The 57,671-nt window shown below is 30.4% G+C and carries 55 protein-coding genes and 4 pseudogenes (2 of these 59 only partly in view); 16 read left to right on the top strand and 43 right to left on the bottom strand.

What is annotated here, in order from left to right; all coding sequences use genetic code 11:
- The 5 genes in view from FBE96_RS03575 to FBE96_RS03555 are tightly spaced (at most 38 nt apart) and all read left to right on the top strand, a layout consistent with a single transcriptional unit that may run on beyond the window.
- Positions 1-188 carry the final stretch of a M48 family metallopeptidase gene (locus tag FBE96_RS03575; protein WP_002858475.1) on the top strand. The gene continues 1,000 nt to the left of window position 1, outside the view, so 188 of the gene's 1,188 nt are visible here — the last part of the coding sequence; the start codon falls outside the window, past its left edge; the stop codon is at positions 186-188.
- Positions 185-1,000 carry a HemK/PrmC family methyltransferase gene (locus FBE96_RS03570; RefSeq protein WP_002858549.1) on the top strand — a complete coding sequence of 272 codons (816 nt, stop codon included), beginning with the start codon at positions 185-187 and terminating at the stop codon, positions 998-1,000. Before FBE96_RS03575 ends, FBE96_RS03570 begins: the two co-directional genes overlap by 4 nt.
- A 12-nt stretch (positions 1,001-1,012) precedes the next feature.
- Positions 1,013-1,483: a DUF4149 domain-containing protein gene (locus FBE96_RS03565; RefSeq protein WP_002858582.1), complete on the top strand. Its 471-nt coding sequence runs from the start codon at positions 1,013-1,015 to the stop codon at positions 1,481-1,483.
- A gap of 38 nt (positions 1,484-1,521) precedes the next feature.
- Positions 1,522-2,271: a flagellin C gene (gene flaC / locus FBE96_RS03560; protein ID WP_002858476.1), complete on the top strand. Its 750-nt coding sequence runs from the start codon at positions 1,522-1,524 to the stop codon at positions 2,269-2,271.
- Between the two features lie 34 nt (positions 2,272-2,305).
- Positions 2,306-2,938: a YggS family pyridoxal phosphate-dependent enzyme gene (locus FBE96_RS03555; protein WP_002852054.1), complete on the top strand. Its 633-nt coding sequence runs from the start codon at positions 2,306-2,308 to the stop codon at positions 2,936-2,938.
- Between the two features lie 11 nt (positions 2,939-2,949).
- Here FBE96_RS03555 and dnaE read toward each other — a convergent pair whose 3' ends face one another.
- Positions 2,950-6,552, bottom strand: coding sequence for a DNA polymerase III subunit alpha (gene dnaE, locus FBE96_RS03550; protein WP_002852165.1), 3,603 nt, complete (start codon positions 6,550-6,552; stop codon positions 2,950-2,952).
- A 192-nt stretch (positions 6,553-6,744) separates the two neighbouring features.
- On the opposite strand from dnaE, the gene FBE96_RS08700 reads away from it, so the two are divergent.
- Entirely contained in the window at positions 6,745-6,987 is a 243-nt protein-coding gene (locus tag FBE96_RS08700; RefSeq protein ID WP_257406500.1) for a SelT/SelW/SelH family (seleno)protein, read from the top strand.
- Between the two features lie 12 nt (positions 6,988-6,999).
- Here the strand turns inward: FBE96_RS08700 and FBE96_RS03540 are convergent, their stop codons facing one another.
- From FBE96_RS03540 to FBE96_RS03455, 18 genes are all read right to left on the bottom strand, one after another.
- Positions 7,000-7,329 (bottom strand): ArsC/Spx/MgsR family protein, encoded by a 330-nt coding sequence (locus FBE96_RS03540; protein WP_002906490.1) that lies wholly within the window; start codon positions 7,327-7,329, stop codon positions 7,000-7,002.
- Positions 7,326-8,666: a 3-deoxy-7-phosphoheptulonate synthase class II gene (locus FBE96_RS03535; protein ID WP_002852215.1), complete on the bottom strand. Its 1,341-nt coding sequence runs from the start codon at positions 8,664-8,666 to the stop codon at positions 7,326-7,328. Before FBE96_RS03535 ends, FBE96_RS03540 begins: the two co-directional genes overlap by 4 nt.
- Positions 8,667-8,689: 23 nt before the next feature.
- Positions 8,690-9,103 (bottom strand): hydroxyisourate hydrolase, encoded by a 414-nt coding sequence (uraH, locus tag FBE96_RS03530; protein ID WP_002852246.1) that lies wholly within the window; start codon positions 9,101-9,103, stop codon positions 8,690-8,692.
- A gap of 132 nt (positions 9,104-9,235) precedes the next feature.
- Entirely contained in the window at positions 9,236-9,592 is a 357-nt protein-coding gene (gene rplS / locus FBE96_RS03525; RefSeq protein WP_002852307.1) for a 50S ribosomal protein L19, read from the bottom strand.
- 10 nt (positions 9,593-9,602) lie between these two features.
- A complete protein-coding gene (trmD, locus tag FBE96_RS03520) occupies positions 9,603-10,307 on the bottom strand; it encodes a tRNA (guanosine(37)-N1)-methyltransferase TrmD (protein ID WP_002868040.1) in 705 nt (234 codons plus the stop codon).
- On the bottom strand, positions 10,304-10,843 hold the full coding sequence (rimM, locus tag FBE96_RS03515) for a ribosome maturation factor RimM (protein ID WP_002852323.1): 540 nt from the start codon (positions 10,841-10,843) through the stop codon (positions 10,304-10,306). Before rimM ends, trmD begins: the two co-directional genes overlap by 4 nt.
- Complete coding sequence (locus tag FBE96_RS03510) at positions 10,836-11,078, bottom strand: KH domain-containing protein (RefSeq protein WP_002852144.1); 243 nt, start codon at positions 11,076-11,078, stop codon at positions 10,836-10,838. Before FBE96_RS03510 ends, rimM begins: the two co-directional genes overlap by 8 nt.
- A 2-nt stretch (positions 11,079-11,080) precedes the next feature.
- Positions 11,081-11,308, bottom strand: a complete 228-nt coding sequence (gene rpsP / locus FBE96_RS03505) for a 30S ribosomal protein S16 (RefSeq protein WP_002852274.1) — start codon at positions 11,306-11,308, stop codon at positions 11,081-11,083.
- A gap of 64 nt (positions 11,309-11,372) precedes the next feature.
- Positions 11,373-12,710 carry a signal recognition particle protein gene (gene ffh / locus FBE96_RS03500; RefSeq protein ID WP_002871929.1) on the bottom strand — a complete coding sequence of 446 codons (1,338 nt, stop codon included), beginning with the start codon at positions 12,708-12,710 and terminating at the stop codon, positions 11,373-11,375.
- A gap of 67 nt (positions 12,711-12,777) precedes the next feature.
- Entirely contained in the window at positions 12,778-13,530 is a 753-nt protein-coding gene (locus FBE96_RS03495) for an RluA family pseudouridine synthase (RefSeq protein WP_002868042.1), read from the bottom strand.
- Positions 13,511-14,668: a lipid IV(A) 3-deoxy-D-manno-octulosonic acid transferase gene (gene waaA, locus FBE96_RS03490; RefSeq protein WP_002868043.1), complete on the bottom strand. Its 1,158-nt coding sequence runs from the start codon at positions 14,666-14,668 to the stop codon at positions 13,511-13,513. Before waaA ends, FBE96_RS03495 begins: the two co-directional genes overlap by 20 nt.
- Complete coding sequence (locus FBE96_RS03485; RefSeq protein WP_002868044.1) at positions 14,665-15,381, bottom strand: zinc ribbon domain-containing protein; 717 nt, start codon at positions 15,379-15,381, stop codon at positions 14,665-14,667. Before FBE96_RS03485 ends, waaA begins: the two co-directional genes overlap by 4 nt.
- 9 nt (positions 15,382-15,390) lie before the next feature.
- Positions 15,391-16,116 (bottom strand): Nif3-like dinuclear metal center hexameric protein, encoded by a 726-nt coding sequence (locus FBE96_RS03480; RefSeq protein WP_002868045.1) that lies wholly within the window; start codon positions 16,114-16,116, stop codon positions 15,391-15,393.
- Positions 16,103-16,966, bottom strand: a complete 864-nt coding sequence (glyQ, locus tag FBE96_RS03475) for a glycine--tRNA ligase subunit alpha (protein ID WP_002868046.1) — start codon at positions 16,964-16,966, stop codon at positions 16,103-16,105. Before glyQ ends, FBE96_RS03480 begins: the two co-directional genes overlap by 14 nt.
- Positions 16,967-16,977: 11 nt before the next feature.
- Complete coding sequence (locus FBE96_RS03470; protein WP_002871931.1) at positions 16,978-17,514, bottom strand: DUF3972 domain-containing protein; 537 nt, start codon at positions 17,512-17,514, stop codon at positions 16,978-16,980.
- A 9-nt stretch (positions 17,515-17,523) separates the two neighbouring features.
- Entirely contained in the window at positions 17,524-18,018 is a 495-nt protein-coding gene (purE, locus tag FBE96_RS03465; RefSeq protein WP_002868048.1) for a 5-(carboxyamino)imidazole ribonucleotide mutase, read from the bottom strand.
- Complete coding sequence (locus FBE96_RS03460; protein WP_002868049.1) at positions 18,019-19,272, bottom strand: peptidase U32 family protein; 1,254 nt, start codon at positions 19,270-19,272, stop codon at positions 18,019-18,021.
- A complete protein-coding gene (locus FBE96_RS03455) occupies positions 19,269-19,964 on the bottom strand; it encodes a chemotaxis protein (RefSeq protein WP_002852254.1) in 696 nt (231 codons plus the stop codon). The genes FBE96_RS03460 and FBE96_RS03455 overlap by 4 nt, the downstream gene beginning before the upstream one ends.
- Positions 19,965-20,166: 202 nt before the next feature.
- Between FBE96_RS03455 and glnA the strand changes: the two genes are divergently transcribed.
- Complete coding sequence (gene glnA / locus FBE96_RS03450; protein WP_002868405.1) at positions 20,167-21,597, top strand: type I glutamate--ammonia ligase; 1,431 nt, start codon at positions 20,167-20,169, stop codon at positions 21,595-21,597.
- A 66-nt stretch (positions 21,598-21,663) separates the two neighbouring features.
- On the opposite strand, the gene flgG is transcribed toward glnA, so the two are convergent.
- The 5 genes from flgG to FBE96_RS03425 all read right to left on the bottom strand — a co-directional run bounded on the left by flgG (position 21,664) and on the right by FBE96_RS03425 (position 27,457).
- Positions 21,664-22,455, bottom strand: a complete 792-nt coding sequence (gene flgG, locus FBE96_RS03445) for a flagellar basal-body rod protein FlgG (RefSeq protein WP_002852142.1) — start codon at positions 22,453-22,455, stop codon at positions 21,664-21,666.
- A gap of 30 nt (positions 22,456-22,485) precedes the next feature.
- Positions 22,486-23,298, bottom strand: coding sequence for a flagellar hook-basal body protein (locus FBE96_RS03440; RefSeq protein WP_002868406.1), 813 nt, complete (start codon positions 23,296-23,298; stop codon positions 22,486-22,488).
- Positions 23,299-23,453: 155 nt separating this feature from the next.
- A complete protein-coding gene (gene ftsZ, locus FBE96_RS03435) occupies positions 23,454-24,566 on the bottom strand; it encodes a cell division protein FtsZ (RefSeq protein WP_002852071.1) in 1,113 nt (370 codons plus the stop codon).
- A 15-nt stretch (positions 24,567-24,581) separates the two neighbouring features.
- A complete protein-coding gene (gene ftsA, locus FBE96_RS03430; protein ID WP_072223311.1) occupies positions 24,582-25,970 on the bottom strand; it encodes a cell division protein FtsA in 1,389 nt (462 codons plus the stop codon).
- Complete coding sequence (locus FBE96_RS03425) at positions 25,967-27,457, bottom strand: peptidylprolyl isomerase (protein WP_002872095.1); 1,491 nt, start codon at positions 27,455-27,457, stop codon at positions 25,967-25,969. The genes ftsA and FBE96_RS03425 overlap by 4 nt, the downstream gene beginning before the upstream one ends.
- A 158-nt stretch (positions 27,458-27,615) precedes the next feature.
- On the opposite strand from FBE96_RS03425, the gene rsmH reads away from it, so the two are divergent.
- Together rsmH and FBE96_RS03415 are read left to right on the top strand one after the other, a co-directional pair.
- A complete protein-coding gene (gene rsmH / locus FBE96_RS03420) occupies positions 27,616-28,554 on the top strand; it encodes a 16S rRNA (cytosine(1402)-N(4))-methyltransferase RsmH (RefSeq protein WP_002859605.1) in 939 nt (312 codons plus the stop codon).
- Positions 28,554-29,492, top strand: a complete 939-nt coding sequence (locus FBE96_RS03415) for a hypothetical protein (RefSeq protein WP_002868409.1) — start codon at positions 28,554-28,556, stop codon at positions 29,490-29,492. The genes rsmH and FBE96_RS03415 overlap by 1 nt, the downstream gene beginning before the upstream one ends.
- Here the strand turns inward: FBE96_RS03415 and FBE96_RS03410 are convergent.
- The gene (locus FBE96_RS03410; protein ID WP_145599600.1) at positions 29,480-29,971 is read right to left on the bottom strand and encodes a hypothetical protein; all 492 of its coding nucleotides are present in this window, start codon (positions 29,969-29,971) and stop codon (positions 29,480-29,482) included. The two genes, FBE96_RS03415 and FBE96_RS03410, sit on opposite strands and share 13 nt — an antisense overlap.
- Positions 29,972-30,120: 149 nt before the next feature.
- Here FBE96_RS03410 and FBE96_RS03405 point away from each other — a divergent pair, with 149 nt between their 5' ends.
- A complete protein-coding gene (locus FBE96_RS03405; protein ID WP_052836687.1) occupies positions 30,121-33,873 on the top strand; it encodes an Eco57I restriction-modification methylase domain-containing protein in 3,753 nt (1,250 codons plus the stop codon).
- Between the two features lie 27 nt (positions 33,874-33,900).
- Here FBE96_RS03405 and FBE96_RS03400 read toward each other — a convergent pair whose 3' ends face one another.
- A complete protein-coding gene (locus FBE96_RS03400; RefSeq protein WP_002852136.1) occupies positions 33,901-35,091 on the bottom strand; it encodes an acetate kinase in 1,191 nt (396 codons plus the stop codon).
- A 13-nt stretch (positions 35,092-35,104) separates the two neighbouring features.
- Positions 35,105-36,610 carry a phosphate acetyltransferase gene (gene pta, locus FBE96_RS03395; RefSeq protein WP_072223312.1) on the bottom strand — a complete coding sequence of 502 codons (1,506 nt, stop codon included), beginning with the start codon at positions 36,608-36,610 and terminating at the stop codon, positions 35,105-35,107.
- 89 nt (positions 36,611-36,699) lie between these two features.
- Between pta and flgH the strand changes: the two genes are divergently transcribed.
- Positions 36,700-37,398 (top strand): flagellar basal body L-ring protein FlgH, encoded by a 699-nt coding sequence (flgH, locus tag FBE96_RS03390; RefSeq protein ID WP_002905802.1) that lies wholly within the window; start codon positions 36,700-36,702, stop codon positions 37,396-37,398.
- Positions 37,399-37,427: 29 nt separating this feature from the next.
- On the opposite strand, the gene ispG is transcribed toward flgH, so the two are convergent.
- Positions 37,428-38,501, bottom strand: coding sequence for a flavodoxin-dependent (E)-4-hydroxy-3-methylbut-2-enyl-diphosphate synthase (gene ispG, locus FBE96_RS03385; RefSeq protein ID WP_002854766.1), 1,074 nt, complete (start codon positions 38,499-38,501; stop codon positions 37,428-37,430).
- Between the two features lie 143 nt (positions 38,502-38,644).
- Between ispG and FBE96_RS03380 the strand changes: the two are divergent.
- A pseudogene (locus FBE96_RS03380) lies at positions 38,645-40,040 on the top strand (DUF2972 domain-containing protein).
- A 9-nt stretch (positions 40,041-40,049) separates the two neighbouring features.
- Here FBE96_RS03380 and FBE96_RS03375 read toward each other — a convergent pair.
- The 4 genes from FBE96_RS03375 to FBE96_RS03360 are packed head-to-tail and all read right to left on the bottom strand — an operon-like array spanning position 40,050 to position 42,781.
- Positions 40,050-41,903 carry a primosomal protein N' gene (locus tag FBE96_RS03375; RefSeq protein WP_002872079.1) on the bottom strand — a complete coding sequence of 618 codons (1,854 nt, stop codon included), beginning with the start codon at positions 41,901-41,903 and terminating at the stop codon, positions 40,050-40,052.
- Positions 41,885-42,322 (bottom strand): prepilin-type N-terminal cleavage/methylation domain-containing protein, encoded by a 438-nt coding sequence (locus FBE96_RS03370; RefSeq protein ID WP_002852324.1) that lies wholly within the window; start codon positions 42,320-42,322, stop codon positions 41,885-41,887. Before FBE96_RS03370 ends, FBE96_RS03375 begins: the two co-directional genes overlap by 19 nt.
- On the bottom strand, positions 42,319-42,561 hold the full coding sequence (locus tag FBE96_RS03365) for a hypothetical protein (RefSeq protein ID WP_002854947.1): 243 nt from the start codon (positions 42,559-42,561) through the stop codon (positions 42,319-42,321). The genes FBE96_RS03370 and FBE96_RS03365 overlap by 4 nt, the downstream gene beginning before the upstream one ends.
- Positions 42,551-42,781: a hypothetical protein gene (locus FBE96_RS03360; RefSeq protein WP_002852327.1), complete on the bottom strand. Its 231-nt coding sequence runs from the start codon at positions 42,779-42,781 to the stop codon at positions 42,551-42,553. The genes FBE96_RS03365 and FBE96_RS03360 overlap by 11 nt, the downstream gene beginning before the upstream one ends.
- 153 nt (positions 42,782-42,934) lie before the next feature.
- Between FBE96_RS03360 and uvrB the strand changes: the two genes are divergently transcribed.
- A complete protein-coding gene (uvrB, locus tag FBE96_RS03355) occupies positions 42,935-44,908 on the top strand; it encodes an excinuclease ABC subunit UvrB (RefSeq protein WP_002872078.1) in 1,974 nt (657 codons plus the stop codon).
- A gap of 101 nt (positions 44,909-45,009) precedes the next feature.
- On the opposite strand, the gene FBE96_RS08595 is transcribed toward uvrB, so the two are convergent.
- The 11 genes and pseudogenes from FBE96_RS08595 to FBE96_RS03305 form a co-directional block, all read right to left on the bottom strand.
- Positions 45,010-45,654: a DUF4118 domain-containing protein gene (locus tag FBE96_RS08595; protein ID WP_236343220.1), complete on the bottom strand. Its 645-nt coding sequence runs from the start codon at positions 45,652-45,654 to the stop codon at positions 45,010-45,012.
- A 23-nt stretch (positions 45,655-45,677) separates the two neighbouring features.
- A pseudogene (locus tag FBE96_RS08590) lies at positions 45,678-46,690 on the bottom strand (sensor histidine kinase KdpD).
- Between the two features lie 131 nt (positions 46,691-46,821).
- Positions 46,822-47,385 (bottom strand): annotated as a pseudogene (locus FBE96_RS03345) (potassium-transporting ATPase subunit C).
- Between the two features lie 35 nt (positions 47,386-47,420).
- A complete protein-coding gene (gene kdpB, locus FBE96_RS03340) occupies positions 47,421-49,466 on the bottom strand; it encodes a potassium-transporting ATPase subunit KdpB (RefSeq protein WP_002890143.1) in 2,046 nt (681 codons plus the stop codon).
- Positions 49,424-51,178: pseudogene (kdpA, locus tag FBE96_RS03335) on the bottom strand (potassium-transporting ATPase subunit KdpA). Before kdpA ends, kdpB begins: the two are co-directional and overlap by 43 nt.
- Positions 51,179-51,187: 9 nt before the next feature.
- Positions 51,188-51,376: a K(+)-transporting ATPase subunit F gene (kdpF, locus tag FBE96_RS03330; RefSeq protein ID WP_019260295.1), complete on the bottom strand. Its 189-nt coding sequence runs from the start codon at positions 51,374-51,376 to the stop codon at positions 51,188-51,190.
- Between the two features lie 141 nt (positions 51,377-51,517).
- Positions 51,518-52,942 (bottom strand): anaerobic C4-dicarboxylate transporter, encoded by a 1,425-nt coding sequence (locus FBE96_RS03325; RefSeq protein ID WP_002871997.1) that lies wholly within the window; start codon positions 52,940-52,942, stop codon positions 51,518-51,520.
- 162 nt (positions 52,943-53,104) lie between these two features.
- Positions 53,105-54,355: an RNA polymerase factor sigma-54 gene (locus FBE96_RS03320; protein WP_002871996.1), complete on the bottom strand. Its 1,251-nt coding sequence runs from the start codon at positions 54,353-54,355 to the stop codon at positions 53,105-53,107.
- A complete protein-coding gene (gene lptB, locus FBE96_RS03315) occupies positions 54,355-55,083 on the bottom strand; it encodes an LPS export ABC transporter ATP-binding protein (protein ID WP_002855252.1) in 729 nt (242 codons plus the stop codon). The genes FBE96_RS03320 and lptB overlap by 1 nt, the downstream gene beginning before the upstream one ends.
- On the bottom strand, positions 55,076-55,483 hold the full coding sequence (gene tsaE / locus FBE96_RS03310) for a tRNA (adenosine(37)-N6)-threonylcarbamoyltransferase complex ATPase subunit type 1 TsaE (RefSeq protein WP_002871995.1): 408 nt from the start codon (positions 55,481-55,483) through the stop codon (positions 55,076-55,078). Before tsaE ends, lptB begins: the two co-directional genes overlap by 8 nt.
- A complete protein-coding gene (locus FBE96_RS03305; protein WP_002864726.1) occupies positions 55,480-55,725 on the bottom strand; it encodes an RNA-binding S4 domain-containing protein in 246 nt (81 codons plus the stop codon). The genes tsaE and FBE96_RS03305 overlap by 4 nt, the downstream gene beginning before the upstream one ends.
- A gap of 155 nt (positions 55,726-55,880) precedes the next feature.
- Here FBE96_RS03305 and FBE96_RS03300 point away from each other — a divergent pair, with 155 nt between their 5' ends.
- The 3 genes in view from FBE96_RS03300 to hslV are tightly spaced (at most 12 nt apart) and all read left to right on the top strand, a layout consistent with a single transcriptional unit that may run on beyond the window.
- Positions 55,881-57,101 carry an argininosuccinate synthase gene (locus tag FBE96_RS03300; protein WP_002852200.1) on the top strand — a complete coding sequence of 407 codons (1,221 nt, stop codon included), beginning with the start codon at positions 55,881-55,883 and terminating at the stop codon, positions 57,099-57,101.
- A 12-nt stretch (positions 57,102-57,113) separates the two neighbouring features.
- On the top strand, positions 57,114-57,557 hold the full coding sequence (gene rplI / locus FBE96_RS03295; protein WP_002781628.1) for a 50S ribosomal protein L9: 444 nt from the start codon (positions 57,114-57,116) through the stop codon (positions 57,555-57,557).
- Positions 57,557-57,671, top strand: partial view of an ATP-dependent protease subunit HslV gene (gene hslV / locus FBE96_RS03290; RefSeq protein WP_002781630.1) — the 5' portion only. Its footprint extends 428 nt past the window's final position; 115 of the gene's 543 nt are visible here — the first part of the coding sequence; its start codon is at positions 57,557-57,559; its stop codon lies off the right edge, out of view. Before rplI ends, hslV begins: the two co-directional genes overlap by 1 nt.

Raw genomic sequence — 57,671 nt, 5'->3', positions numbered from 1 at the left:
CCTTAAGTAGAAAAAATGAATTTGCAGCTGATCAACACGGAGCTAAAGTTACAAGCAAAGAAGATATGAAAAATGCATTGATAGCTCTAGCAAGAGAAAATAAAGCTTTTATCAAAACAAGTAAAATATATACATTTTTTTATCTCAGTCATCCAAGTATTAGTGATAGAATCAAGGCTCTTTCTTGACTATAAAAAATGCTCTTATGGAAGCTAAATCTAGCTTAAAAGGTTATGAAAATGAAGCGGTATTTATACTTTGCGAATATCTAAAAAAAGATAAAGCTTGGTTATTTTTAAACCAAGATATAAAAATAGATCATGAACCTTATTTTGAGCTTATAAAGCGTTTTAAATCTGGAGAACCTTTTGAATATATATTTGAAAAAGTGGATTTTTGGGGCTTAGAATTTAAGATAAAAAAAGGCATTCTAATCCCTCGCTACGATAGTGAAATTTTACTTTTTCAAATTTTAAATTTATGCAAAAAAAATACTTTTAATGGGATTTTAGAAATAGGATTTGGAAGCGGAATTTTAAGCATTGTTTTAGCCAAAGAACTTGGGTTAAAAATCACAGCCTGTGATATCAATCCCAAAGCCTTAGAATTAGCTTTAGAGAATGCCCAATTACACAAAGTCGATCACTTGATTGACTTTAAACTTTGTAATTTTAAGCAAATTAAAGAAAATTATGATTTTATTTTTTCAAATCCACCTTATATTAAAAATTCATATCCTATAGATATTTGGGTGCAAAAAGAACCCAAAGAGGCTTTATTTGGCGGAGAAAAAGGATATGAAATTCTAGAAGAAATCATACATTTTTCCCTTGATAAAAAAGTTAAATTTTTAGCTTGCGAATTTGGCTATGATCAAAAAGAAATTTTGGAAAAAATTTTATATCAAAATAATTTCATTGTTGATTTTTTCAAAGATGAACAAGGTTATAATCGTGCTTTTATAGCTAAATTTACAAATATGCGTTATGATAAAAAATAAAAGGAGAAACTCTTGAAAGCTGTTAATTTATTTTTACTTGCCTCCATCATAGGGGTTGAACTCATACTAGGAATAGTTGTTGCACCAACAATTTTTTTTCCTCAAAATCTTATAGGAGAAGGAGTGTTGAGCCATTTTCAAAGTGGCTTAATGATGACGCAAATTTTTATTAAGATGGGATATTTGCTGATTTTTGTTTCAGTGGTTAATTTTTTATATGAAATTTATTCTCTTATAAAAGATGAAATGAAATTTCAAATAAAATTTTCAAAATTTATGCTGAGTTTGCTTATTTTGATTTTAAGCTTAATATTTGTTTTTTATTTTACTAATACCATAATTGAACTCCAAAACTTAGGCGAAAACGCTACAAAAACTCAAGAATTTATCAGTATCCATAATGCAAGTGAAGTGGTGATTAAAATCATCTTGATAATGCAAGTTTTTTTATATTTCTTAAGCTTTAAAATAGCAAAAAAATGATAAAATATTAAATAAATCCAAAAGAGAAGGAGTAGGCCATGATGATCTCTGATGCAACTATGATGCAACAAAATTATTATTTAAATAATGCACAAAAAGCTAGCGATAAAGCTTTAGAAAATATTGCAGCTGTTCGCGCAATAAGTGGAGTTGATAGTGCTAATTTAGCTATTGCTGATTCTTTAAGATCTCAATCAAGCACTATAGATCAAGGTGTCGCAAATGCTTATGATGCTATAGGGGTTTTACAAATTGCAGATGCTAGCCTTACCAATATCTCTCAAAGCGCAGATAGACTTAATGAACTTTCAGTAAAAATGAACAATGCTGCACTTAATGATTCTCAAAAAGGAATGCTAAGAACAGAAGCAACACGCATACAAGAATCCATCAATGATTCTTTTAATAATGCAACTTATAATGGAAAAAATGTCTTTCAAACTATGAATTTTGTAGTAGGTAGCGGAACTGAAACTACAAATTTAAATCCATTAGCAACAGATGGATTAAGCATAGATAGTCAAGATAGTATTACAAATTTTATGGATCAACTTGGAAGTTTAAGAAGTGAAATAGGCTCAGGTATCAATGCCATCACATCAAATATTAATGCAAGTGTTCAAAATAGCATCAACTCAAAAGCAGCTGAAAATAATTTACTAAATAATGACATGGCAAAAAATGTCAATGATTTTAATGCCAATTATCTAAAAGAAAATGCTGCTGCTTTTGTTGCTGCGCAATCCAACATGCAGCTTCAAAGCAAAATTGCTAATTTATTACAATAAAATAAGCCCTAAATAGGGCTTATTTTTTATCAAAATGACTTTAGAGCAAATTTTAGAAAAAACCAAAAACGTTCGTCTTGTAGCCGCAAGCAAGTATGTCGATGCAAGTATAATTGAAAAGCTTTTTGATCAAGGTATAGTAGAATTTGGAGAAAATCAAGTCCAAGCTCTAGCACAAAAAAAAGAAAATCTTGATGAAAAAAAACTAGACATAAAGTGGCATTTTATAGGAACGCTACAAAGCAACAAAATCAATCTCTTAATCAAACAAAAACCTATATTATGGCACTCTTGCAATGGTATTAAAATAGCTAAAGCTATGGACAAAAGACTTGATTATAAATTAAATACTTTATTAGAAATCAATAGTGCAAATGAAAATAGCAAAAGCGGTCTAGATCCAAATCAAGCCGTAGAAGAATATTTACAAATACAAGAAGAATGCTCTAATTTAAATCTTTGTGGCGTAATGAGCATAGGATCACACAGCCAAGATAAAGAAAATATTATAAAAAGCTTTGAAACTACATTTAAAATTTATGAAATTCTTCAAAAACATGGGGCTAAGATTTGCTCTATGGGGATGAGTAATGATTTTGAAATTGCTATAAAATGCGGATCCAACTTGGTAAGACTCGGAAGCATTTTATTTAAAAATCTTAAGTAAAACAATCTTACTTAAGCATATTTATTAGAAATTTCCTCTACTATACTATCAGAGATAATAAAATCTGTATGATAAAGCAAGCAAGATCCCGCACTAATAACTTTTAAAACAAGTTTTTTATTATTTTTTTCATTAGGATTATGTGCATTTCTAGCAATTTCATGAATTTCATAGATTAATTCTCTATTCAATCTTGTCAAATCTAGCTCTATGATATTTTTTTCAAATTCCTTAGGTTCTGCGGTAAAATGATTTTCTTCTTTATTTTTAAAATCTTTTTTTGCTCCAAATTTTTTTATAGCTTTAATCTCGCCATCTTCAAGACTTTGCAAATCTTTAATTGCTTTTAAAAAAAAGCTAGGCTTCTCCCCTCCTTCAGCTTTAAATCCCAATACAAAACCATAGGCATTATTTTTTAAATTTTCATCTTTGATGATGTTTTCTATTTCTTCTACATTGCTTTCAAATACAGTAGCATCAAACGAAGAATAATAATCCAAAATTTCAATTCTACCATAACGCTTATTATTTTTACTCATCATGGATTTGAAATCTTCAATTTTACCTATACTTAAAATTTCTCCATTGTTTTTTAAACTTTCAAAATCTAAACTTTTAACATAATCTATGGCATTAATTTGTTCATAAAATCGATCTAAAGGATGGCCTGAAACATAAATTCCTAAAATTTCTTTTTCATATCCTAATTTTTCCATCACTTCAAATTCTTCATTTTTGGGAGTAAAATTTACTTGAACACCTGAAGTTAATTCCTCTTCACCAAAAAGAGAACTTGCAGCATTTTTTCTTACTTCAGCCATTTTACGCGATGCTTCGCTAAGATTTTCCATATTATCAAACAAAGCTTTTCTAGTAAAACCAAACTCATCAAAAGCCCCTGCCTTAATAAGACTTTCTAATGTTCTACGGTTTATTTTGGTGGGATCTATCTTACCTAAGAAATCATTAATATCCTTAAATTCTCCATCTTGTCTTGCTTCAAGTAAATTTTCAACTGCAGGAATACCCACACTTTTTATAGCCCCAAGTCCGTATATAATAGCATCCTTGCCATCTTGCTCTAAAGCACTAAATTCACGGATCGCTTTGTTAATCGATGGAGGTAAAAGTTTAATATTCATTTTTTTCATCTCATCAATATAAACAGCAATTTTATCCACATTGTTTTCTTCGCTTGTTAAAAGCGCTGCCATAAATTCACTAGGATAATAAGTTTTTAAATAAGCTGTTTGAAAAGTAATCAATGCATAAGCCGCAGAGTGAGATTTATTAAAACCATATCCTGCAAATTTTACGATAAGCTCCCATAAATCCTCAGCTTTTGCTCTATCATATCCTTGTTTTTCTGCTCCATCTGCAAAATCAGTTTTAAGCTTTTTCATCTTCTCAGGATCTTTTTTACCCATAGCACGACGCACTACATCAGCACCTCCTAAAGAAAAGCCACCTATAATTTGAACAATTTGCATAACCTGTTCTTGATAAACAATAACCCCATAAGTAGGCTCTAAAACCTTTTCTAAACTGTCAAAAGGATATTCTATACTTTTTAAACCATGCTTTCTGTCGATAAAATCATCAAGCATTCCTGATTCCATAGGGCCTGGACGATAAAGCGCAAGAACCGCAATGATATCTTCAAAACGCTCTGGTTTTAAGCGTGCATTTAAGCTTTGCATACCGCCTGATTCGATTTGAAAAATTCCCAAAGTATTTCCACTTTGTATGGTTTTATAAACTTTGCTATCATTTACATCTATAGTTTCCCAAATAATGTCTTTATTGTAACGCTTTTTAATAAGCTTGATCGCATTATTGATTACTGTTAAGGTTTTAAGACCTAAAAAGTCAAATTTTATCAAATCCACATCTTCTAAATGATCTTTAGAATACTGCGTTACCAAATGTCTTTCATCATTTTTACTTTGTCTAAAAAGCGGAGTTTTCTTCCATAAACTTTCATTAGAAATTACAACACCTGCTGCGTGCATACCCGCATTGCGATTTAATCCTTCTAAAGCTCTTGCATACTCCCAAACTTCAAGACCTTTAGGATGACGATCGATAAATTCTTTGATTTTAGGTTCTTTTTCATAAGCAGCATCAAGAGTGATTTTAAGCTCTTCAGGCACAAGTTTAGCAAGCTCATCAGCATCTTGAATACTCATATCACAAACTCTAGCCACATCACGAATCACCCCTTTAGCCAAAAGTTTACCAAAGGTAATCACCTGTGCAACCTTATCCGCTCCATATTTATCAATCACATAATCAATCACTTCAGCACGTCTGTCTTGACAAAAATCCACATCAATATCAGGCATGCTCACACGCTCAGGATTTAAAAAACGCTCAAAAAGTAGACTATAAGGAATAGGATCTAAATCCGTAATCCTTAAACAATAAGAAACCAAACTTCCTGCAGCTGATCCTCTTCCAGGGCCTACTGGAATACCTTTATCCTTAGCCACTTTAATAAAATCATGAACAATAAGCATATAACCTGAAAATTTCATATTTTTAATGATGTTAATTTCTACTTCAAGTCTTTGTTTGTATTCTTCATGCTTACTTTCATCGATAAATTTTAATCTCTCTTCAAGTCCCTTTTTGCAAAGTTCTTCAAAAACCATGTCATCATTATCAAAGCTAAATTCTTTTGTTTCTTCAGGTAAGATAATATTATGATCTTTAGCATATTCTCTTGTAAATTTAAAATTCGGTGGAGTGGGATTGCCAAGATTAAGCTCTAAATTACATTTTTGTGCGATTTCTTGTGTATTTTCTATAGCTTCTGGAATATCTGCAAAAAGCTCACTCATCTGCTCAGGACTTTTAACATAAAATTCATGCACACTATGACGCATTCTATCAGGATCGTTAAGTTTTTTTCCCATGGCTATACACATAAAAACCTCATGGGCAGCCGCTCTTTCTTTAAAAGTATAATGCGTATCATTTGTAGCAATGATTTTTATATTTAATTCTTTAGAAAGTCTGATAATATCATCATCTATCATTCTTTGATCGCCTATACCATGACGCATGATTTCAAAATAAAAATCATCTTTAAAAACTTTTTTATACCATAATGCCGCTTCTTTTGCTGCTTCATAGCCTTTTGCACCAAAACGCACATTTCTTTCACTATAAGTATTTAAGTGCCAATTTACTTCACCTTGCAAGCAAGCAGAAGAGCAAATAAGACCTTCGCTATAATCTTCCAAAAGCTTTTTATTGATACGCGGATAATAATACAAACCTTTAATATAACTTTGAGAACTTAAATACATTAAATTTTGATATCCAATCTCATTTTTTGCATACAAACAAAGGTGAAAACGCTGACGAGAACTTTTATCATCTAACTCATCATGATTATGCAAATACGCTTCTATACCAATGATAGGTTTTAAACCTTGTGCTTTCATTGTTTGATAAAAATCAATTGCCCCAAACATATTTCCATGATCTGTCATAGCCACACTTGTAGCACCCTGCTCTTTTAAAGTCAAAGCTAATTCTTTAAGCTTATTGGCTCCATCAAGCAAAGAATATTCTGTATGTAAATGCAAGTGTGTAAATTGACTCATTTTCTTCCTTTAGTTTTTTAAGGCTTATTTTAATTTTGATAAAAATTATAAATTTTTCTCGCTGAATTTGAAAGAAATTGACCCTAAATTTCAACTTAAATTTTACAAAAAGGCAAAAATTCAGCCAAAATAAACTATAATAAAATCTAAGATTTTAATCTTAATAAAAAGAACTTCTCAAAGGATGAAATGATGAAAGTAAAAATTGCTTATTGCAATCTTTGAAATTATCGCCCACAAGCTGCAAGGGTTGCAGAAGAACTACAAAGCGATTTCAAAGATGTTGAAGTAGAATTTGAAATTGGCGGCAGAGGTGATTTTATCGTTGAAGTAGACGGAAAAGTTATCTTCTCTAAAACACAACTTATTAATTGCGAAAGTGAAAGATTTCCATATCAAAATGAAATTAATCAATTAATAAAAAATAGAGTGTAATCAAACACTCTATCATAACATTTTCTCATATTCCTTACCAATATATATGTTTTGCTCATACTCGATAATAGGACGCTTAATACAACTTGGATTTTCCAATACAATTTTTTCAAGTTCTTTTTCATTTAAATTTTTAACTTTTTCTTTGTTTAAGCCAAGTTTTTTAGAAGTTAATCCAGCAGTATTGATAAGTTCTTCAAAAGATTTTTGTTTTAACCATGTGTATAAAATATCTTGATTAATCTTTTTAATATCCATAAAATCAAACACAATACCTTTTTGTGTTAAAGCATCCATAGTTTTCTTTACAGAATTGCAATTTTTAATACCATAAAGTTTCATTTTCTAGTCTTTTTTACCAAATCTGCGATTAAAAAAGCAAGTTCTAATGCTTGATCCGCATTAAGTCTTGGATCGCATTGAGTCTCATAACGATCTTCCAAGCTTTGAGCAGTAACATTGCTTGCACCACCTGTGCATTCTGTTACATCTTTCCCAGTCATTTCAAGATGCACTCCACCTGGATAAACCCCTTCGCTTATTGCAATCTCAAAAAAAGATCTCACTTCTTGCATAATTTTATCAAACTCACGTGTTTTAAAATTGCCTGCTTTTACCGTATTTCCATGCATAGGATCTATGCTATATACTAAATTTAAACCTTCACTTTTAAGTTTAGAGAAAATTTTTGGCAAATTATTGATAATTTTATCTGCACCCATGCGGATAATAATATTTAATCTTCCTTCTTCATTGTTTGGATTTAAAACATTTGCTAAAGCTATGATATCATCAGCACTTGCACTAGGTCCTATTTTAACCCCTAAAGGATTTTTTACTCCACTTAAAAAATGCACATGAGCTTCATCAAGCGCCCTTGTTCTTTCACCTATCCAAAGCATGTGAGCTGAACAATCGTAAATTTCTCCACTTAAACTATCCACTCTAGTTAAAGCTTCTTCATAAGGCAAAAGTAAAGCTTCATGTGAAGTATAAACACTAACTTCTCTTAGACTTGGAGTATTACTTGTATTAATTCCACAAGCTTCCATAAAAGCTAAAGCTTGTGAAATTTTTTCACTGATATCAGTATATTGCTTATGGAGTTCACTCTTTTTTAAAAAGCCCAAATTCCAACGATGTACTTCATGTAAATCTGCTAAACCACCCTTAGCAAATCCACGCAACAAATTTAGCGTTATTGCGCTTTGATAATAAGCTTCAAGCATTCTATGTGGATCAGGAATGCGTGCTTGTTCACTAAATTCAAAACCATTAATAATATCACCACGATAACTAGGAAGACTTATACCATCTAACTCTTCAAAATCACTACTTCTTGGCTTGGCAAACTGCCCTGCAATACGACCAATTTTTATAACAGGACATCCACCAGCAAATGTAAGTACTATAGCCATTTGAAGTAAAATTTTAAACATATCACGGATATTTACAGCGCCAAAATTTTCAAAACTTTCAGCGCAATCTCCACCTTGAAGTAAAAAAGCTTCTTTTTTACAAACTCTTGCTAAAGACTTTTGAAGATTTCTCACTTCTCCAGCAAAAACCAAAGGAGGAAGTTTCTCAAGTCTTGCTAAAACTCTATTCATTTCCTCTTGATCTGGATAAATAGGTTGCTGTTTTATAGGATAGTTTTTCCAAGAATTCTTAGCCCACATGGTTTTTTCTTTCGTTTTATTTATCAGCTTCCTCTATAAGTTGAATAACCAAAAGGAGAAAGGGTTATTGGAACATGATAATGTTTCTGATCTTTAGAAAGCTCAAAACTTACCTCTACAAAAGGATAAAAAGTATTTATTTTGTGTGATGTGTAATAGTCTTTTGTAAAAAATTTAAGCTTATAAATTCCAAAAGCCCTATTTTCAGCTTTTTCATATGGTAATAAATCTCCTATTCTACCATTTTCTTCGGTAAATTCTTCACTTACTTTTTTCCACTGTTGATTTGCTTCCAACTTATAAAGCTCAACTTTTACTTTAGGAGCAGGTTGTCCAGAAGTAATATCCAAGACATGAGTACTTAATTGATATTCAGTAGCACTCAAAAACATTGGCACGCTTGCTAGTATTAATAAAGTTTTTTTAATAGAAAACATTTTCTCTCCTTGTATAATATTTACAAGGAATATTATACAAGAGTATTATTAATAATTAAAATCAAATAAATAATAATTATAAATTAATTATAATTATTTAATTGTTAGACTTATAATAAAAATAATTATAAATTATTTTTTAAGCTCTTTAATACGCGCTGCTTTACCGCGTCTATCTCTTAAGTAGAATAATCTTGCACGGCGTACACGACCACGACGCAAAACAGTAATACTTTCTAAACTTTCACTATAAATAGGAAAAATTCTCTCAACGCCAACATTATTAGCGCCAATTTTACGCACGATAAAAGTTTCACTTACGCCATTACCTCTTCTAGCAATACAAATACCCTCAAAATTTTGGATTCTTGTTTTATCTCCTTCTTTGATGCGAATTGCAAGCTTTAAAGTATCACCAGCACGAAAATCTGGAACATTTTTACCTTCAATTTGTTTTGCTTCAAATTGTTCTATATATTTATTTTTCATAAAAAATCCCTTATTTTTTGCGTTCATGCTCTAAAAATAAATCTGGACGAAAAAATTTCGTTTTGCAAGACGCCAAAGTAGTTTTTAAACTTGCAATTCTAGCGTGATTACCCTTTAAAAACTCTGAAGGAGTATAAAATTTTTTATTTTTTTTCTCAAAAATAAAAGGTTTTGAAAAAGCAGGCGCTTCGAGTAAATTATTTTCAAAGCTTTCTTCTTCCAAACTTTCCATATTTCCTAAAACCCCGTTAACATTTCTTAAAATTGCATCACACATTACAAGCGCAGGTAATTCTCCTCCAGTTAAAATAAAATCCCCTATACTAAAAACTTCATTCGCAAAAATTTCAAGCACTCTTTCATCTATACCTTCATAGCGCCCACATACAAAAACTATATGTTCTTTTTTACTTAAGCGTTTGGCGTCTTTTTGATTAAAGGTTTTACCACTTGGATTTAAAAAAATAAAATAGGGATTTTCTTTTTTTTCTTGAATACTTCTTAGCACCTCATACATAGGTTCAGCTTGCATCAAAAGTCCAGCTCCACCACCTATTTTATAATCATCGACTTTATGATAAGAATTTTTAGAAAAATCTCTTGGATTATAAAAATTAAGTTTGAAAAGTTTTTTTTCTTTTGCTCTTGCAAGTATAGAATCTTGAAAGTAAAATTCCATAAGATTAGGGAACAAAGAAACGAAACTAAATTTCATGAATTTTCTAAAATTAAAAAAGCATCTTGCGTGCAAAAAATCTGTCGTTTTTCTATATCTATATTTTTAACAAATTTATCCAAATATGGAATAAAAAATATTTTAGGATATTTTTTTTCAACCCATTTTTCATCACTTTGAATTTCAAATAAATAAGAAGCTCCAGTTTCCAAGATATCAACCACTTTACCTAATCTTTTATCTTCTTCAAAAACTTCACACTCTAAAATATCAAAATAAAAAAACTCATCTTTTTTTAATTTACAAGTTTGTCTGCTTTTCTCGATACTCTGAAAAAGAATAAGATTAGTTAATTCTTTGGCCTTTTCTATATCTTCATAATTTTCAAATAAAACAGTAGAATTGTTTGCATTATAATGCTTAATCTTTAACATTTCTTTGGTGTTTTTTATAAAAAAAGTAGCATCTTTTTTAAATTGAGAAGAAAAGTCGCTCAGGTTATGCAATTTTACATAACCCTTAAGACCCACAGTTTTACCAAGTTTTGCAACTTGAACAAAATCTTTTTCACTCAAGTGCTTTTACCGTTACTCTATAAGAACTTGCATCCTTGCTCTTATAAGCAGAGATTACGGTTTTTATAGCATTGATCATTTTTCCATTTTTACCTATAAGCTTACCTGTATCAACCTTATGTGCAAAAAGAACAATCTCAAAAAAATTTTCACTTAATTCAATTTTTTGAGTATCAATCTGTTCAGGATAATCTGCAATTAATTTTGCGTATTCTCTAAGAAAATTCTCTACCATGATTATTTGCTAGTGATAGAAGCAACTTTATCGCTAAGTTTTGCACCAACACTTTTCCAATAAGCTAAACGCTCTGCATCAACTTTAATTACCTCAGGTTCTACCATAGGATTATAATACCCAATACTTTCTATCCAACCACCATCACGACGTTTTCTACTGTCTGTAACTACAATACGATAAAATGGTCTTTTGGTTCTACCCATTCTTGTAAGTCTAATAACTGTCATTTATACTCCTTAAAAATTAAAAATTTTATTTATAGATACTATAAAAAGTATTTATAAATAAAATTTAAAATTGCCTTCTAGCTTGACTCATCATCTGTGTTAAACTTTCCATTCCTTTTTTACCTGAAAATCTTTTTGCAAGTTTTGCTGCATTGCTAAATTGTTTTAAAAAACGATTGACTTCTACCTGAGAAAGACCTGCTCCCTCTGCTATACGACGCTTTCTAGCATTATTTAATAAATCAGGATTTTCTCTTTCTTTTGGAGTCATTGAAGAAATCATTGCTTTAATGCGTATGATTTCTTTAGAATTATCCAAATCTATATCTTTTACCACATTTGCCATTCCGCTAAGTCCTGGTATCATACCGATTAAAGACTTCATACTTCCTAATTTTTTAATACTTTCCATTTGATTAAGAAAATCATTAAAATTAAATTCACCTTTTTTAATTTTTTGATTGAGTTTTTTAGCCTCTTTTTCATCAATAATCGCAGCAGTTTTTTCAGCTAAAGTTGCCAAATCACCCTCACCCATAATACGACTTACTATACGATCTGGTATAAAAACTTCTAAATCTGCTACTTTTTCACCCACACCAATAAATCTTAAAGGAATACCGATTTGTTTTGCTATACCTAAGGCTACTCCACCTTTAGTATCTGCATCAAATTTTGATAAAATTACCCCACTGATACCTAAAACTTCATTAAAACTAGCAGCAGTCTTAACCCCATCTTGACCACTCATTGCATCAGCAACATAAAAAATCTCATCAGGATTTAAGACATCCTTAACTGCTCTTAACTCATCCATCAAAGCTTCATCTATAGCCAAACGTCCAGCAGTATCCACAAGCAAAACATCCACCATAGAACTTTCAGCCTTTTTTAAAGCCTCTTTAGCAACCCTAATAGGATCTTTTTCATTTTCTATGAAGAAAAGTTCAATTTCATTAGCTTCACAAAGTTGTCTTAGTTGCTCCACTGCTGCTAAACGCTGCAAATCACAAGCTGCAACTAAAACTTTTTTATTGCGTAATTTTAAATAATTTGCGAGTTTGATAGTGCTTGTAGTCTTACCGCCTCCTTGCAAACCTGCCATTAGAACTACTGTTGGGGGTTTAGAAGTAAAAACAAAACCTTGATTCTTACCATTGACACTTAAAATATTTTCTAAATTTATTTTAATGGCATTTAAAAATTGTTTTTGACCTATGCCATTTTGTTTTACATCTTCTTCTATTAAAGTCAAAAGCTCTTTAGTTACCTTATGATGAACATCTGCTTTTAAAAGAGCTTTTTTTAAGGTTTCTAAAGCGTTCTTAAGTGCTTTTTCATCATCAACAAAACGTAATTTATTAATCGCTGATTTAAAAGATTCGCTGACTAACTCAAACACTTTATCACCTTTCTATAAAATTTTTAAATTAGACCTTGCATTATACAAAATTTTTTCTTAAATGGCTTTAAAAATCTAAATTTTTTATATCAAAGCCAAATTTTGCAAAACCACTATCTAAATTAGCCCTAAAATGATAATTAAAAATTTTAATTTCATAGCTATGCAAATACATTCTATCGCTTGAAATTTTAGCATATTTTTCATCACCTACAACGCCATGTTTTATAAATTTAGCATGCACTCTGATTTGATGAGTTCTACCTGTTTGAATAACTATTTTTGCTAAGGTTTTTTTTGACTGCATCATGATAGGAGTAATGATACTTAAAGCACTTAAACCATCTTTTGAAACTTTACTTAACGCCCCGCCTTTTACTTTTATAGTAAAAATAGGTTCATTCACTTCAACCTCTTCAGCCAAAACCCCATCTAAAACCGCAATATAACTTTTATAAACCCTGTGTTTTTTAAATTCTTCTATACAAAGCTTTCTAAAATCTTCATCTTTACAAAGCAAAATCACACCACTTGTTTCTTTGTCTAAACGATTTAAAAGCTTGGCATTAAATTTTTTCTCTAAATCTTCACTCACATAAGCATAAGGTTTATTAATAGCAATAATCTTATCATCTTCAAAAATAATTTGAGGATTTTTAGCTTTTATCACATTAAATCTTGCCTTATCGCTCATCAAAGCTCTAGCAACCACAACTTTTTTTCCATGTGAAAAAACACAACCCTTATCAATCAAATCTTTAGCTTCACGATTTGAAATTTTTTCTTGCAAAGCTAAGAGTTTATAAGCTTTTTCTTGCATCAATTCCCTTTTGTATAGTTTGTATGATAAGATCTAAATTTTCTTTTTTGGAAATTTTAGCTTTTAAATTTAAATAATGAATTTTATCATTTAAATCTTTTAATTTTTCACAAAAATATACATTTTCCACTTCTTCAAACAAAACCTTTTGATTGTGAATAAATTTCCCGCTGATTAATACATTATCAAAATATGCCGCTTCTATAGGATTGTGTCCTCCTATGCCTTCTATGAAAGAACCTCCAAGCACAACAACATCAGAAATTGCATAAAAATTTACAAGCTCCCCTAAAGCATCTAAAAGCAAAATTTTTTTAGAAAATTTCTTATTTTCATCTTTTAAAGAACTAAATTTTTCAAATTCTAAACCTTTGTTTAAAAGCAAATTTTCAACTTCTTTAAAACGTTCAGGGTGTCGTGGGGCGATAATGAGTTTTTCATTTTCTTCTAGTTTAAAATAATCAAGCAAAAGCTCTTCTTCGTCCTTATGAGTACTGGCAAAAATGATAAGTTTTTCCTTAGGTTTGGCATAAATTTTATTATTTTTAATTTCTAAATTTGCCTTAATATTTTTAAAAATTTTAACATTTTTAGCTCCCAAACTTTCAAGTCTTGCTTTATCTAAATCGCTTTGAGCAAAAACTTCATCAATATAAGAAAAAATTTTTTTATAAAAAAAAGAAAATCTTTGATAAGAATGATAAGACTTATCAGATATTCTCGCATTAAGCAAAACAATCTTAGCCTTATAAATACGTGCCATAAAAACAAGCATAAGCCAATATTCTGCTTCAAAAATTACCAAAACCTTGCAAGGCTTAAGCCAAAAAGGCAAAAAATTTTCAAAAGCAAGATAATTTACCTTTTTACAAAATTCTTTTGCACATTCAAAACCTGTTTGAGTAATAGTAGTTATTCTTGAATCAAATTTCAAAACCAAAGTTTTAATACTTCTTACCTCCCCATAAGAACAAGCATGAAAATGTACATCAGCTTTTTCTTGATGTAAATTTTTATAAAGAAAAAATCGGGATTTTAAACTAGTTTTGTATTTGGATTTAAAAAAAGAAAACAAAAGAATAAAGACGGCACAAAATAAAAATGCCGTCCAAGTTAAAAAATAATAAAAAAAGATCAATTTTGTTCTTCTTGCTCTTTATAAAGAATTCTTCCACAATGGGGGCAAGTTACAATCTCTTCACCTTTTACAACAGACAGATAAGTCTTATCGTAAATTTTCATAAAACATCCATAGCATGCTTGTTTTTTAACAGGAACTACAGCAGTATTTTTCGCCCATTTACGAATTTTTTCATAAAAACTTAAAACTTTTTGATTCATCTCGCCCACAAGTTTGGTTTTTTTATCATAAACACTCATTCTATCTTTTTCAAGAACTTCCATTTCAGATTTAATGCTTACTCTAATCTCATTAATATTTTGCTCTTGTTTGATTTTTTCTTCTTCAAGTTCTTTTTTATAAGTTTCTTTATTGTCTAAAATTTTATCCAATCTTACAATCTCATCATTTGCAGCGTCTAATTGCTCTTTTGCAATATCTTCTTCAATTTTTAAAGCATTAGCTTCTTTTTCTGTTTTTACCGCACCACTTTTTTTAGAAAGCTCTTTAATTTTTGCTGAAAACTCGGAAATATGAGCATTATTTTGCACTTTTTGATTTTCTATATCTTTGATTTCTTCATCGATTTTTTCTAAATCTGTGTTGATTTTTCCTATTTTTAACTCAGCATCTTTTAAAGTCTTATTAATACTGTCTATTTTTGGTTCATAACTATCAATTTCTTGATCTATTTTTGATAAAAGCACTAATTGTTCGAGATATTTATTCATTTATTTTCCTTAAAAATATTGAAATGGATTTTTTGAAACTGTTATTATAACTTGTAGCGGCAAATTTTTCAAGTCTTTTGCTAAACATTGAGAAAAATATCTCTCACTTTCAAAATGACCTAAATCAATAAGACTGATTTGATTGCTAAGCGCCTCTAAAGCTTGATGATATTTAAAATCTCCACTTAAAAAACAATCTGCATCTACTTTAGAAATTAAATCCCCGCCACTTCCAGTACATATAGCAATACGCTTAATGTCTTTTTTACCACAATCGCTTACACGTAAAATTTGTAAATTTAACTTTTTTTTCACCCAGTCACACAAAGTTTCAAAAGACATAGAATTTTCTACATAAATTAAAAATTCGTCTTTAAAAAAAATTTTAAAACCTAAAATTTCTTCCGTAAAATAAGTATTTAAATGACTTAAATCATAATTTGTATGCATACTGATTAAAGAAATATTTTTACAAATCATTTCTTTAATAAAAGCCCTAGGATAAGTCTTGTCATATAAATCTTTTAAACCTTTAAATATCAAAGGATGGTGTGTGATAATTAAAGAATTTTCACTCGCTTCTTTAATAATATTTTCATCAATATCTAAGCTTAAATAAACAGTTGAAATTTCACTATCCTTATCTCCAAGCAAAATTCCACTATTATCCCATGATTCTTGGATATTAAAGGGACTTAATTGATCTAAAAAATTATAAATTTCACTCAGCTTCATTTAAATTTTTCTTATAAATTTCAGCACAATTTTTCGAAAGCTCACGAATTTTTAACATATAATCTTGTCTTTGTGCTACAGAAATTGCTCCTCTTGCATCTAAAAGATTAAAAGTATGTGCAGCAAGCATACAATAATCATAAGCAGGTAAAGCTAATCCTTGTTCTAAAATATTTTTACATTCTTTGTAAGAGTTTTCAAACTGCTCATTTAAGATTTTAATATCACTTACTTCAAAATTGTATTTACTAAATTCATATTCACTTTGCTTATGCACATCTGCGTATTTAATTTTTTCTCCATTAAATTCACTCCAAACTATATCATAAACATTATCAACATTTTGAAGATACATGGCTATTCTTTCAAGACCATAGGTAATTTCAGCACTTACTAAATCTACTGCTATACCACCAACTTGCTGAAAATAAGTAAATTGAGTGACTTCCATACCATCAAGCCATACTTCCCAGCCTAAACCCCAAGCACCCAAACTTGGACTCTCCCAATTATCTTCAACAAAACGAATATCATGACTTTTTAAATCAAAACCCAAATTTTCAAGACTTTTAAGATATAATTCTTGGATATTATCAGGACTAGGTTTAATCAAAACTTGAAATTGATAATAAGCACCTAAGCGATTAGGATTTTCACCATAACGTCCATCAGTAGGCCTTCTACTTGGAGCCACATAAGCAGCTGCCCAAGGTTTTTTTCCTAAACTTCTTAAAAAAGTTGCTGGATGAAAGGTTCCTGCACCTGCTGGCATATCATAAGGTTGCATAATCGCACAACCTTGCTCTTGCCAATAATTTTGCAAATTAAGTATCATTTGTGAAAAAGTCATTGTATCTCTCTTTATTGTTCCATATTTTCAATAGGTTTTTCTAAATTTTTATTCATTTCCAAATCAGGCTCTGTCTTAGCTCCAAAAATTTCTGCGGTTTTACTCCACATTAATTTATATTTACGCTTGAGAAATTCTATCTCTTCACGCGCATGTTTTAGCTCATTGTTTAAGGTTTCTATAGTTTTTCTATCTTCATCATAAAGTTCTTGCATAGAATAAAGGGCGTCTTTTAAAAATTTATTCTCATTTTTTAATGCTTCAAGTGTTTCATCTTTAGCATCTAAAACTTTTTCATGCAAATTTAAAATAGTTCCTATTGTTTTTTCAACAAAACTTTCTCCTGCTAAAGTCATTGAATTTACCATTGCAGTTTGAGATTTTGCAGAACCAGGTACTACACTAAAAGTACCTTGATGAGCTTCGATGTAAATTTTACCCTCTTCTTCTTTAAAATTTAAAGCCCCATTGGCCATCATACCCTTAACCACATCTTCATTTAAATGCACAAGTTTACAAAATTCTTCAAGTTCAAGATAGGTTTGCATTTTTATCCCTTATAATAAAACTTCTACTTCTTTTGAATCAGATACAAGTTTTTTTTCTTTTTCAAGACGATCTTCTTTAAGCTTTTGTGCTAAATCAACATCATAAATAGCTAAAATTTGCATAGCCAAATAAGCAGCATTGATTGCTCCAGCCTTACCAATAGCTAAAGTTCCTACAGGAATTCCACTAGGCATTTGCACCGTAGAAAACAAAGAATCCATACTTGCAAGATTGCTTCCTGACATAGGCACTCCCAAAACAGGTTTTGTTGTATAAGCTGCAACAGCTCCAGCTAAATGCGCTGCCATTCCAGCTGCTGCTATAAAAACTTTCACACCTTTTTTTTCAGCATTTGCAATATACTCTTTTGTTCTTTTTGGACTACGATGAGCTGATGAGATAATAAGTTCATACTTTACCCCAAAACTTTCTAAAGTTTTAGCAGCCTCTTTCATAGTCTCATAATCACTCTTGCTTCCCATTAAAATAGAAACAAAATTCATCTATATTTCCTTTCTTAAAAAACTTAATGCACTGATTTTATTTGGTAATTGGATTTCATGTTCATTGCCGCTATGAATTTCGCTAAATTCTTTATTGTTTTTAGCAATGAGTTTTTTAAACTCTATAAAATATTTATCCTCTTTTTGATAAATTTTACCTAGTTCATTATCGCAAGTTTGAATCACATCGCCTAAAGGGGCTAAAATTTCATAAGGCGTGTTTAAAACGATTTTCCCTTTACATTTAAAAAAGCTTCCATCTTCGCTTATAGCATGCACTTGATGAGAACCTTCTTCTATGCTTGTATTATGATTTTGCGTGTCGGTTTTTTCTAAAGGACGAGAAACAAGATAACCATCTGTAAAACCACGATTTTTAAGTGTAGTAATCTCTTTTTCATACTTACTTGACTCAAATTTACTCTCTAAAGCATCTTGTATGGCCATTTTATAAGTCCTTGTTGTAAGCGCAACATAATATTCGCTTTTAGTACGCCCTTCTATTTTAAAAGCACTGATACAATTTTCTTGCATGATTTTTTCTATATAAGAACAAAGATTTAAATCCTTAGAATTAAACACATGAGTACCATTTTCATCTTCTTCTAAGCGAAATAAAGTGCCATTTTCTGGATTTTTAGCATAAAGCTCATAATTAAATCTACAGTCATTTGCACAAGATCCACGATTGCTCATTCTTCCACTTTGCACAGAGCTTATTAAACAACGCCCTGAATAAGCAAAACACATAGAACCATGCACAAAAGCTTCTAATTCTATATCACAATTTTGCTTTAAATTTTTAGCATCCTTAAGCCCTAGTTCTCTCGCAATTACAACCCTTTTAGCACCCATATCCTTATAGACTTGAGCATCTAAATAATTTAAAATATTTGCCTGAGTAGAAACATGCAGGGAAATTTCAGGTGCAAGTTCTTTAACAAGACGCATAGCTCCAACAGAAGCTACAATAAAAGCATCGGGTTTCATCTCGCGTAATTTTAATATATGTCTTTTTAAGCCTTCAATTTGAGAGCTTAAATGAAAACCATTTAAAGTAACATAAATTTTCTTACCACGCTCATGAGTATATTTGATAGCTTCTTCAAAACTTTCATAATTAAATTCTCTTGCAGTGCGTGATCTTAAAGAAAAATTATTCACACCCGCATAAACCGCATCTGCGCCATAAGCTAAAGCAATTTTTAATTTTGTGAAATTTCCTGCAGGAGCTACTATTTCAGGAATGATCATTTTTGCCCTAAACTTGCAATTAAAGCTTCTATATCATCATTACTTACAACATCAGCAGTACTATCACCTTCAATATGCACTGCAGAACTTACACGTTTTTTATCATCAATTTTACCTTCAAATAAAGAACTCATATAACGGCTTAAAGCACGCATTACATTAATAACACGCTCGATTTTTTGACGATGTATATCTTGATACTGCATTGCATCCATTGCCATCATCACTTCATCTTGTCCGCTTTGAAGATTTCCGACAATCTCCTTAGAACTTTTTTTAGCTTGATTGTTTAATTCTAAAGCTTCACTGAAACTTTCCACATTAGGAAATTTTTCATTAAGTTTAGAAAAAATATCAATATTTTTTTCTATTGCTTTATTTATTTCTTTGAGTAAACTTTCAGAATCCGCAAAAAAATTATTAATACTTTCAAGCTTATCCATCATTTCCGTTGCTTTAAGCTCGCTATCTTTTGTAACATCATCTAACTGATGTACAACTTTATGCTCCTGATTTGGTGGGGGTGGTGGCCATACCACGCTAGGATTAGGTTTGTAATCAGCTATTTTGACATCTTCTAACATCAAAGCATCTTCTTCGGTATTCGATTCTTCGGTTTTTACCTCTGCTTCTGTCTCTGAATCAAGATCAACATCACCATTCATCAAAGCATCAAGCTCTTCTTGAGTCATTTTTTTCCCTTTTTTAAATCTAGATTTTCAATAATTGCTCAAAATTATAATCAATTTTATCTAAAACAAAAATATAAATTTTTATTTTTTAATCTTTTTAAATTAAATTTTTAAATTTATTAAAAAAAATATATTAATTAAATCTTAATTAAAAATTTTATGATATAATTTTATAAATTTAATTACATAAAGGAGTAAAAATATGGGAAAATTTGTTAATAATATAGATGATTTTTTCAAATTTTGCAAACAAAATGAAGTGCTTTTTGTTGATTTTCGTTTTACAGATATGATAGGAACTTGGCATCATATTACCTATAATCTTCATACAATCAATGAAGAAACATTTCAAACTGGCATTCCATTTGATGGAAGCTCAATTCATGGATGGCAACCTATAGAAAAATCAGATATGATTTTAAAACCTGATGCTCAAAGTGCTTTTTTAGATCCTTTTACAGCTGACCCTACTATCATAGTGTTTTGTGATGTGTATGATATTTACAAAGGACAAATGTATGAAAAATGTCCAAGAAGCATAGCAAAAAAAGCAATGGAATACCTTAAAAATAGTGGCATAGCTGATACTGCTTACTTTGGACCAGAAAATGAATTCTTTGTTTTTGATAGTGTAAAAATAGTTGATACTGCTCATTGTTCTAAGTATGAAGTTGATACCGAAGAAGGAGAGTGGAATGATGATAGAGAATTTACTGATAGCTACAATACTGGACACAGGCCAAGAAACAAAGGTGGATATTTTCCAGTTCAGCCAATTGATTCTTTAGTAGATATTCGTTCTGAAATGGTTCAAACTCTTGAAAAAGTAGGCCTTAAAACTTTTGTTCATCATCATGAAGTTGCACAAGGACAAGCTGAAATAGGAGTAAATTTTGGCACGCTTGTAGAAGCGGCTGACAATGTTCAAATTTATAAATATGTTGTAAAAATGGTAGCTCATTTAAATGGTAAAACTGCCACTTTTATGCCAAAACCTTTATACGGAGATAATGGCAATGGTATGCATGTTCATATGAGCTTATGGAAAGATGGGGTAAATTTATTTTACGATAAAGATGGATACAGTGGACTTAGTCAAACTGCTATAAATTATATAGGTGGAATTTTAAAAAATGCTAGAAGTGTCGCAGCTTTTACAAATCCAAGTTCCAACTCTTACAAAAGAATAGTTCCTGGCTTTGAAGCTCCTTGTATTTTAACTTATTCTTGTCAAAACAGATCAGCAAGTTGTCGCGTTCCTTATGGCATAGGTAAAAATTCAGCTCGTATAGAAATTCGCTTCCCTGATAGCACTGCTAATCCTTATTTAGCTTTTGTTAGTCTTTTAATGGCAGGTCTTGATGGAATCAAAAATAAAACCATTCCTGTGGGTCCTATGGATGAAAATTTATTTGATCTTACTTTGGATGAAATACGTGAAAAAGGGATAGAGCAATTACCGCATACTCTAAGAGGAAGTTTAGAAGCTTTAATCCGACATAATTCTTATTTAAAACCTGTAATGAGCGATATTTTTATTGATGACTATCAGCATTTAAAATTTGAAACACAAGTTTGGCCAGTAGAAGCTCGTCCAACTGCTTATGAATTTAAAACTTGCTACTCTTGCTAAAAATTTAATGGCGTTTAACACGCCATTAAACTAAAAAAGAATTAAAAATTATTTATTTTATATCAACTATCGCTTAAGCTGATTTACAATTCCTAGCATATCATCACTTGTTGTAATTGCCTTAGAACCCGCTTCATAAGCTCTTTGTCCTGTGATAAGATCTGTCATTTCTTCAACAAGCTGAACATTACTAAGTTCTATAAATCCATGTCTTATTGTTCCAAGCCCATCTTGTCCTGCTATACCCGCAACAGGTGCACCACTTGCTCCTGTTTCAAGATAAAGATTATCACCCATAGAATGAAGACCCGCTGGATTTATAAACTGAACTAGCTCCACTTGGCCAATTTGAGTTTCTTGTTGCTCCCCTGGCAACATTACAGAAACGGTTCCATCTGTAGCAACATTAATTGCTGTTGCGCCTTCAGGTATTGTCATTTCAGGTAAAAGTCTATAACCATCTGAATTTACAATATTACCTTCATTATCTTTTGTAAATTGCCCATTTCTAGTATATCCTATAGTGCCATCAGGAAGTTGTATTTGAAAAAACCCATTACCTGCAATAGCCATATCAAGACCATCAGTACTTGTTGATTTTAAATTTCCTTCAGTAAAAACTTTAGTTACCGCTGTTGGACGCACACCCACACCCACTTCTATACCCGAAGGAGAAAGAGTAGTAGCTGAAGTTGAAGTTCCTGCATACTTCATAACTTGATACATAAGATCAGCAAATTCTGCGCGACTTTTCTTAAAACCTGCTGTATTAACATTGGCGATGTTATTTGAGGTAACATCAATTTGTGTTTGCTGTGCTACCATTCCCGTAGCAGCAGTATGAAGTGATCTCATCATTTTTAATCCTTTTTTTTATTTTATTTTAAATTATTTAACAGATGCAAGCTTATTGATAGCTTCTTGATTTAAGTCATCCATATGAGCTGTCATAACTTTTTGATACATTTCTACCATTCTGTTTGCTTCAATCAGTCCTACCATTTCAGTAACTGGATTAACATTTGATCCCTGAGAAAAACCTTGGCGAATAGCATTGGAGTTTTCCAAATCTCTAATGCGGGTTAGATCATCTATTTTATAGACATTATCCCCATCTTTTTGCAAAGCTCTTATATCATCTACTTGTGCTACAAATAATCTTGCATTTTGAGCTCCATCAACCTCAATGCTTCCGTTTTTATCAACGCTAATTTGAACAGCACCATTAGGAATGCGTATGCCAGCATTCTGAGGATTATTAAAATAATCACTACTTAATACCTTGTATCCTTGCTTATTTACCAAATAACCCTCATCATCAAGTTGAAAATTTCCATCTTTAGTTAATCTTACTTCTCCATCTTTGGTTTGAACCAAATAAAAAGCATCTTCTCTAGTCATTGCCAAATCCAAAGGATTGTTTGTGGCCTTTAAAGAACCTAGGCTAAAATCCGTATATTCTTGAGAAACTTGTGGGATTCCATCTATTGTAGTATTTACAAAACGAGATGCATCTCTTGTGTGATTTTCTATAGGCAACTCATCCTGAGTTTCTTTAAAAATCCTTTTAAAATCTGCAATAACCACATCATCTCTTTTGTATCCGCTTGTATTAATATTGGCAAGATTATTAGTAATCACATCAAGTTTATTAAACTGAGTTACCATTCCGCCAGTTGCTTGATAATATCCATTTTGCATATTTTCACCTATAAAATTAAGATTTTATAGCTATAAAAGCAAAGAGTGTTCCAATTTTTAAAAACAAAGAAAAATAAATATTTGAAAGATTATTAGGAGAGAATTTTAAACTATAAAAAGCAAGATTTGACTCAATCTTGCTTTAAAAATCAATTTTAATCCATTTGACGACGCAAGAAAGTTGGTGTTTCAATTTGCGCCATTATCTCTTCATCATAACCACCGCTTACCTTTTTAAGACTTAAATAAGGATTTTTCTTAGAAGCTTGAGCTTCTTCGGTAGATTTTTTAGCTACTGTATCTTTATCTTCAAACCCTGTCGCAATAATAGTTACTTCAACTCTATCTTCCATGCTATCATCTGTAGTAGAACCAAAAATAATCTTAGCATTTTCATCAACAATTTCTTGTATACTATTTGCTGCTGCCGAAATTTCAAACAAAGAGCAATTAGAACTTGTTTTAAAATGCAAAATAACTCCCTTGGCACCTTTAATATCCATTCCATCAAGCAAAGGAGATTCTATAGCGTTTGAAAGAGCCTCTTCTATAGCATTTTCACCACTAGCGCTACCAACACCCATAAGCGCGAGTCCGCGATGACTCATGATGGTTCTTACATCCGCAAAGTCAACATTAATATCTCCATTATCAAGCAAGATAGACACCATACCTTTTACAGCACGAGCTAAAATATCATCAACCAATCTAAAAGCATCTTTAATGCCTGCTTTTTTATCAATAATGCTCAATAATTTTTCATTTTGAATTACAAGAATAGAATCACTTTCTTTTTTAAGCTCAAGGAGACCGCTTTCAGCAAGTTTTTTTCTTTGTTTTCCTTCGAATGCAAAAGGCATAGTTACAACAGAAACAGTTAAAGCTCCAATCTCTTTAGCTGCTTGTGCAATAACTGGAGTGGCACCCGTTCCAGTACCTCCACCAAAACCTGAAGCAATAAATACAATATCACTTTGACTAAGACTTGCTTTTATTTCTTCAAAACTTTCTCTAGCACTTTCTGCACCTACTTCAGGAAGCATACCAGCGCCTAAACCTTTAGTTTTTTTCTCGCCAAGTTGAATTTTAGTTTTTGCTAATGAAATTGAAATAGCTTGTGCATCAGTATTTGCTGCAATTAAATCAAGATCATTTAATCCCATTTTAACCATATGGTTGATCATATTACCGCCACCGCCACCGCAGCCTATAACCTTAATTTTTGCACCTTTATTATGTTGCATTTCTTCTACTAAAAATTCACTCATAAAAATTTCTCCTTGTTAAAATTGATTCATAATTTTATGCCAGATATTTGAAAAAACGCTAGGTTTTTTTTCTTTTGGCTCTTTAAAATCTAATTGTTCTTGTATTGCAATTGTATCATTTTCTTGCAAATTTTCATCAAAAAAATCAGATTTTATTTCACTTTCTGTATCTTTTTGCAAAACAATATCTTGTTTAATTTGACGATTAAAATTTTCAATTTCCCCTTTATATCTTAATTTTTCATTAGAATCAAGTTCATAAGGCGTAAAATACCCTGCTCCATATAAACAAAGTCCTATAGCACAAGTATTTTCAGGATCATTAAAAATTTCACTAAAACCAGTAATCAAATCTTTTCTTGCAGTAGCCAGTCTAACTGAGCGATTATCAAATGTTGCAGGAGCTAGCTCATCAATACCTGCTAACTTAGTCATTCCACCTGTTAAAACAACTCCACCGCCTATAGCATTGGCATAACGATTATCACTTAAGATTTTTGCCAAAATCATCAAAGTTTCTTCCGCTCTTGCATAAATTACGTTTGAAATAATATCCAAAGAAACTTCATTAACCTTTCTTTCATCACCCATTGAAGGAATTTGTATAAGGGTATTAGGCTGTTGCGAAAGAGCTGCATAATTAAGCTTGATTTTTTCTGCTTCTTTTAAAGGTGTATGCAATGCCATTGATAAATCTTGGGTGATATTAATCGAGCCAATTTGCAAACAATCATTATATCTAATTGAATTTCCAGTATGAACAACCATATCGCAAATCGCTCCACCCATATCAATCAAAACAGCACCTAATTCCTTTTCGCTATCATCTAAACAAGCTATAGCTGAAGCATATCCTGAAAGAACTATATTATCCACTCTTAAATCAGCTAATTCAACTGCTTTCTTAAGATTTTTAATATGAGATTCTTGTGAAATCACTATATGGGTTGAAACTTCTAAACGATTGCCACTCATTCCCAAAGGATCATCAACATGTTCAAGATCATTAACCTTAAAATTATAAGGCAAAACATGGATAATTTCATAACCACTTGGTAGATTGGCAGTATGCTTAGCTGTACTTACAGCACGATGAATTTCTTTAATGCCTATTTCATGATTTGGAATATTAACAACACCTATGCTATCAACGCTTTTAGTATAAGCACCTGATATAGATACCACAACCTTATCATAATGAACTCCGCTCATCATCTCAGCACTTCTAACAGCCTCTTCAATAGATTTAGAAGCAAGCTCTATATTGGTAATGGCACCTTTTTTAACCCCGTTGGTTTTCGACTTGGAAAAACCAATAATTTTTAATCCATCTTCATCTTTTTGAGCAATAATGGCACAAGTCTGGGTTGAGCCTAAGTCAATTCCTAATATATTCAAAATCAATTCCCTTTATAATAAATTTTTATCGGATATATCTTTTTAAGTTCATCAACAAGTTCTTGCTTAAGCTCATTTGCTTTTAAATTTTGCAAATTTTGTTCAAGCATAGTTTTGTATTGTTCAAATTTATCGGAGTTCATATCTAATTTTTGTTTATTTATTTTATATAATATTGCTTTATTGTCATTAATGACCACATAAGAACTATTTTGATCAGTATTAAATACATTCATTAAAAAATAAGCAAATTCAGAATCGTTTAATATTTTATCGCTAACCTTTACACTCTCGCGAGAACTATCTCGACTTACAAAGCCTATATCATCGCCTTTAAAATTTACTAAACTATTTTTAGCTTTTTCTTCTAAATTTTTTCTAGCTTGTTCGCTTAAATACATAGGTAAAACTTCTTCTCTAGCTTCTTCAAAAGTTTTATTTCTTATAGGATCTACTTTATTTAGTTTAACTATGATATATCCGTTATTATAAGGTGCTGGCCGTAAAACATCTCCATTTTTAGCTTTATTCAAAAGATCAATTGGATAATAAACATCAGATTCACTAATATTTTGATCTTTTTGAAAATTATCTTTCCCATTTTTTAAATCTAAAAATTTAGCATTAGCCACATTCTTTAGTTGCATTAAGGCGTAATCTTTAGTAACTTCATTTTTAGCAGACTGAAAATCCATCACTTTACCTGCAAAATCTTTATATTTTAGTTTATTTTCATCTTGATTATAAAATTTTTCTAATTCTTTGTCGTCAATTTTCTCATTGCTAACTGGCAAAAAATAAGTTGAAATTTCATATATTTTTTTAGTTTTATAATCTTCTTTATGTTCATTCCAAAGCTTTTTTAAATCCTCTTCGTTAATCTTAATATTTTTTTTGTCATAATCAATTTTTGCAATACTTAAAGCATCTTGCATAAAATAACTAGAAGCTAACATTTTTAATTCCTCATCTTTGCTAGGAATATTAAAAATTTGATTAAGTTTATCGGTAATTACTTCATTTGCAAGTTGTGTTTCATAATCTTTTGGAGTTAAATTATTGGCATTTAAAAGTTCATAATAAATTGTTTTGTTAAAATCCCCTGTAGGATCTTGAAATTCTCTAGTATTTGCAAGTTTTTGTAAAATTTCATTCTCGTTTACGCCAATACCCAAATCTTTGGCAAAATTTAACAAAAGCTTATCTTCAACAAGAGAGCTTAAAGCTATATTTTTAATGCCTAGTTGCTCAGCATTTTCTGGAGTTAAAGCACCATTGCTAATTTGATTATAATAACTTACAATTTGTCTATATCTAGTATCAAATTCACTAAAACCTATCTTTTCATTTCCTACAGTTGCAACACTCGAACTTCTATTGAGATTAAAATCATAAGCACCCCAACCTAAAAAGCCAGCGCCAACAAAAGCTATAGTACTAACCCATATAGTAACAACAAGATATTTTTTGTGATGTTGCATCCAAGTAAGCATATCATTCCTTGATTAAATTTAAACTAGATATTGTATCGTAGAAGTGTTTAAGTGGAGTTTAATTATAAAATTTTTACCAAAAAATATTTGTTCTTTAAATTTTATGATTTTTACAATGAAATTTAGTTATAATTATAGTTTATAAAAATTTATTAGGATTGATTTTGGAAATTCCTCATATCCCAGTTTTGCTTAATGAAGTTCAAGAGATTTTTAAAAATCTTAAAACAGGTTATTTTTTAGACTGCACTTTAGGATTTGGCGGACATAGTGAAGCTTTGCTTAAAAATCATCCTGATCTTAAATTCATTGCTTGTGATCAAGATCAACAAGCTTTAGAATTTTCTAAAAAACGCCTTAAAGATTTTCGCAATAGGATAACTTTTATGCAAAGTAATTTTAGTGAAGTTTTAGAAAAAATTTCACATAAAGAAGAATTAAGAGGTATTTTAGCAGACATTGGAGTTTCTTCATTTCAGCTTGATAATAACGAAAGAGGTTTTAGTGTAAATTCTGACTTTTTGGATATGAGAATGAATCAAAACTCCAAAATATCGGCTTATGAGATTATTAATACTTATACAAAAGAGCAATTAACTTCCATTTTTAAAGATTATGGAGAATTACATGATGCGCATTTTATTGCTGAAAAAATTTGCCTAGAAAGAAGTAAAAATCCAATCAAAAGTGCCAAAGAGCTTTATCAAATCATAGGAAAAGGTAAACAAAATCATAGAAAAATTTCCAAAGCTACTTTAGCATTTCAAGCCATTAGAATAGAAGTAAATCAAGAACTTAAAGTGCTTAAAGATTTTCTTGAACATTTAGAAAATTTAAAACCAAAAAATTGCATTTTAGCTATCATTAGCTTTCATTCTTTAGAAGATAGAATAGTAAAACAATTTTTCAAAAAATGGTCAAAAAACTGCATTTGCAATGAAAAAATAATGCGTTGCGAATGTGGAAATAACCATAGCCTAGGACAAATAATAACTAAAAAAGCTATAAGTGCGAGCAAGGAAGAACTTTTAAAAAATTCTCGCTCTAGTTGTGCTAAAATGCGGGCTTTTTATTTTAATAATTTGGACAATAAATAATGCTAGAAGATGATTTTATAAAAGAACGCCAAAACATACGCCAAAAAATGCTGAAATTTTCTCGCGCCATAAATCAAGGCAAACCGCTTGATGATGATTTAAGAGATGAAATTTCTAGCGATGATATTTTGAGACGTCGTTTTAAAAAAAAGACTCCTAATAAATTCTTAGAAGAACTCGATGAAGAGTATGAGTCAAAACATACTAAAAAATCAAATATATATTTAAAAGAAGATCTAATCAATGTTAAATTAGAAGAAAAGCAATCTCTTGCTAAAAAAATTTTTTCCAAAATGAAAGAAAGAAGAAAAGAAGAAAATAAAAAAACTAAAAAAAATTTTTTATTTAGCAGAAAAAAAGCAAACGAAATAAAAAATATCCAAACCAAAACACAAATTCAAACAAAAAGCAATCAAGCTACCACTCAAACAAAACAAGAAAAAAAGGGACTTACAAATTCTATAGAAAAAATTCAAAAAACAGAAACTAAAATACAAAAACCTCTAATTATAGAAAAAAAACTAGATGTTAAAAATCAACCTAATATCAAGAAAAGTTTAGAAAATTTACAAAAAAAAATAACACCACAAGAAAATAAACAAGAACTTCCAAAACCATCTAATCAAGCTCAAGAAAAACAACAAAATGATGAAGATGCTCAAAAGGCAAAAAATATTTTACTAGAAGGCTTCTCTAATGCTACCAAAGAAGATAGAAACCTAAACTTCAATCATCTTCTTTTTGCAGCTTTACTTGTTAGTTTTGCATTATTTTTATTTGCCCCACAAATTTATATTAGAAATCAAATTTATTATCTTAGTAGAGAGATTGCTACATTAAGAACAGAAGAAAGTGTTTTAAACGAGGAAAATAAAGACTTAAAAAGAAGACTTGAAAATATGCGATTCCAAAATCAAATTTTAGATTATTTAGAATGAATAATCTTATCTAAAACATACTGCTCTAAATTTGCTTTTGGAATTTCTTCTTTTAAAGCTTCTTTATAAAATTCACCCGCCATTGTAGAGTACTTTTCATAAGCAAAATAAGGAAAGTGTAAAGCCCAGGCTTTTTGTATTATTTTTTTTGAGATTATTTTGCGAGTATAAACTTTAAAAATATCATATCCTATAAATACACAAGCAGTAACCATAATAGCGCTCACTATGCTTATATGAAAGTCAAGCTTTGTTAAAAAATAATGAGTAATCAAAAGCAATGGCAATAAAATCACAGCGCAAAAAACACCAAAATAAATATAAGAATTTAGAATTTTGAAATTAAAATTTAGCTTAGAAGGATCTACAAGCATTCCATCGTTAAAAAGTGCATTTGCCTCTAATAAATCTCTTATAAGAACAGGTTGCTCTGATACTTTAAATAAAAAACGAAGGCTAAATTCTTTAAATTTTTTCATAATCCACGCTTTATTTTTTAATTAAAATTTTATCCAAAGAAAATTAATTCCAACTAAAAAATCATTTTCATAAATAAGCACAAGTCTTTAAAGTTTTTTAGATATAATTTAAAATGTCAAATTTTTAAAAATACTTTAGAAAGAAAGCCATGAATTACTATCAAGAACTTAAAAAATACCTCAACAATAATCTTTTTACAAGCTATTCTTTAGAAATTGACTTTCCTAAGATTTATAATTTCAACGCAAATCAAAAAGCCTTTAGAGATATTTTAACTAAAATTACAAAAATTTACGACAAAAATAAATTTATAAAACAAAACGAACATCAATTTGAAGATGAATTTATATCAAAAGTATTAGAAATTTTAGGGTGGTGCTTTGTAAGACAAGATGAAAAAATCATACAAGGAAAATTGGAAAAACCTGATTTTCTACTTTTTAGCAATGACAAATTAAAATCAAAATACGAAAATTTAGACAAAGAAACAAAAAAATCAAGCAATGATTTCACAATCATTTTAGAGTCAAAAGCTTATAATATAGAAATAGACAATAAAAAAGTAAAAGACAACCCTCACTTTCAAATTCTAAGATATCTAGGCAATCTTAAGAAAAATTATGGTTTTTTAACCAATGGTAGATTTTGGCGTTTTTATGATAATTCTATACTGAATTCAAACAAAGTTTTTTACGAAATCAATCTAGAAAAAATCATTGAAGATCAAAATATTGAAGCTTTTGCGTATTTTTATAGTGTATTTAGCGCTTTTAATTTCACAGAAAAAGAAGATCATTTAGAAATAACTCTACAAAACAATAAACTTTCAAAAATCAAAATAGAAGATGATTTAAAATCTATCATTTACGGAACCAATGGAAATGAATCTTTATTTGAATTCATAGGCTCTAGAATTTACAATAAAACAAAGGCGGATTTAAAACTAATCTATGAAAATTCTTTATATTTTATCTTTAGACTTTTATTTATTGCTTATTTTGAGGATAAATTTGAAATTATACTAGAAAAACATAAGTATTTTAAAAGTAAAATCAGTCTTAGAACCTTACTTGAAAATTTACAAGAGGATGAAAGCTCAAGTGGTGGTTTTGGAGAACTTGAAAATATTTTCAACATTTACAACAAAGGCAAAGGCAATTTTGATATGCCTGTTTTCAATGGTGGGTTGTTTGATGAGAGTAAAACCGCTCTTTTAAGCACACCAAAAATCTTTAATGATAAAGATTTAAAATTCATTTTAAACCAATTATTAAATTTTAAAGATAAAAATCTAAGCTTTAAAAGAGATTACAAAACTTTAAGTGTAGAACATTTAGGCACGATTTATGAAGGCTTGCTTTCTTATTTTTTTGAAATAGCAAATGAAGATATTTACTATGTAAGCTATAAAGAAAAATCAAAAGAAATAGAATGTTATTTTGATAATTATGATTTTAAAATTTTAGAAAAATCAAAAGAAGTAGAAAAATACACCTTTTACAAAAAAGGACAAATTTATCTTAAAAATTCTAGTAATTCAAGAAAATCAACAGCAAGCTTTTATACACCTCAATTCATAGCTAATTTTTTAATCCAAAGTGCTTTAAAAGACAAACTAAACAATGAAAACATTTTGAAATTTAAAATACTAGACAATGCTTGCGGTAGCGGGCATTTTTTAGTTGGAGTTTTAAATGCTATTACACACATTGTTTTATCAGATTTTGATCATTTTACAAATTTAAAAGAACTTTATGAAGAAGAAAAAGAAAATATTTTAAACTATATAAAAGATTTTGTGCAAGACTATGAAGTAGATGAGAGTGATATTTTAAAACGACTTTTACTAAAACGCATTATTTATGGGGTGGATTTAAACCCTTTTAGCATAGAGCTTACTAAACTTAGCCTTTGGATAGATAGTTTTATCTTTGGAACCCCACTTTCTTTTATAGAACACCACATAAAGTGCGGCAATGCTTTGATCAATTCTAACCTAAGTGATTTTAAAGATTTGATAAAACAAAACTCAAGCAACCTTTTTACAAATTCCATAACACAAGAATTTGAAATTTTACAAGAAGTATTTGAAAAACTTGATAATCTAAAAGATACCAACGAAGAACAAATCAAACAATCTAAACAAATCTATCAAAATGAAATCACACCAAAACTTGATAAGTTAAATTTATATCTAAACTATATCAACACGCTTCATTTTGTCAACAAAGAAGAATTACAAATTCTAAAAGCCCTAAGTCAAGATGATATACAAAATTTAAGCCAAAATGAACAAGCAAAAGCTATCATTAGCAAATATCAAAAAGAATTTAATTTCTTTAACTATGAGTTAGAATTTCCTGAAATCGTAGAAAATCAAGTCTTTAAAGGCTTTGATATCATCATAGGTAATCCACCTTGGGATAAAACTAAATTTAGTGATAGTGATTTCTTTCCGCAATATAAAAGCGATTATAGAAGCTTAATCGCTAGCAAGAAAAAAGAAATTCAAGATAATTTGCTAGCGAAAGATTATATAAAGCAAAATTACGAAAAACAAAAAGCATATATAAATGATTTAAGCGAGTATTATAAAAAAGCCTATCCTTTAAATAAAGGCAGTGGAGATGGAAATTTGTTTCGTCTTTTTGTAGAAAAAAATCTTTCTCTTTTAAAACAAGATGGAAATTTAGCTTATGTGCTTCCTAGTGCTTTGATGTTTGAAGATGGAAGCTTAACTTTAAGAAAAGAAATTTTAGAAAATAAAACTTTAGAGTATTTTTATAGTTTTGAAAATAGACAAGCTATATTTGCTGATGTGGATTCAAGGTATAAATTTGCTCTTATGCTTATAAAAAACACGCAAGCAAATCACACTCATAAAATCAAAATGATGTTTTATAAAACAGATATAAACTCATTAAAAAACAAAGATGAAATTTTAACTCTAAATTTAAAAGATATCAAAAAGCTAAGCCCAACTCACCTAGCCTTAATGGAGTTAAAAGACAAACAAGCTTTAGAAATTCTAAGAAAATCTTATAATGCTTTTCAAAACTTGTCTTTTGATTATATAGATTTTAGAAGAGAACTTGATATGACAAACGATAAAGATTTGTTTATAGAAGAGTTTAGGGAAGGACTTTTACCCTTATATGAAGGTAAAATGATACATCAATTTGATGCAAATTTTAGCCAAACTACTTATTTTTTAGAAAAGGCTAAATTTGACGAGCGATTAAAAAGTAAAGAACTTTATAGAGCTAAAAAAGCTACTGGGAAAGAATTAAATCCTAAATTGATAAAATACGATAGAGAATTTTTTAGACTTGGATATAGAAAAATTTCAAGAGATACCGATGAGAGAACTTTGATAGCTTCTTTATTGCCAAAAAATTGCGGTGGAGCTGATAGTACTTATAGTAACATTCCAAAACAATATGTTTTAAAAGATGATGTAATTTGCATGGATATAGTGCCTTATGAAAGAATTTTATTTGTTTTAGCTTTGTTTAATTCTTTAGTGGTTGATTTTATCATAAGAAATATGGTACAAATCAATGTAAGCAAATCTTATTTAGAAAGAATTCCCCTGCCTCAACCAAGTGATGAAGAAATTCAAAACAATGAAATTTATAAAACCCTCGCTAAAAATGCTTTGCTTTTACAGCTTTACAATGATCAAAATCATCATTTTGATGAGCTAAAACAAGAATTTAATATAAAAAATGAAGAAATTCCAAAAACTAAAAAAGCTTATGATATCTTAAGAGCAAAAAATGATTTATTGGTTAAAGAACTTTATGGTTTAAGTGATGATGAATTTTCTTACATGATAAGCACTTTTAAAGTTTTAAATGAAAAGCAAAGTGAATATATAACCTTGCTAAAAACTATATAAATGAAAGATTTATATAGTTTTTAAAATTTAATTTTTACCGATAAGTTCTTCTGTAATTCTAGCGATTTCTAATTCTTCATCTGTAGGAATAACAAGCACTTTAACTTTAGAATTTGCATGATTTATCATTCTTTCGCCCGAAATCCTTTGTTTGTTAAGTTCAAAATCTAACTCGATACCAAGATGAGCTAATCTCTCGCATACTTTTTGTCGAACCAAACTATCATTTTCTCCTATACCACCTGTAAAAATAATAGCATCGGTTTTTGGCAACACAGCAAAGTAGGATCCTATATATTTAACAAGACGATAACAAAACATATCAAGAGCCAAGCGTGCTTTATCATTACCTTGTTCTATCTCTCTTTCTATATCTCTAAAATCATTATAACCGCAAATTCCATATACTCCACTTTTTTTATTCATCAGTGTATCTATTTCTTCTATAGTTAAACCCTTAAGATGACTAACAAAAGGTAAAATAGCAGGGTCTAAATCTCCACAACGCGTTCCCATAATAAGTCCTTCAAGTGGAGTAAAGCCCATAGAAGTATCCATACTCTTACCTTTTTCTATAGCACATACACTTGCACCATTTCCAAGATGAGCAGAGATGACATTTAATTCATTTTGATCTTTTTGAAGAAATTTTGCCGCTCTAGAACTAACATAAGCATGAGAAGTCCCATGAAAACCATATCTTCTAATATTATGCTTATCATAAAAATCATAAGGCAAAGCATACATATAAGCAAAATCAGGCATAGTGCGATGAAAAGCTGTATCAAAAATAGCTGCATTAGCAACACTAGGTGCAGCTTTGATCATTGTTTTTATACCTGCTAAATGCGCAGGATTATGCAAAGGAGCAAAAATACTAACCCTATCTATCTCTTTAAGAACATAGTCATCTACTAAACAATGCTCGCTTAAATTTCTTCCCCCATGAACTATACGATGACCGCAGCCATCAAGTGCATTTAAATCTGCTAAAATTCCTGATTCTTTAAAAAGCTCATTAACTATACTAAGGCCTTCTTCGTGATTATTTATTGTTAATTCTCTTTCAAAACTTTCATTATTTAAAGTATTTTTTAATACAACCTTTGAATTTTGCTCTCCAATTTTTTCTACTAATCCACTGGCTTTAACGATTTTATTATCAAAAAATTTAAATTTAATCGATGAAGAACCTGAATTTAAAACCAAAATTTTCATTTATCATTCCTTTCTATTGAGCTTGTATTGCACTTAAAATTACGGTATCTACAATATCATCTACCAAACATCCACGACTTAAATCATTAACAGGTTTTTTAAGACCTTGCAAAATAGGACCGATTGCTAAAGCATTAGCAGTTCTTTGAACTGCTTTGTAACAAATATTTGCTGCGTTAAGATCAGGAAAAATATACACATTTGCATGACCTGCTATCTTAGAATTTGGCATTTTCTTTGCTGCAGTTTTTGGATCATAAGCGCAGTCAAACTGCATAGGACCATCTATATTCAACTCAGGATATTTTTCTTTAGCAATCTTTAATGCTTCTTTTACAAGATCTACGCTTTCTCCTTTACCGCTATCACCACTAGAATAAGAAAGCAAAGCTATTCTTGGTTCAAGTCCAAAAGATTTAGCAGTCATAGCACTTACATAGGCACTAGTTGCAAGTTGCTCAGCACTTGGGCTTGGATTTACAGCACAATCAGCAAAAGCTAAAACTTGATCTTCAAGTCCCATAAAGAAAATTCCTGAAACGGAACTAATACCTTCTTTAGTTTTAATAAGCTGTAATGCAGGGCGAATCGTTTCAGCCGTAGTAGTTGATGCTCCACTAACCATAGCATCAGCTTTTCCAGTGTGTATAAGTAAAGTTCCAAAATAAGTTTTATCTTGAACTAGCTTCCTAGCCTCTTCTAAACTCATACCTTTAGATTTTCTTGCTTCATAAAGAATAGAAGCAAATTCTTGATTATATTCTGATTTGAGTGGATTTATAATCCGTATAGTATTTAAATCAAGACTTAATTTAGCACTATCTTGCTTGATTTTTTCTTCATCACCCAATAAAATAAGATCAACAACTTTACTTTTCAATAAAATTTCAGCAGCTTTTAAAATTCTCTCATCATTACTTTCTGGCAAAACAACGGTTTTTTTATTTTTTATACTTTGTTTAATCAATTCATATTTAAAACGATGAGGAGTTATAAAATCATATTCTTTAAGTTTTTGCACTTCTTCAAAATTAAAATTTTCATTAATCAAAACATAATTACGACCATCTAGAGCATGATCGAAATATTTTTGAGCTATAAGTTTATCTTCATCATTGATAATAGCAGCAATAGGTGTATTAAGATTTTTAGCTAATTTTATACTAAGATCAAATCCATCAAGTATTCCAAATTCGCAAAAACTATTTACAAGCACAAAATCGTATTTGCGTTTTAACTCTTCGTATTCTTCTAAAATAACATTAAAAAAATTATGAGGATCTTTGCTAAATTCCTCCATTGCCTCTCTAAAGGTAAAACCATAGGCACTTTTTACGGTTTGATTGATATTAAATTCTTCCAACCAACCCTGCAAAACAGGGACGCGATGTATGTATATTACAGGGCAATAAATTGCGATATTTTTGTAAATTTTGCTATAATTTTTAAGCAAATTTGTACTAATAATAGTATTTAACTCATCACTTCTAGATCTCATCAAATAAAGATTTGCCATCATTTTCTCCTTGAATTTATAAATGTGGAACACTCTTTGCTTTTTCTAATTTTAACAAAGAAAAATAAAAATTCATATTTTAAAGGACGAAAATGAAAAAAGTTTTATTTTATGTGTTACCGTTTGCATTTTTTGGTTGTTCTGCAACGGTTGATCCGCAAATTTCAATGAAACCACCTGCTTATGTAGAAGAACTTGCACCAAAACAAAGTAATAATATAGAAAGTGCACCAGGATCGCTTTTTGGCAAAGGGGATAATCCTTTATTTTCAGATAAAAAAGCTATGAATGTAAATGATTTAGTTACAGTTGTTATACAAGAAAGTACCACTCAAAGCACACAAGCTAATAAAGCAACAAGTAGAACTAATACCTCAAAATTAGGCGGAGGTGCTTTAACAGGAAGTTCAGGAGTGGTAGCTAATGCTCTTAATAAAGTCAATGCTTATTCTAATATAGGCTTTCAAACCAATAGTTCAAACAACTACACAGGAACAGGCTCACAAAGCAGAAATGAAAGTTTCAAGACTACAATTTCAACGCGTGTAATTAAAATTTTATCAAATGGTAATTATTTTATCGAAGGCTCAAGAGAGCTTTTAATCAACGGAGAGAAACAAATCATACAATTAAGCGGTGTTATTCGTCCTTATGACATCGGTCAAGACAATACTATAGATAGTAAATATATAGCAGATGCTAAAATTCTTTATAAAACAGAAGGTGAAGTGGATAGAAGCACAAGAAAACCTTGGGGTAGCAAAGTTATAGAAGCGATATGGCCATTCTAAAAGCAAGGTTAAACCTTGCTTCTTGGCTTTTATTCTTTTACAGCCCTACTTTTAACCTCATCTTCAACTTCAGCTAAAAATCTATCTACAAGTTCACTTTCTTTCAGTTTAGCTACAACTTCACCATGTCTTATAACAAGTCCTTGATTTTTCCCAAAGGCTATAGCCACATCAGCGCCCTTAGCTTCACCTAAAGCATTTACCACACAACCCATAACACTGATATTTAAAGGTTCTTTTATATGCTTGGTTTTTTCCTCTACGATTTTAATCGCACTTAACAAATCACTTTGAATCCTACCGCAAGTTGGACAAGAGATGATATTTACTCCGCTTTTTTGCACTCCGCTATCTTGTAAAATCGCCCTTGCTACACGAATTTCTTCTTCAAGTTCGCCCGTCATAGAAACACGCATAGTATCGCCTATACCTTTAAGAAGTAAATTTCCTAAAGCTATAGAACTTTTTACAGTGCTATGAAATTTAGTTCCTGCTTCAGTTACCCCTAAGTGAAAAGGATAATCACAAAGCGGTCTTAATCTCTCATAAGCTTCTATAGTTTTTTGAGCATCTGAAGTCTTCATGGAAATTTTAATATCAAAAAAGTCTAAATCCTCTAAAAGCTTGATATTATACATCGCACTTTCTAGCATAGCATCGACACCATAGCCAAATTTATCGCTAAATTGTTTTTCTATGGAGCCGTGATTTACACCGATACGTATAGGGATACCCCGTTCTTTACATGCTTTTACCACTTCTTTGATATTTTCTTTAGAGCCTATATTGCCAGGATTTATACGCACGCCATCAATAAATTCAGCACAATATACAGCCAAATTATGATTAAAATGAATATCTACGATTAAAGGTAGAGGACTTTTAGCTTTAATCTCTTTTAAAGCCCTTGCATCAGCCATATCCAAGCACGCCAAACGCACTATGTTTGCTCCTGCAAAATAAAGACGATTGATTTGTTCTAAAGAACCTTCTATATCTCTTGTTTTAGTAAAAAGCATAGATTGAACTGAAATGGGTGCATCACCGCCTATTAAAACATTTCCTACTTTGATTTGTCTGGTTTTAAATCTTTTATACTCCATAACTTCACTCTTTGAAAAATTTTAATATCAAATTTTAACTTTTTATTGCTTTAATTAAAGTTTATTTTTGATAATATATTTAAATTTCATGACATTTAAATATTTATGAATTATATAAATTAAATACAATTAAAAGAGGTTATATGCAAAATCTTTTACTCTATATAAAAAATAACCTAACTCCAACCCTAGCTCAAATTCTTTTACAAGCTTTAAAAAATTCGAATAATGAAAAATTTTTTACCTTTGTTTTGGAAAATATTGAAACAATTTGCACTTGGCTCAATTCTAGCGAATTTAAGAATAGATATTTATCAATAAAACATCCTTATCCACCTTTAATCAATCCTAATTTTATAGAAATAGATGCTAGTCGACATTGTGCAGAATTAGCTTGGGATTTAAATTTACCCCTACCTAAACACTATAAATTTATCTATATTTCTCCACATGGCGTTGGAGCAGCAGCATTTTTAAGATACCTTAATCAATGTTGCGATGTAACTTGTTTTGCCTCCTGGGTTTTACCGCCTGATGCCAAAGAAAGATATTGTCTTAATTACATGTGTCTAAATGACAATACGATTACTCAATATGCTATTAATATATCAGAAATTAATCTACCTTATTTTGATAAATATCTATCTTTATTGGATTTTAACTCTAAAATTATTTGCGGAGTTCGCGATCCAATAGGAATTTTAAAGCATAACTGGGGAAGAGATTGGAGTAAAGTTTTAAGAAACTATCCCTCTGAATTTAATCTAACTTATGATTGGCGTTATTATATTGACTATCTTGCTCATCAAAATCATAAAATTAAAATCGATATAAACGAACTACAACAAGGAGTTTTTATCATCTCTTATTTATTAAAATATTTTAACAAAGACAATGTATACTATCTTGATATGGAAGAAATCCGCCAATCAAAGGCCTTCGATACTATGAATTTACTTGCTATAAATTTTAATTTTACCCCCCCCCCATAAAGATAAATTAGATTTATTTAAAATTAAAGAATTTAGAGGTTATATTCGCTATCTTTTTCCTATCACACTCTATGCAAATTCTAAAGATATTAATAACACCTTTTATCTTAATACTCCTAAAAATAATAAAAATTTCAATATTGATAAAACTTCTAGCATTCCCATAATTTTAGACAGAAAACATATCAATCATGAAAAAATAGACATAATACAAGAAATTATAAAAAACGATCTATGTAATGATATGGGTGTATATATTGATAAAAATGATTTTAAACAATTAGAACAAAACAATCTTTTATTTTCAACAATTAAACATTATTTGTATGATTTTTTATATCAAATTAAAATAACCATAGATGAAACAGAATCAAAAATGATGAAAGAAAAAGATGTAATAGATTATTTTATAAAAAATAAATCACTTGTTTACACTTTTTTTAATATTTTTGAAAATGATCTAAATCATTTAAAGCAAAAATTTCCCAATATAATTAACTCTTGGACATACTATAAAGAATTTGAAAAAATATATAAAGACAAATAATTATATCACTTACACAAAATCAATAGGGTCAATATCCGCACTTACATTTTTAAATTGCAAAATATAATTTTCAATTGCCACTAAAGCTTTGTGATTTTCACTTCTAAGCAATAAATAAAAACGATATTTTCCATGCAGCATTTCAACTCCACAAATTCCATAGCCTACTAATTCTACTTGTTTGATATTTTTAAATTGATAGGCAAGTTTTTCGCAGAGCTTTTGTGAGGATTGTTGATCTTTATCTTCTATAAGAATTCTTAAAAGGCGTTTAAATGGAGGGTAAAGATCTTTTCTATTTTCTAACTCATCTTTTAAAAAAGCATCATAATCCTCTATATACTTTTCAAAAAAAGCTCTATTTTTTGTTTGTAAAAGCACTCTTGCTTCACCTTTACGCCCTGCCCTACCAGCAACTTGCATAGCTAAAGCTAAAGTTTCTTCACTCGCTCTAAAACTAGGACGCAACAAATACTCATCAAGCCCTAAAATCACACTCAAATCCACGCTATGATAATCATGCCCTTTAGCAAGCATAGAGGTGCCAATAAGTATATCGATCTTATTTTCATTAAAGTCTTTTAAAATAGTATTAAGCTTTTTAACGCTTGTGATTTCATCGCTATCAAATTTTGCTATTTTTGCTAAAGGCAAAGCATTTTGCAAAAGCTCTAAAAGTTCAGCAGTCCCCATTTTTCTAGCTTCTAACATTTCTCCTTTGCAACTTGGACAATTTTGCTCTATCAAAGAAGTATAATTACAATAATGGCATTTTAAAACATTTTTCTTTTTATGCATACTCATAGCAATAGAACAAAAAGGACATTTTATCGTTTCCCCACAATCCTTGCAAATGATTTGCCTAAAATTAGCCCTTGTAGGTAAAAACACTATAGCTTGTTTTTGATGTTTTAAACTTTTTTCTAATTCGCTTAAAAGCATAGGTGTTATACTAAGCTCATTTTCATCATATAAAAAATGTTTTTTACTCTCAAAAAAAGTTCCTTTTAATCTAAAACTTTTTTGTTTGCAAAAACTCGTTAAAGATGGGGTTGCAGAACCTAAAACCACTTTAATATTATTTTTTTGACCCAAAAAAAGTGCTAAATCTCTTGCATTGATAAAAGGCTGATTGGAAGCCTTATAAGAATTATCATGTTCTTCATCTACTACAATAAGTCCTAAATTTCTAAAAGGCAAAAACAAAGCCGATCTTGCACCTGCTACTAAAAGTACTTCTCCCTTGCAAAAACGCTCTAAATATTCTTGCTTTTTTTTCTTTGAAATTTTAGAATGCCACAGGAAAAAATTATCCTTAAAATACACTTCTAAACGCTTTTGCATTTGTGGAGTAAGTGCGATTTCTGGCATCAAAAGCAAAGCTTGCTTACCCTGTTCTAAACACTCTTTTATCAAAGAAATATAAATTTCGGTCTTGCCACTACCCGTATCAGCAAAAAGCAAGGAATTATTTTCTTTTTGAAGAAAACTTAAGACATTTTGTTGTTGATTGCTTAGTTTAGGAGTATCTTTAAAAAACATTTTGTGACATTCATACTTAGGACTAGTTTCAAAAAAACCCAAAACAAAACCAAGTTTTGAAGCATAATAATAAACAATAAAATTTGCCAATTCAAACTGCAAAGGAGTTAGAAAATACTCTGTAATTTCTTTAATTTCTACGGTTTTAAAATCAGGTTTTTGACATTCTTTAAGCACGATAGCTTTAAGGTTTTTTTTAGTTTTTAAATCCACTAATACTTGTGTTAAAGGTTTGATTTCATCAAAACTATGAAAAGTTAAATTATCCAAATACAAACCACAAATTGCAAGTTCATAATATCTTATATCAGATCTTTGCATCTAGAACTTCCTATACACTTTAACAAACCTTCTTTAGAATCATAAATAAATTCAACCATCTCTTTAGCATTTAATGCAAATCTATAGTGATTTTTACCTATTTTTATCCAAGATTTAAAATCAGAATAAATAGGTGTATCAAGCAAAGAATAATCACAATCATTTAAACAATAAAAGAGTTTTTCTTTGGCTTGATTGTTTTGTGCATTATCTAAAATTTCTGGAAAATTTAAATTTTTAAGTCTCATTTGACTACGCATTAAAGCAAGAGCTGAGCTTAGCATTTCATAGTCCATTTTTAATTTTAAAATTTTAACCTCATCTTTTGTAGTATTGATAAAAGATAAAGATAAGCTTGATAAAATTCCCAAAATCAAAATCACAAAAACAAGCTCAAGCAGAGTAAAAGCTTTATTCATTTTGTCGGGAGTTCTTCATTGATTGCTTTTATTAGCTTCTTAAGTTCTCTTTCTAAAATATAATTTTCATAACTTTTTTTAACAAACGCATCTACAAAGCGTTTAAGTTCTATTTTTTTAGTACCGCCAGAAATCAAAGCGATATCATCTTCTAAAAAATTTGCAAATTCTTCACTGCACTTAACAATGAAATCTTTTGCATTAACATTAACAATGACTTGTTTTAGATTATCTGCCAAGAACAGCCTCTATTTTCTTATAAATATCTTCGCTTTCTATATTGCGAGATTTAAGTTCTTCTTCTAAACGCATGATTTGATTACTTTTTGCTTCATTTTGTGCTTTAACGCTTACAAGCTCATTTCTTAAAGCCTCATTGGCTTCGCAAACTTCGTTATATTTTTCAATGAGTTCATTTACTTTATCTGTCATAGTATTGATTATTTTTTCATCAAACATATTTTTGCCTTCTTAAAAAATTTGTAATTTATGGAAAATATTATTTGATATTGTAGCAGAAAAAAATTTAAATTTAGGTTTTTATTGTCAATTAATTTTTAATTAAAGCATTTTCTTTTAAAATTTTTTCAAAAATAAAAATAAAGTAGAAAAATGTTAGAACTTACCAGCGAATTTAAACCCAGTCCCGATCAACAAGAAGCCATAAAAGGCATAGTAAAAAGCATAAAAAAAGGCAACAAATATCAAACCTTACTAGGCGTTACAGGAAGTGGAAAAACCTTTACCATGGCAAATGTCATTAAAGAACTTAATATACCCACTCTTATCATGAGTCACAACAAAAGCCTTTGTGCACAACTTTATAGCGAATTTAAAGGCTTTTTTTCTAAAAATCATGTGGAATATTTTATATCTTATTATGATTATTATCAACCTGAAGCCTATATCCCACGCACTGATGTTTTCATAGAAAAAGATAGCTCTACTAATGAAGACTTAGAGCGTTTAAGACTGAGTGCTACTGCTTCTCTTTTAAGTTATGAAGATGTAGTTTGCATAGCTAGTGTTTCGGCAAATTATGGACTTGGTAATCCAAATGAATACATAGGCATGGTTTTAATCTTTGAACTAGGTATGCAAATTTCACAAAAAGAACTTTTAAAAAAACTTGTAGATATGGGTTATAAAAGAAATGATAATTTTTTTAATCGTGCAGATTTTAGAGTTCAAGGAGATATTATAGATATTTATCCAGCTTATTATGAAGATGAAGTAGTAAGACTTGAATTTTTTGGCGATGAGCTTGATGCTATGTATCATTACAATGTTTTAGAAAATAAAAAAGGTAAAGATTTAAAACGCTTCATACTCTATCCTACAAGCCAGTTTAGCGTGGGCGAAACAAGATTAAAACAAGCGATAAAAGACATAAAAGCAGAACTTAACGAACGCCTTGCTTATTTTGAACATGAAAATAAACTCGTAGAATATCAACGCCTTAAACAACGGGTTGAATTTGATCTTGAAATGCTTACAAGCACAGGAATGTGTAAAGGAGTTGAAAACTATGCAAGGCATTTAACAGGACTTAAAGAAGGTGATACTCCTTATACGCTTTTTGATTATTTTGCGATTAAAGATAGAAAATTTCTTGTTATAGTCGATGAAAGCCATGTATCTTTACCACAATTTAGAGGTATGTTTGCAGGAGATAGAAGCAGAAAACAAACCTTGGTGGATTATGGTTTTCGTTTGCCTTCAGCCTTGGATAACCGTCCTTTAATGTTTGATGAATTTATCCATAAAAATTGTCAATTTCTTTTTGTTTCAGCCACACCTGCACCTTTAGAACTTGAACTTAGCAAAGAAAACATCTTTCATCAAATCATGCGTCCTACGGGACTGCTTGATCCTTTGATAGAATTAAAAGATAGTGATAATCAGGTTGAAATTTTATTTGATGAGGCTAAAAAAGTCATACAAAGAAACGAACGGGTTTTAGTAACTGTACTGACTAAAAAACTCGCTGAAGAGCTTACAAGGTATTATTTAGAGCTTGGTATAAAAGTCAAATACATGCACTCAGATATCGATGCTATAGAACGCAATGAAATCATAAGAGGTTTAAGAAGCGGTGCTTTTGATATGCTAATTGGCATTAACTTACTTAGAGAAGGACTTGATTTGCCTGAAGTTTCACTCATTGCCATTATGGATGCAGATAAGGAAGGCTTTTTAAGAAGTACTACAAGTTTAATCCAAACCATGGGAAGAGCAGCTAGAAATGTCAATGGTAAGGTTTTGCTTTTTTGCAAAAAGATTACAAAATCTATGCAAGAAGCTATGGATACTACCAATGAACGCCGCAAACTTCAAATGGCTTATAATAAAAAATACAATATCACGCCAACTTCAGTCAAACGCCATATTGAAGAAAGTTTGAAAAATGAAGAGGATTTAGGCGAAATTTATCGCAAAGGTAAAAAACTAGAAAAAATGCCTGCTAGCGAAAGAGCAAAACTTGTCAAAGAATTAAGAAAACAAATGCTTGAAGCAGCTAAAGCACTTGAGTTTGAAAAAGCTGCTGCTATTAGAGATGAGATTAATAAATTAAGGGATTTATAATAAAAATATATCCCTTGTTCTAACTCCTGCCTCATTAAGTAAAGCACTTAAAATTTCATACTGAAAGTCTTGCAAGGGACGTTTTTCTTTTAAAACTATACCTATAACCCCTTTAGTTTTTTCCCATCTTCTATAGGTAAATACATAGCATTAGCATTAGGCAGGGTATTTGTACAAACACCTGCTCTTTCTTTATTTGTTGCAACCCATTGAGCAATAGCAATCTCATCAGCACTAAAACAATTTTTTAACATTTGCTTATCATCGTTAAAAAACAACAAAGGTTTCGATAAAATATTGTTTTTATTTATAGGATAAATAATAATAGGTAAATTTAATAATTTTAAAGCTTGATTTCCAAGTTGTTCCCAAAGCTCTTGTTTGCTTTTTACTCTTGCTAATTTTTCACTATTTTCAAGTAAAATAGCTGTTCTATAAGCTCTTTTAGTGAGTTCTTTAGATTGCAATTTTAATCTTCTAGTAAAAACAGCTGTTAAAAATCCAACTATAAACATAGTTGTAAAAGTAATAATATTTCCACTATCATGAACTTTAAGACTAAAAATAGGTTCTAAAAAGAAAAAATTATAAATCAAAACACTTACCAAAGAAGAATAAAAGGCGAAAATTTTATTATCAGAAATAAAAGAAGAAGCAAAAACTGCTAAAATAAAAATCATAACTATATTACTTGGCTGAGTATTAAATTTATGAAATACAAAAGCTATAAAAGTTGCTAAAAGCAAAACTCCTGTGATTTTTAAAAAACCTAAAAAATCAAAACTTTTTTTACTTCGTATTTTAGGAGTAGAAATTTGATTTTCATTGACAAGATATAAATCAATATCGGGTGCTTTTTTAGCGACAGCTTCAAAAATCTCTTCTTTAAACTTTTTTTATCTTTATTTTTGCCTAAAACAATTTTAGAGACATTGCTAAGGCTTGAATACTCTGCAATTTGTCTTGCTATATCATCATATACGCTAATGATTTCAGCATCAAAACTTTTAGCTAGTTCTATATTTTCTTCTAAGGCTTTTTCTTCTTTAATATTGGGATTTTTTATATAAAGCGCACTCAATTTAGCATGAAAAGCTAAAGCAAGTCTTGCAGCTGCACGAATAACCTTTGCATTTGAAGCATTAATACAAACTAAAATATGCTCTCCAGTATGATAAGCTAAATCATCATTAATAAGCCTTTGTTCACTTGCTCTTAAATTCACTCTTGAAGCAAGTCTTCTTAAGGCAATCTCACGCAAAGCTATAAGTCTTTCTTGGCGAAAGAAATTTTCAAGTGCTAGTTTAGCTTGTTTTTCCTTATAAATTTTACCATCTTGCATTCTTTTTAAAAGCTTATTAGGTTCAATATCAACAAGTTCAACCTGATCAGCCTCATCAAAAATACGATCAGGAATACGCTCTTTAACTTCTATCTTACTGATATTAGCGACTAAATCATTTAAACTTTCTAAATGTTGTATATTTAAACATCAATCCCTGCTTTTAGAAGTTCTTCTATATCTTGAAAACGCTTTTCATTACGCAAGCCTTTAGCATTAGTGTGTGCAAGCTCATCTACTAAAACCAAAGCAGGTTTTCTCTTAAGGGTAGCGTCTAAATCAAATTCTTTTAATACTATATTTTTATAAGGAATTTCAAGATTAGCTATACTTTCAAAACCTTGTGTTAAAGCCATTGTTTCAGGTCTATCGTGAGGCTCTATATAGCCTAAAACAACATCAACTCCATTATCCCTTAAAGTTCTGGCTTCACTTAACATAGCATAAGTTTTTCCAGAACCTGCAGCATAACCTAAGAAAATTTTTAATTTTACAAGTTTGTTTTTTTCTTCTTCCTTAGCTTTAACCTCAAGTTTTTTAAGAATTTGTTCAGGACTTTGTCTTTGCATGTTTATTCTTTTTTCATGGCTTTAGCAATAGCTATATTAACAGCTAAAACATTAACCTTTTCTTCCCCAAAAATCCCTAAAATTTAGACTCAGTATTTTCTTGAATGATTTTTTCTAGTTCTTCTTTGGTGATTTTTGAAGATTGACTTATCCTAGGAATTTGCACTAGGGCTGCTTGAAGACTGATATGAGGATCAAGACCTGATCCTGAAATCCAAAGGAATTTGTTCTTTTGTAATTTGCGGATTTTCATCTAAAAATTTTTGCAAATCTTTTTGCACACGCTCTTTTAAAGCAGGATTTGACATAGCATAATTAAATCCACCTGAACTTACACTGCTTTCATTTGTATCGCTTGTATTGTAATTTGACACAGATGTTCTTGAATGTAGAAAATAAGGTTTATTAAAATCTTGACCCAAAAGCTTTGAACCTACCGCTTTGCTTACATCCAAAGTCGGACGACCTTCTTTATCTACTAAACTTCCACTTGATTGATAAGGAAAAATAAATTTTGCAACTGTATTTAAAGCAAAAGGATAAACAAGAGTACACAATATTAGCATTACCACAAAAAAACTAAGCAAAGTTTCTAAGCATATCACACTCCTAAAATTCTAAGTATCCAAGCTGTAGGAATATCAATTATTTTTATCCCTATAAAAGGTGCTATCATACCACCTAAACCATAAATACTCAAATTTCTTAAAAGCAAATGCTCGCTTTTCATAGGCTTAAATTTAACTCCACGCATAGCAATAGGTATGAGCAAAGGTATAATAATAGCATTAAAAATAAGTGCTGATAAAATAGCGCTTTTCGGGGTAGCCAAATGCATAATATTTAAAATTTGCATTTGAGGTAAAACCACACTAAACATAGCAGGTAAAATAGCAAAATACTTAGCAATATCATTTGTCATACTAAAAGTTGTAAGACTACCTCTAGTAATAAGCAAACCTTTTCCTATTTCAACTACTTCTAAAATTTTAGTAGGATTAGAATCAAGATCTATCATATTGGCTGCTTCTTTGGCTGCTTGAGTTCCTGAGTTCATAGCTATACCTACATCAGCTTGTGTAAGAACTGGAGCATCATTGGTTCCATCTCCTGTCATGGCTACTATCTTACCTTGGGCTTGTTCTTTTTTAATGGCTTTTATTTTATCTTCAGGCTTGCATTCTGCTATAAATCCATCAAGCCCTGCTTCTTTAGCTATAGTAGCTGCTGTTAAAGGATTATCTCCGGTACACATTAAAGTTTTTATGCCCATTTTTCTAAGCTCATCAAAGCGCTCTTTAAGTCCTGGTTTTACTGTATCCTTTAGATAAATCACTCCTAAAATTTTTTCATTTTTACACACTACCAAAGGAGTGCCGCCAAGATTTGAAATTTCCATTACCTTAGTTTCTAAATCGCTAGGAATTTTTCCATTCATTTCGCTTATATAAGCTCTTATAGCATCAAAAGCACCTTTGCGAATTTTTGTATTATCTTGCAAATCCACACCACTCATTCTATTTTGAGCGCTAAATTCGATAAATTCTTTAATATCATTACCTTCTAATTCATAACCCATTTTTTGAGCCAATGCAACTATGCTTTTACCTTCTGGAGTTTCATCTTTTAAAGAGGATAAAACACAAGCTTTAATCATTTCTTCTTTACTTATACCTTGGACTTCATAAAATTCATTTGCCAAACGGTTTCCAAAAGTAATCGTTCCTGTTTTATCCAAAATCATAGTATCAACATCACCACAACTTTCAACAGCCTTGCCTGAAAGTGCGATCACATTAAAACGCGTTACCCTATCCATACCTGCTATTCCTATAGCTGATAAAAGTCCCCCTATAGTTGTAGGAATAAGACATACAAGCAATGCTACTAACCATGAAATAGGCAAACTCACGCCTAAAAATTGCATAAAAGGATATAAACTTACAACCACCATCAAAAAACTCAAACTAAGTACAATTAAAAGAGTATTAAGAGCAATTTCATTTGGAGTTTTTTGACGCGCAGCACCTTCTACAAGATTGATCATTTTATCTAAAAAACTTTCCCCAGCTCCAACTAAAATTTTAATCTTTAAAAAATCAGTTAAAACCGTAGTCCCACCTGTAACAGAAGAAAAATCACCGCCCGCTTCACGCATAACAGGTGCACTTTCACCTGTAATAGCTGATTCATCAACACTTGCAGTACCTTCTATAATTTCTCCATCATTAGGTATAAGTTCACCTGCTTTAACTAAAACTATATCACCTATTTTTAACTCGCTAGAATTAAGCATTTCTTCACTGCCATCACTTTTTATGTGTCTAGCTTTAGAATCCTTTTTGCTTTGTCTTAAGGTAGCTGCTTGGGCTTTACCCCTTCCTTCTGCAATACTTTCTGCAAAATTTGCAAAAAACAAGATTATAAATAAAATAAAAGTGATTAAGATGTTATAAATTCTTTCATCAGAATTTCCATTAAACAAAGTAGGAAAAATACTTAAAATCAAAGTAAGAATCGATCCAACTTCCACCATAAACATAACAGGATTTTTTACCATAAAGCGTGGATCAAATTTTAAAAATGCTCCTTTTATGGCATTATTTAAAATTTCTTTTGTAATGAGTTTATTTTGTTTTTTAGACATTGACTCTCCTTAATGCCATAAAGATAAATATTCTGCAACGCTTGATAAAGTAAGCACTGGAAAAAAGTAAGTGCAGCAAAAATATATATAATACAAACAAGCACAAACATAAAAGTTAAATTATCCGTTTTTAAAGAATTTGCAGTATTTTCTTGTGTATTTTTAGCCAAAAGCGATCCAGCTATAGCAAGCTGAGCTATTAAAACCAAATAACGCCCACAAAACATAGCAAAAGCTGTGCTTAAATTCCAAAATAAATTATCATCTTTTAAACCTTCAAGTCCTGAACCATTATTTGCTGCCGAAGAACTAAATTCATACAAAATTTGAGCCAAGCCATGAAAGCTAGGATTGCTTATACTATCTTTTGCAAAAACAACAGCTAATGCACTTAAAACAAGGATTAATAAAGGATGGATAAGAATTACCAAAGCTATAAGCTTCATTTGTGCGCTTTCTATTTTTTTACCCAAGAATTCTGGAGTTCTACCTATCATTAATGCACAAATAAACACGGTTAAGAGCACATAAATAATCATATTCATAAGCCCTACTCCTTCGCCACCGAAAGCTACATTTAGCATCATATTTAGCAAAGTAGCACTGATGCTTAAAGGATTTAAACTATCGTGCATATTATTGACGCTTCCTGTAGTAAAAGCAGTAGTTACAGCACTAAATAAACTCGAACCATCTGTGCCAAATCTTATTTCTTTACCTTCCAAATTTCCCAAATTTGCATTTAAACCCAAAGAATCCAAATTTGGATTTGACATTTTTTCGCTAAAATAAATTAAAAGCAAAGAAATGATAAAAATAATCCCCATTGCACCAAAAATAACCCCCCCCCCTTCTTCTTCTTCTTTTCCCATAAGAGCAAAACCTTGTATTTCTTTTCTATGATAAACCATCAATCCAAAAGCTACAACACAGGCACTAGGAATAAGCATCATGGATAAAATTTGCAAAAAATTTGTAAGTAAAGTAGGATTTTCAAAAGGCATGCTTGAATTAGTACCAAAAAAACCACCCCCATTTGTCCCTAAATGTTTTATAGACTCAAGAGCTGCAACAGGACCTGTGGCAATGCTTTGAAATTTATTTTCTAAAGTAAGCACGCTAAAATTTGCGTGATAATTTTACACCACGCCTTCAGAGATAAAAATTACAGCCAAAATAAAACTTAAAGGCAACATCAAACGCGTAATAATACGCGTAAAATCTTCATAAAAATTTCCCATTTGCATACTACATAAAGCACGACAAAAAGCCATACAAGCAGAATATCCACTCGCACTTGAAACAAACATAGCAAGCAAAATGCCTGTATTTTGCGAAAGCAAACTTAAAGCATTCTCTCCACTATAATGCTGAAGGTTTGTATTTGTAATAAAACTAATTACAGTATTTAAATTCAAATCCCCTTATTATAGAATTTATCGAATTGGGATTTAAAAAAGTTTATCTTGTAAATAAAAAATCACGAAAGAAAAAATAGCTACTAAGGCATTAAAAGCAATTAAATGCAAAGAATATTTTTGCCAAGTCATATTTTTTCTATCAATTGCACAAATTTTATAAATTAAGTTATCAATTGGATTAAAAATAAAATCAAAAATAGTTTTTTTACAGCTTGCAATTTTATAAAGATAATTTCCAAAAATTAAAGCCAATATAAAAGCTATAATCAGTGTTATTAAAATTTCTAGCATATTTTTCCTTTAAAATTTTTCAGGATATAATAGAGCATAAAATAAATAAAGAGCAAGTATTAAGCTTAAAACTAGTAAAAATATCATCCGCGTGTCCTTAGTTTGAATTTCACAAAAACGGATAAAAAAACATAAACTACCAAAAGCTAAAAGTAGAAGCAAAGCAAAGATAATATCCATAGGATAGCCTTTTCTCATTGATTCAAAATAGGATTTATTCTATCCTTGTTAAGCTTATATTTTGATTAATACTAATTTTATGATTTATTTATAATTTTTATCTATATTAAATAAAAAGACAAATGAAGAATTTAGCAGGAAAAATCCTGCTAAAAATTGTTAAAGATAACCTGCTGCCATAGCAATAAAATATCCTGCTATACAAGAAGTGATTACACCTATAAGACCTGGTAAAATAAAACTATGATTGATAACAAATTTACCGATGTGAGTAGTACCTGATCTATCAAATTGTATAGTAGCCAAATCGCTTGGATAAGTTGGTAAAATATAATACCCATAACAAGCAGCCGCAAAAGCAACAATTACACCAGGTTCAACACCAATTCCTAAAGCCAAAGGAACAAAAGCTGAAATAGCCGCTGCTTGAGAGTTTACAAATTTTGAAATTAAAAGAAGCATTACAGCATAAGTCCAAGGATGCTCTTTTACTATATCTCCAAGCGCTGCTTTCATCATAGGAGTGTGAACTGCAAACATAGTATCAGCCATCCAAGAAATTCCAAAAACCGCAACAAGTGCTATCATACCTGATTTAAAAATTTCATTAGAGCCGATTTTCTTTGCATCTGTTTTAGTAAAGATGATAATCAAAGAACCTGCTAAAAGCATAAACATCTGAATAACTGAAACCATGGATAAAACATCCATTTTAGGATTGCCTAAAGCATCTACTTGAGGAATGCCATTTTTTACAACTTGCCCCCAGTTTGGACGCAAGAAATCAAATACACCTAATAAAGCTACTAAAGCAATAGCTCCTAAGAAAATCCACATTGCAACCCAATTGCTTTTTGGAAGTTTAACGCCTAAAAGTGTTTTAGAATCCCCATAAACATATTTTTTAAATTCAGGATCTTTAAGTTTTTCTTGAAATACTTCATCTTTATCCAAATCTTTTCCTCTAAACCAAGAAAAAATTCCTATACACAATACACCAAATAATGTACTAGGTATGGTAATTTGAAGAAGATTAATATAACCATCAAAACCTGCTAATTTATGATTAGCATTTAAAAGCAAAGCAGTCAAACTCACAACAGCCACAGATACAGGAGATGCAATAATACCCATTTGTGATGATATAGAAGCTGCCGCCATTGGACGCTCAGGACGAATACCGTTTTTAATCGCTATATCATAAATAATAGGCATAATAGTATAAACCACATGTCCTGTTCCACAAAGTATAGTCAAAAAGCAGGTTACAAAAGGCGCTAATATTGTTAAAAACTTAGGATTGTGTCTTAAAATTCTTTCTGCTATTTGAAGCATAACATCCAAACCACCGCTTGCTTGCAAAGTTGCACTTGCAACCACTACCGCTAAAATTGTAAGCATAACATCTATGGCTGGTTTTCCAGGCTTTATATGAAAAGCAAATACAAGCATTAAAATACCTATACCACCAAGTAAACCAAGCGCTATGCCGCCTTTTTTTGCACCGTAAAAAAGACAAATTAAAACGATAATGATTTGGATTGCAAATTGCCCTCTCTCACTAAGGCTTGTTAAAAAGTCCATTTTAACTCCTTTGAAAATTGATATTTAAAAACAGTTATTATTGTATCACATTTTTAAATTAAAGAATAATATTTCTAAAAATAAAACAATAATTTTTATATTATTTAAATTAAATTTAAATATAAAACAAAAGTGTAATGGGTTTGATAGATTGATAGAATTTTATCCTTCAAGTTCATATAATTTTTTTCTATCTGTAGAGCTTGCTATATTAAGATGTTTGCGATATTTTGTAATAGTTCTTCGCCCTATATCAACTTTAAATTCTTCTTTGATTAATTCTAAAATTTTACTATCGCTTAAAGGTTTATTGCGATCTTCATTCTTTACTAAATTTGCCACAAATTCTTTAACACCTACATTTGAAGTCTCTCCCTCTTCATCAAGAGCAAAAGCAAAAAAATCACGCAAAGGGATAAGTCCTCTTTCACAACTTAAATATTTATTTGCCACAGCTCTTGATATAGTCGAAGCATTGCGTTCTAAATCAAGTGCTAAATCCTTAAAAGTCATAGGTTTTATCTCTTTTCCCATAAAAAAATCATATTGATATTCTACTATCATAAGCCCTATTTTATAAAGAGTAGCTTTTCTCATCGCTAGAGCATCGACTAAATTTTTTGCTTCTTTGATGTAATGACTTAAAAAATCATGCTCTAAACCATCAGTTTGGATTGAAATTTCAGGATAATAATCATCATTGATTTTTACTTTAATTTCACCATTTTCTTTATAAACAAAAATATCAGGAACAATTATACGAGAATCTTCAAAATATTCCAAAAAAGGAGGAGTGCTAAAGCACTTAAGTACAGCTAATGCTTCTTTATATAAAGGCTCTTTGGTATAGTTTTGTATATTTTCAAAATCCATAATCAACATTCTACAAAACTCATCAATATCTTCATCTAACTCCATATTTTCAAGAGCAAATAAAAATGCTTCTTTATAATCTTTAGCTCCCACTCCTACAGGATCTAAAAATTTAAATCTTGCTCTTACTCGCTCAATTTCTTCCAAAGAATACTCTTTTAAAAATTCTTCATCGTATTCAAAATATCCTTCCTCATTTAAGCATTCTATAATTTTTTTTGCAAGTTCTTGAGATTTGTTTGTAGGAAACAAAGGAGGAAGAATCTGTTCATTTAAAAGCTCATAAACACTTTTTTTGGCAAGTCCTTTACTATCCACAAAAGCCGAATTTACATTATGTTTATAAAATGAATCAAAATAATTCTTACCCTTATCATGAGTTTGTATCGAATCTTGAACATTTAAGAAAGGATTATCCTCAGCAAATTTATCTAAATTTTCTTTTAAATCCTCTATATTTGCTTGTAAAATCGGCAACCAAGAGCGTAAAGTTTGAGAAATTTTAGTCTTGGGTGCTTGGGTGATTTTTTGCTTTAACATCAATCAAGGAGTTTAAACTCCGCTCCTAAATAATACTTTTTCACGTCTTTATTGGTTGCAATTTCATCAGCATTCCCACTAGCAAGCAAAGAGCCCGATCTTATAACATAAGCTCTATCACAAATAGCTAAAGTCTCACGCACATTATGATCGGTAATTAAAACCCCAATCCCCAATCTTTTAAGCTCTTTAATTAAAGTTTGAATTTCAGCCACTGCTATAGGATCAACACCTGCAAAAGGCTCATCAAGAAGCAAAAACTTAGGTTCACACATCAAGCTTCTAGCGATCTCACAACGCCTTCTTTCACCTCCACTTAAACTTAAACCTTTCCTTAAACGAATAGGCTCTATACTTAAGAGTTCAAGCATTTGCTCAACTTTATCATGTAAAATTTTTTTATCTTTATAAAAAATCTGAGCCGCTAAAAGCAGGTTATCTTCTACACTTAAATCCTTAAAAATACTACTTTCTTGAGGTAAATAACCTATCCCTGATCTAGCTCTTTTATTTAAAGGATCTTTTGTCACATCTAAACCATCTAAAAGAACTTTTCCACTACTTGGAGAAATAAGTCCACATATCATATAAAAAGTTGTTGTTTTTCCTGCACCATTTGGCCCTAAAAGTCCTACAACTTCTCCGCTATTAACCTCCAAAGAAATTCCATGTATAATCTTAGTTTTTTTAATAATTTTTTCCAAATTTACAATTTCTAATTTACTCATAAATTTCATACTTTCTTTTGTCATCTTTAATGCTAATTTTAATCTGGATAGTAGAAATTCCAAATTTCATTAAAGTTTTTTTCAAATTTTCACCGCCCCATTCAACCAAATGCAAACCTTTTTCAAAAAAATTTTCAAATAAACCATTCGCTAAAAGTCCTTCTAAACCTTCTTGATAAATATCATAATGATAAATGCAAATATCATGATTTTCATATTTTTGCATAGTGGAAAAAGTTGGAGAATCTACCCTTGCATCAAGACCAAGAAATTTAACCCAAGCTTGCACCAAGCTTGTTTTTCCGCTAGCCAAATCTCCTTGAAGCAAAACAACACCTTCTTTAGGCATTATTTGAAGCATCGTTTTGATCTCATTTTTTGCTAAAATAAATTCTTTCATAATTTTACCACATATTCATTTTGTGCGTTTTTAGGAATGCTTTTCGTACTAGGTAGAGCTAGCACTTTATATTTTTGAGTGTATTCAGTAAAATGTAAAGTGATAATATCACCTACCTTAACCTCTTTACTCGCCTTAACAATAACACCATTAATCCCCACTACACCACTTTTACACATATCTTCAGAAATAGCTCTTCTTTTCGTGATATTAACTACATTTAAAAATTTATCTACTCTCATAAAAGCAATTTTAGCAAAAAAAATCAATTTTTGGAACAAAATTTGCTTACGCCTTTGCTTTATTTTTTTAAGAAAATAGCAAGTAAAAACTTTTCTTTAATGAAATTTGGATACAATTTTATAATTTTCAAACCTATTTTAACAAAGGATATCTTATGAAAAATGAAGTAAAAAAAGTAGTTTTAGCGTATTCTGGGGGGCTTGATACGAGCATTATTTTAAAATGGCTTCAAGATGAGTATAATTGTGAAGTTGTAACTTTTACAGCAGATATTGGTCAAGGCGAAGAACTCGAACCTGCGAGAAAAAAAGCCCTTTCTTTAGGCATAAAAGAAGAAAATATTTTCATTAAAGATTTAAGAGATGAATTTGTTAAAGATTATGTATTTCCTATGTTTAGAGCCAATGCAATTTATGAAGGAGAGTATCTTTTAGGAACAAGTATAGCAAGACCACTCATAGCAAAAACTCAAGCACAAATTGCCCTGCAAACAGGTGCTGATGCGGTAAGTCATGGCGCCACAGGCAAAGGAAATGATCAAGTGCGTTTTGAACTTGGTTATCTTGCTTTTAGTCCCGATTTAAAAATCATCGCTCCATGGCGTGAGTGGGATTTAAACAGTCGTGAAAAACTCCTTGCTTATGCGCAAAAACATGGCATTGATATTTCTAAGAAAAAAGGAAAATCCCCTTATTCTATGGACGCAAATTTACTTCATATTTCTTACGAAGGACTTGTTTTAGAAGATCCTGCACACGCACCTGAAGAAGATATGTGGAGATGGAGTAAAAGCCCAAAAGACGCTCCAAATGAAAGTGAAATTATAGAACTTGATTTCCAAAAAGGAGATTTAGTAGCGATAAATGGAGAAAAACTAAGTCCTGCAGGACTTTTAACCAAACTTAACGAACTAGGCTGCAAACACGGTATAGGACGCCTTGATATAGTAGAAAATCGCTATGTAGGCATGAAAAGCCGTGGTTGTTACGAAACTCCAGGCGGTACTATACTTTTAAAAGCACATAGAGCGCTTGAAAGCATCACGCTTGATAGAGAAGCAGCACACTTAAAAGATGAACTCATGCCAAAATACGCGAGTTTAATTTATAATGGCTATTGGTTCTCGCCTGAAAGAATGATGCTTCAAGCCTTAATCGATGAGTCTCAAATTCACGCCAATGGCAGAGTAAAACTCGAGCTTTATAAAGGCAATGTGATGGTTATAGGACGCGAAAGTGCGAACGATAGCTTGTTTAACGCAGCTTATTGTACTTTTGAAGAAGATGAAGTGTATAATCAAAAAGACGCAGCAGGCTTTATCAAGCTTAATGCTTTGCGTTTTATCATCGCAGGAAAAAATGGAAGAAAATTTTAATAAAGGAATAAAATGAAAGTATTATTAATCAAAGATGTAAAAGCACTTGGAAAAGCAGGAGAAATAAAAGAAGTAAAAGACGGCTATGGACAAAATTTCTTAATCGCTAAAGGCTTTGCTAAAGCAGCTACTAATGAAGTTTTAAGAAAATATGAAAGCGACAAGAAAAAAGAGGCTGAAAATTTACGCTTTGAAATCGCAAATTTAGAAAAACTCAAAGAAGAACTTAGCAAAATCACTCTTGAAATTTCAAAACCCGTAGGTGCAAATGGAAGTTTGTTTGGTGGCGTAACCAAAGATGAAATCGCTCACGCCCTAAAAGAACAAAGCCATATAGAAATCGATAAAAAAAGTTTAGAATGTGATACCTTAAAAAGCTTAGGAATCCACGAAGTAAGCGTAAAACTTGGACACGCAATCCATGCTAAATTTAACATAAATATAAAGGCAGAATAATGTTTCACGCAACAACGATTTTAGCTTACAAAGGTAAAAATAAATCCGTAATTGGCGGAGATGGACAAGTAAGCTTTGGAAATACGGTGCTAAAAGGCAATGCTGTAAAGATTA

The sequence above is a fragment of the Campylobacter sp. CFSAN093241 genome (assembly GCF_012889595.1).
Taxonomy (GTDB): domain Bacteria; phylum Campylobacterota; class Campylobacteria; order Campylobacterales; family Campylobacteraceae; genus Campylobacter_D; species Campylobacter_D jejuni.
The sequence above is the reverse complement of the archived record's forward strand: the minus strand, read 5'-3'. Positions and strand labels throughout refer to the sequence as shown.

Excerpts from the sequence above, each read along its gene's own strand:
- flaC (WP_002858476.1), top strand. The coding sequence starts at position 1,522 with ATGATGATCTCTGATGCAACTATGATGCAACAAAATTATTATTTAAAT.
- FBE96_RS03555 (WP_002852054.1), top strand. The coding sequence starts at position 2,306 with ATGACTTTAGAGCAAATTTTAGAAAAAACCAAAAACGTTCGTCTTGTA.
- dnaE (WP_002852165.1), bottom strand. The coding sequence starts at position 6,552 with ATGAGTCAATTTACACACTTGCATTTACATACAGAATATTCTTTGCTT.
- FBE96_RS03540 (WP_002906490.1), bottom strand. The coding sequence starts at position 7,329 with ATGAAACTTTATGGTATTAAAAATTGCAATTCTGTAAAGAAAACTATG.
- FBE96_RS03535 (WP_002852215.1), bottom strand. The coding sequence starts at position 8,666 with ATGTGGGCTAAGAATTCTTGGAAAAACTATCCTATAAAACAGCAACCT.
- uraH (WP_002852246.1), bottom strand. The coding sequence starts at position 9,103 with ATGTTTTCTATTAAAAAAACTTTATTAATACTAGCAAGCGTGCCAATG.
- rplS (WP_002852307.1), bottom strand. The coding sequence starts at position 9,592 with ATGAAAAATAAATATATAGAACAATTTGAAGCAAAACAAATTGAAGGT.
- trmD (WP_002868040.1), bottom strand. The coding sequence starts at position 10,307 with ATGAAATTTAGTTTCGTTTCTTTGTTCCCTAATCTTATGGAATTTTAC.
- FBE96_RS03510 (WP_002852144.1), bottom strand. The coding sequence starts at position 11,078 with ATGGTAGAGAATTTTCTTAGAGAATACGCAAAATTAATTGCAGATTAT.
- rpsP (WP_002852274.1), bottom strand. The coding sequence starts at position 11,308 with ATGACAGTTATTAGACTTACAAGAATGGGTAGAACCAAAAGACCATTT.
- FBE96_RS03495 (WP_002868042.1), bottom strand. The coding sequence starts at position 13,530 with ATGCAAGAAAAAGCTTATAAACTCTTAGCTTTGCAAGAAAAAATTTCA.
- FBE96_RS03485 (WP_002868044.1), bottom strand. The coding sequence starts at position 15,381 with ATGAATAAATATCTCGAACAATTAGTGCTTTTATCAAAAATAGATCAA.
- FBE96_RS03480 (WP_002868045.1), bottom strand. The coding sequence starts at position 16,116 with ATGAAGCTGAGTGAAATTTATAATTTTTTAGATCAATTAAGTCCCTTT.
- glyQ (WP_002868046.1), bottom strand. The coding sequence starts at position 16,966 with ATGACTTTTTCACAAATGATACTTAATTTGCAAAATTATTGGCAAGAG.
- FBE96_RS03470 (WP_002871931.1), bottom strand. The coding sequence starts at position 17,514 with ATGCAAACCTATCTTGAACTTGAAGAATTTTGTAAACTTGTGCATTTA.
- purE (WP_002868048.1), bottom strand. The coding sequence starts at position 18,018 with ATGAATTTTGTTTCTATTTTAATGGGAAGCAAGAGTGATTATGAGACT.
- FBE96_RS03460 (WP_002868049.1), bottom strand. The coding sequence starts at position 19,272 with ATGATCATTCCTGAAATAGTAGCTCCTGCAGGAAATTTCACAAAATTA.
- FBE96_RS03455 (WP_002852254.1), bottom strand. The coding sequence starts at position 19,964 with ATGACTCAAGAAGAGCTTGATGCTTTGATGAATGGTGATGTTGATCTT.
- glnA (WP_002868405.1), top strand. The coding sequence starts at position 20,167 with ATGGGAAAATTTGTTAATAATATAGATGATTTTTTCAAATTTTGCAAA.
- flgG (WP_002852142.1), bottom strand. The coding sequence starts at position 22,455 with ATGATGAGATCACTTCATACTGCTGCTACGGGAATGGTAGCACAGCAA.
- FBE96_RS03440 (WP_002868406.1), bottom strand. The coding sequence starts at position 23,298 with ATGCAAAATGGATATTATCAAGCAACTGGCGGAATGGTAACTCAGTTT.
- ftsZ (WP_002852071.1), bottom strand. The coding sequence starts at position 24,566 with ATGAGTGAATTTTTAGTAGAAGAAATGCAACATAATAAAGGTGCAAAA.
- FBE96_RS03425 (WP_002872095.1), bottom strand. The coding sequence starts at position 27,457 with ATGCTTACTTGGATGCAACATCACAAAAAATATCTTGTTGTTACTATA.
- FBE96_RS03415 (WP_002868409.1), top strand. The coding sequence starts at position 28,554 with ATGCTAGAAGATGATTTTATAAAAGAACGCCAAAACATACGCCAAAAA.
- FBE96_RS03410 (WP_145599600.1), bottom strand. The coding sequence starts at position 29,971 with ATGAAAAAATTTAAAGAATTTAGCCTTCGTTTTTTATTTAAAGTATCA.
- FBE96_RS03405 (WP_052836687.1), top strand. The coding sequence starts at position 30,121 with ATGAATTACTATCAAGAACTTAAAAAATACCTCAACAATAATCTTTTT.
- FBE96_RS03400 (WP_002852136.1), bottom strand. The coding sequence starts at position 35,091 with ATGAAAATTTTGGTTTTAAATTCAGGTTCTTCATCGATTAAATTTAAA.
- pta (WP_072223312.1), bottom strand. The coding sequence starts at position 36,610 with ATGATGGCAAATCTTTATTTGATGAGATCTAGAAGTGATGAGTTAAAT.
- flgH (WP_002905802.1), top strand. The coding sequence starts at position 36,700 with ATGAAAAAAGTTTTATTTTATGTGTTACCGTTTGCATTTTTTGGTTGT.
- ispG (WP_002854766.1), bottom strand. The coding sequence starts at position 38,501 with ATGGAGTATAAAAGATTTAAAACCAGACAAATCAAAGTAGGAAATGTT.
- FBE96_RS03375 (WP_002872079.1), bottom strand. The coding sequence starts at position 41,903 with ATGCAAAGATCTGATATAAGATATTATGAACTTGCAATTTGTGGTTTG.
- FBE96_RS03370 (WP_002852324.1), bottom strand. The coding sequence starts at position 42,322 with ATGAATAAAGCTTTTACTCTGCTTGAGCTTGTTTTTGTGATTTTGATT.
- FBE96_RS03360 (WP_002852327.1), bottom strand. The coding sequence starts at position 42,781 with ATGTTTGATGAAAAAATAATCAATACTATGACAGATAAAGTAAATGAA.
- uvrB (WP_002872078.1), top strand. The coding sequence starts at position 42,935 with ATGTTAGAACTTACCAGCGAATTTAAACCCAGTCCCGATCAACAAGAA.
- kdpB (WP_002890143.1), bottom strand. The coding sequence starts at position 49,466 with ATGTCTAAAAAACAAAATAAACTCATTACAAAAGAAATTTTAAATAAT.
- kdpF (WP_019260295.1), bottom strand. The coding sequence starts at position 51,376 with ATGAGAAAAGGCTATCCTATGGATATTATCTTTGCTTTGCTTCTACTT.
- FBE96_RS03325 (WP_002871997.1), bottom strand. The coding sequence starts at position 52,942 with ATGGACTTTTTAACAAGCCTTAGTGAGAGAGGGCAATTTGCAATCCAA.
- FBE96_RS03320 (WP_002871996.1), bottom strand. The coding sequence starts at position 54,355 with ATGTTAAAGCAAAAAATCACCCAAGCACCCAAGACTAAAATTTCTCAA.
- lptB (WP_002855252.1), bottom strand. The coding sequence starts at position 55,083 with ATGAGTAAATTAGAAATTGTAAATTTGGAAAAAATTATTAAAAAAACT.
- tsaE (WP_002871995.1), bottom strand. The coding sequence starts at position 55,483 with ATGAAAGAATTTATTTTAGCAAAAAATGAGATCAAAACGATGCTTCAA.
- FBE96_RS03305 (WP_002864726.1), bottom strand. The coding sequence starts at position 55,725 with ATGAGAGTAGATAAATTTTTAAATGTAGTTAATATCACGAAAAGAAGA.
- FBE96_RS03300 (WP_002852200.1), top strand. The coding sequence starts at position 55,881 with ATGAAAAATGAAGTAAAAAAAGTAGTTTTAGCGTATTCTGGGGGGCTT.
- rplI (WP_002781628.1), top strand. The coding sequence starts at position 57,114 with ATGAAAGTATTATTAATCAAAGATGTAAAAGCACTTGGAAAAGCAGGA.